This window comes from Mesorhizobium sp. M0408, from assembly GCF_040321495.1.
Lineage (GTDB): Bacteria > Pseudomonadota > Alphaproteobacteria > Rhizobiales > Rhizobiaceae > Mesorhizobium.
In genome coordinates, this window is sequence record NZ_JAMYRO010000001.1 from 392,387 (window position 1) to 432,897 (window position 40,511).

The 40,511-nt window shown below is 61.1% G+C and carries 36 protein-coding genes and 4 pseudogenes (1 of these 40 cut by a window edge); 27 read left to right on the forward strand and 13 right to left on the reverse strand.

Translation table 11 applies throughout. The features are described 5' to 3' along the window. Positions 1 to 298: the beginning of a transketolase gene (locus NKI67_RS01890; protein WP_023675534.1), read on the reverse strand. It extends 551 nt beyond the left edge of the window; 298 of the gene's 849 nt are visible here — the first part of the coding sequence; the start codon lies at positions 296 to 298; its stop codon lies beyond the left edge, outside the window. Between the two features lie 4 nt (positions 299 to 302). After that, complete coding sequence (locus NKI67_RS01895; protein WP_023675535.1) at positions 303 to 1,097, reverse strand: SDR family NAD(P)-dependent oxidoreductase; 795 nt, start codon at positions 1,095 to 1,097, stop codon at positions 303 to 305. 118 nt (positions 1,098 to 1,215) lie between these two features. On the opposite strand from NKI67_RS01895, the gene NKI67_RS01900 reads away from it, so the two are divergent. From NKI67_RS01900 to NKI67_RS01950, 11 genes are all read left to right on the forward strand, one after another. After that, positions 1,216 to 2,436 (forward strand): mandelate racemase/muconate lactonizing enzyme family protein, encoded by a 1,221-nt coding sequence (locus NKI67_RS01900; protein WP_352454166.1) that lies wholly within the window; start codon positions 1,216 to 1,218, stop codon positions 2,434 to 2,436. A 131-nt stretch (positions 2,437 to 2,567) separates the two neighbouring features. Further along, positions 2,568 to 4,967, forward strand: a complete 2,400-nt coding sequence (locus tag NKI67_RS01905) for a thiamine pyrophosphate-dependent enzyme (protein ID WP_031211417.1) — start codon at positions 2,568 to 2,570, stop codon at positions 4,965 to 4,967. Positions 4,968 to 5,000: 33 nt separating this feature from the next. Continuing rightward, positions 5,001 to 6,011 carry a C-terminal binding protein gene (locus tag NKI67_RS01910; protein ID WP_023675538.1) on the forward strand — a complete coding sequence of 337 codons (1,011 nt, stop codon included), beginning with the start codon at positions 5,001 to 5,003 and terminating at the stop codon, positions 6,009 to 6,011. Beyond that, positions 6,008 to 6,724 (forward strand): E3 binding domain-containing protein, encoded by a 717-nt coding sequence (locus tag NKI67_RS01915; RefSeq protein ID WP_023675539.1) that lies wholly within the window; start codon positions 6,008 to 6,010, stop codon positions 6,722 to 6,724. The genes NKI67_RS01910 and NKI67_RS01915 overlap by 4 nt, the downstream gene beginning before the upstream one ends. A 139-nt stretch (positions 6,725 to 6,863) precedes the next feature. Continuing rightward, complete coding sequence (locus tag NKI67_RS01920) at positions 6,864 to 7,634, forward strand: GntR family transcriptional regulator (protein WP_023675540.1); 771 nt, start codon at positions 6,864 to 6,866, stop codon at positions 7,632 to 7,634. A 316-nt stretch (positions 7,635 to 7,950) separates the two neighbouring features. After that, a complete protein-coding gene (locus tag NKI67_RS01925) occupies positions 7,951 to 9,015 on the forward strand; it encodes a sugar ABC transporter substrate-binding protein (protein WP_352644211.1) in 1,065 nt (354 codons plus the stop codon). A 166-nt stretch (positions 9,016 to 9,181) separates the two neighbouring features. Further along, a complete protein-coding gene (locus NKI67_RS01930) occupies positions 9,182 to 10,249 on the forward strand; it encodes a substrate-binding domain-containing protein (RefSeq protein WP_352644213.1) in 1,068 nt (355 codons plus the stop codon). Between the two features lie 67 nt (positions 10,250 to 10,316). Next, a complete protein-coding gene (locus tag NKI67_RS01935) occupies positions 10,317 to 11,819 on the forward strand; it encodes a sugar ABC transporter ATP-binding protein (protein WP_031211418.1) in 1,503 nt (500 codons plus the stop codon). Between the two features lie 57 nt (positions 11,820 to 11,876). Next, on the forward strand, positions 11,877 to 12,854 hold the full coding sequence (locus tag NKI67_RS01940; RefSeq protein WP_245274641.1) for an ABC transporter permease: 978 nt from the start codon (positions 11,877 to 11,879) through the stop codon (positions 12,852 to 12,854). After that, positions 12,851 to 13,819, forward strand: coding sequence for an ABC transporter permease (locus NKI67_RS01945; protein WP_023675545.1), 969 nt, complete (start codon positions 12,851 to 12,853; stop codon positions 13,817 to 13,819). The genes NKI67_RS01940 and NKI67_RS01945 overlap by 4 nt, the downstream gene beginning before the upstream one ends. A 2-nt stretch (positions 13,820 to 13,821) precedes the next feature. Then, the gene (locus NKI67_RS01950; RefSeq protein WP_023675546.1) at positions 13,822 to 14,703 is read left to right on the forward strand and encodes an SMP-30/gluconolactonase/LRE family protein; all 882 of its coding nucleotides are present in this window, start codon (positions 13,822 to 13,824) and stop codon (positions 14,701 to 14,703) included. On the opposite strand, the gene NKI67_RS01955 is transcribed toward NKI67_RS01950, so the two are convergent. After that, entirely contained in the window at positions 14,616 to 15,398 is a 783-nt protein-coding gene (locus NKI67_RS01955; protein WP_198023543.1) for an ABC transporter permease family protein, read from the reverse strand. The genes NKI67_RS01950 and NKI67_RS01955 overlap by 88 nt on opposite strands. Here NKI67_RS01955 and NKI67_RS01960 point away from each other — a divergent pair. After that, positions 15,288 to 15,848: a LysR substrate-binding domain-containing protein gene (locus tag NKI67_RS01960; RefSeq protein WP_198023537.1), complete on the forward strand. Its 561-nt coding sequence runs from the start codon at positions 15,288 to 15,290 to the stop codon at positions 15,846 to 15,848. The genes NKI67_RS01955 and NKI67_RS01960 overlap by 111 nt on opposite strands. 156 nt (positions 15,849 to 16,004) lie before the next feature. Here the strand turns inward: NKI67_RS01960 and NKI67_RS01965 are convergent, their stop codons facing one another. Both NKI67_RS01965 and NKI67_RS01970 read right to left on the reverse strand, forming a co-directional pair. Beyond that, positions 16,005 to 17,099 (reverse strand): ROK family transcriptional regulator, encoded by a 1,095-nt coding sequence (locus NKI67_RS01965; RefSeq protein ID WP_023675550.1) that lies wholly within the window; start codon positions 17,097 to 17,099, stop codon positions 16,005 to 16,007. A 57-nt stretch (positions 17,100 to 17,156) separates the two neighbouring features. Next, complete coding sequence (locus NKI67_RS01970) at positions 17,157 to 17,807, reverse strand: SGNH/GDSL hydrolase family protein (protein WP_023675551.1); 651 nt, start codon at positions 17,805 to 17,807, stop codon at positions 17,157 to 17,159. Positions 17,808 to 18,129: 322 nt separating this feature from the next. Between NKI67_RS01970 and NKI67_RS01975 the strand changes: the two genes are divergently transcribed. The 5 genes from NKI67_RS01975 (at position 18,130) to NKI67_RS01995 (ending at position 23,504) form a co-directional block, all read left to right on the forward strand. After that, positions 18,130 to 19,209 (forward strand): substrate-binding domain-containing protein, encoded by a 1,080-nt coding sequence (locus NKI67_RS01975; protein ID WP_352644215.1) that lies wholly within the window; start codon positions 18,130 to 18,132, stop codon positions 19,207 to 19,209. 81 nt (positions 19,210 to 19,290) lie between these two features. Further along, positions 19,291 to 20,802 (forward strand): sugar ABC transporter ATP-binding protein, encoded by a 1,512-nt coding sequence (locus NKI67_RS01980; protein WP_352644217.1) that lies wholly within the window; start codon positions 19,291 to 19,293, stop codon positions 20,800 to 20,802. Between the two features lie 8 nt (positions 20,803 to 20,810). Continuing rightward, positions 20,811 to 21,773, forward strand: a complete 963-nt coding sequence (locus tag NKI67_RS01985; protein ID WP_352644219.1) for an ABC transporter permease — start codon at positions 20,811 to 20,813, stop codon at positions 21,771 to 21,773. Between the two features lie 3 nt (positions 21,774 to 21,776). Then, positions 21,777 to 22,730 (forward strand): ABC transporter permease, encoded by a 954-nt coding sequence (locus NKI67_RS01990; protein WP_352454174.1) that lies wholly within the window; start codon positions 21,777 to 21,779, stop codon positions 22,728 to 22,730. Positions 22,731 to 22,820: 90 nt separating this feature from the next. After that, on the forward strand, positions 22,821 to 23,504 hold the full coding sequence (locus NKI67_RS01995) for an SGNH/GDSL hydrolase family protein (protein ID WP_023675556.1): 684 nt from the start codon (positions 22,821 to 22,823) through the stop codon (positions 23,502 to 23,504). Between the two features lie 306 nt (positions 23,505 to 23,810). On the opposite strand, the pseudogene NKI67_RS02000 reads toward NKI67_RS01995, so the two are convergent. The 3 pseudogenes from NKI67_RS02000 to NKI67_RS02010 form a co-directional block, all read right to left on the reverse strand. Further along, a pseudogene (locus NKI67_RS02000) lies at positions 23,811 to 24,076 on the reverse strand (IS66 family transposase); the annotation flags it as partial. Positions 24,077 to 25,514: 1,438 nt separating this feature from the next. After that, positions 25,515 to 25,933 (reverse strand): annotated as a pseudogene (locus tag NKI67_RS02005) (IS3 family transposase); the annotation flags it as partial. A gap of 237 nt (positions 25,934 to 26,170) precedes the next feature. Continuing rightward, positions 26,171 to 26,485, reverse strand: a pseudogene (locus tag NKI67_RS02010) (IS3 family transposase); the annotation flags it as partial. A gap of 274 nt (positions 26,486 to 26,759) precedes the next feature. On the opposite strand from NKI67_RS02010, the gene NKI67_RS02015 reads away from it, so the two are divergent. From NKI67_RS02015 to NKI67_RS02060, 10 genes and pseudogenes are all read left to right on the forward strand, one after another. Next, positions 26,760 to 27,023, forward strand: coding sequence for a hypothetical protein (locus tag NKI67_RS02015; RefSeq protein WP_352644221.1), 264 nt, complete (start codon positions 26,760 to 26,762; stop codon positions 27,021 to 27,023). Between the two features lie 117 nt (positions 27,024 to 27,140). After that, complete coding sequence (locus NKI67_RS02020) at positions 27,141 to 28,214, forward strand: aKG-HExxH-type peptide beta-hydroxylase (protein ID WP_352644223.1); 1,074 nt, start codon at positions 27,141 to 27,143, stop codon at positions 28,212 to 28,214. Continuing rightward, positions 28,207 to 29,382 (forward strand): radical SAM protein, encoded by a 1,176-nt coding sequence (locus tag NKI67_RS02025; protein WP_352644225.1) that lies wholly within the window; start codon positions 28,207 to 28,209, stop codon positions 29,380 to 29,382. The genes NKI67_RS02020 and NKI67_RS02025 overlap by 8 nt, the downstream gene beginning before the upstream one ends. Before the next feature lie 84 nt (positions 29,383 to 29,466). Next, the gene (locus NKI67_RS02030; RefSeq protein ID WP_352644227.1) at positions 29,467 to 30,522 is read left to right on the forward strand and encodes an aKG-HExxH-type peptide beta-hydroxylase; all 1,056 of its coding nucleotides are present in this window, start codon (positions 29,467 to 29,469) and stop codon (positions 30,520 to 30,522) included. 2 nt (positions 30,523 to 30,524) lie between these two features. Then, entirely contained in the window at positions 30,525 to 31,118 is a 594-nt protein-coding gene (locus NKI67_RS02035) for a hypothetical protein (protein WP_352644229.1), read from the forward strand. Then, complete coding sequence (locus tag NKI67_RS02040) at positions 31,115 to 31,432, forward strand: hypothetical protein (RefSeq protein ID WP_352644231.1); 318 nt, start codon at positions 31,115 to 31,117, stop codon at positions 31,430 to 31,432. Before NKI67_RS02035 ends, NKI67_RS02040 begins: the two co-directional genes overlap by 4 nt. Positions 31,433 to 31,490: 58 nt before the next feature. Further along, positions 31,491 to 32,453 carry a glycosyltransferase family 9 protein gene (locus tag NKI67_RS02045; RefSeq protein WP_352644233.1) on the forward strand — a complete coding sequence of 321 codons (963 nt, stop codon included), beginning with the start codon at positions 31,491 to 31,493 and terminating at the stop codon, positions 32,451 to 32,453. Positions 32,454 to 32,728: 275 nt separating this feature from the next. Next, positions 32,729 to 32,893, forward strand: coding sequence for a hypothetical protein (locus tag NKI67_RS02050; protein WP_352644235.1), 165 nt, complete (start codon positions 32,729 to 32,731; stop codon positions 32,891 to 32,893). Further along, positions 32,824 to 33,270: pseudogene (locus NKI67_RS02055) on the forward strand (IS66 family transposase); the annotation flags it as partial. The gene NKI67_RS02050 and the pseudogene NKI67_RS02055, both read left to right, overlap by 70 nt. Positions 33,271 to 33,272: 2 nt before the next feature. Next, positions 33,273 to 33,506, forward strand: coding sequence for a hypothetical protein (locus NKI67_RS02060; protein WP_352644237.1), 234 nt, complete (start codon positions 33,273 to 33,275; stop codon positions 33,504 to 33,506). 295 nt (positions 33,507 to 33,801) lie between these two features. Here NKI67_RS02060 and NKI67_RS02065 read toward each other — a convergent pair whose 3' ends face one another. From NKI67_RS02065 to NKI67_RS02085, 5 genes are read right to left on the reverse strand one after another with little or no spacing between them, the layout of a single operon-like run. Then, on the reverse strand, positions 33,802 to 34,869 hold the full coding sequence (locus tag NKI67_RS02065; RefSeq protein WP_352644239.1) for a glycosyltransferase family 9 protein: 1,068 nt from the start codon (positions 34,867 to 34,869) through the stop codon (positions 33,802 to 33,804). Next, positions 34,862 to 35,794 carry a hypothetical protein gene (locus NKI67_RS02070; RefSeq protein ID WP_352644241.1) on the reverse strand — a complete coding sequence of 311 codons (933 nt, stop codon included), beginning with the start codon at positions 35,792 to 35,794 and terminating at the stop codon, positions 34,862 to 34,864. Before NKI67_RS02070 ends, NKI67_RS02065 begins: the two co-directional genes overlap by 8 nt. A gap of 34 nt (positions 35,795 to 35,828) precedes the next feature. Further along, the gene (locus NKI67_RS02075) at positions 35,829 to 37,280 is read right to left on the reverse strand and encodes a radical SAM protein (RefSeq protein ID WP_352644243.1); all 1,452 of its coding nucleotides are present in this window, start codon (positions 37,278 to 37,280) and stop codon (positions 35,829 to 35,831) included. Beyond that, positions 37,280 to 38,680, reverse strand: a complete 1,401-nt coding sequence (locus NKI67_RS02080) for an aKG-HExxH-type peptide beta-hydroxylase (protein ID WP_352644245.1) — start codon at positions 38,678 to 38,680, stop codon at positions 37,280 to 37,282. The genes NKI67_RS02075 and NKI67_RS02080 overlap by 1 nt, the downstream gene beginning before the upstream one ends. Positions 38,681 to 38,689: 9 nt before the next feature. Further along, positions 38,690 to 39,619, reverse strand: coding sequence for a glycosyltransferase family 9 protein (locus NKI67_RS02085; RefSeq protein ID WP_352644247.1), 930 nt, complete (start codon positions 39,617 to 39,619; stop codon positions 38,690 to 38,692). Positions 39,620 to 40,511: the final 892 nt, after the last annotated feature.

Below are 40,511 nucleotides of genomic sequence, written 5' to 3' on the forward strand. Positions count from 1 at the left end.
AGGTGACCAGCTCCTCGATCGGAATGATGCCGGCCTCGGCCAGCGCCGCCCACAGCGCGATGGAATAGTGACCGGTCGACAACAGGAAACGGTCGCGCTCGGGCCACGCCAGATTGTGCGGGTCGTAGCGCAACTCATGGAAATACAGCGCTGCGAGCGCATCGGCGATGCCGAGGCCCTGGCCGATATAGCCTTGGCCCTGGCCGTGCGCCATGGTCAGCATGTGGCGGCGCAGCCGCGTTGCCTTGCGTTCGAGCGCGCCGACATCGGCGGTACCGGGAGGGGAGTTGCGCAGCATCTGGTCAGTCCTTGTCGAGCCCGCCCGACATGTTGAGCCGCTCGGCCGTCATGTACTTGGGCGAATCGAGGCAGAGCCAGACGACAGCCTCCGCGACCTCGGAAATCTCGGCGCGGCGGCCGAGCGGGATGCGGCGCGTGCGCTCGTCGAGAAAGGCCTGCAGGTCGTCGCGGCCGTTGGCGCGGGCAAGATCGGTCTCCGTCGAGCGCTGCATCTCGGTGTCCATCATGCCCGGCGCCAGGCTGTTGACCAGCACGCCATAGGGCGCCAGCGCCACCGCAGCGGCGCGGGTGATAGAATCGACGCCGGCCTTGCTGGCGGTGTAGGCGGTGTAGTCCGGCAGCGCCATGCGCGAGCCCGGCGAGGTGATGTTGACGATGCGCCCCGAACGCTGCTCGCGCATCACCCGGCCCGCCGCCTTGCAGGCCATGGCAAGTGCGGTGACATTGAGCGCCAGCGTGCGGTTCCAGGCCTTGAAGGTGGCATCGAGGAACGGCTCGATGACGCCATAGCCGGCATTGTTGACGAGGATGTCGATGCCGCCCCAGCGTGCGACCACTTTTTCCACCGCCGCTTCCGGCGCACCTTCCCTGGTGAAATCGCCTGTTATGGCCTCGGTTTCCGCACCGATATCCCTGATTTGTCGGGCGGTTTCGGCCAATCCTTCGCCATTGATGTCGGCAATTGCGACAGCACAGCCGCGCCGGGCCAACTGGATCGCCACTTCGCGGCCGAGGCCGCCGGCGGCCCCGGTGACCAGCGCCCTCGGTCGCGTGGTATCGTGAATTTCGGCAGGCAAGCGAGCACCCTCCCGGTGGCCATCTTGACGGGATTGATACCGGTACCATAAATGGCTGTCAACGGGGATGTGCTATTGTGCGCCGGCCGTGCGGTTGGTCGGCAATGGGGAGGAAAAGATGAAAGTCGTTGCGCTCGAAACGCTGCAGCTGGCGGAGTTCCCGTTCCTGTTCTGGCTGCGCGTCCACACCGATGCCGGCCTCATCGGCACCGGCGAGACTTTCTGGGCGCCGGGTCCGGTCGCCTCCTATATCCACGACAATGTCGCCGCCTATCTCCTCGGCAAGGATCCGCGCGACATCGAGCTGCATGACCGCACGCTGGGCAGCGTCTATGTCGGCGCGCGCGATTCCGGCGCCGAAGTGCGCGGCAATTCCGCCGTCAACATCGCGCTGTGGGATATCTATGGCCAGGCGCTCGGCGAGCCGGTCTGGCGGCTGCTTGGCGGCCGTACCCACAAGACCGTGCCGATCTACAACACCTGCGCCGGCTACAAGCATGTCCGCGCCACAAGGAAGAACGCGCTGTTCGAACGTGGCGAAGACTGGTCGCTTAAGGCTGGCGACTCGAACGAAGGCCCATATGAGGATTTGCTCGCCTGGCGCTACAATGCCGGCGACCTCGCCAAGAGCCTGAAATCGGAAGGCATCGGCGCGATGAAGATATGGCCGTTCGACATCGCCGCCGAGGCCTCGAACGGCACCCGCATTTCGCTTGCCGACCTCGACAAGGCGCTGGAGCCCTTCCAGAAAATCCGCGACGCCGTCGGCCGCGACATGGAGATCATGGTCGAGCTGCACGGGTTGTGGACCTTGCCGCCAGTGCTGCGCATCGCCGAGGCGTTGAAGCCCTATGACGTCGCCTGGCTGGAGGAGCCCATCCGTTACAACGAGCTTGACGCCATGGCCGAGCTTGTCCGCCACACCTCCATTCCGATCGCCGCCAGCGAGCGGCTGGCCTCGCGGCAGATGTTCAAGCAATTGATCGACAAGCGCGCCGCTTCGGTCATCATGATCGATCTTGCCTGGTGCGGCGGGCTCTCGGAAGCGCGCAAGATCGCCAACTTGGCCGAGGCCAGCGAACTGCCGGTGACACTGCACGACTGCACCGGGCCGATCGTCTATGCCGCCAGTTGCGCGCTCTCGGCGACTTTGCCGAACGTCAACTACCAGGAAGCGGTGCGCGCCTATTTCACCGGCTGGTACACCGAGATTGTCGCCGACATTCCGCAGGTCAGCAATGGCCATGTCGCGCCGCTCGAAGGGCCGGGGCTTGGCCCCAGCCTGCGGCCGGAGCTGTTCCAGCGGCCTGACGCGACGGTGCGCGTCACCAAAAGCTAGCCGTCATCAGGCTCTTTTCGGAGCCAGTAGACATTATGCTATTATAATCTATGATGGACCGAAGCGAGTGACCGACAAGCTCGCCGCCGGCGCTTTGCCGCCCGGCACCGGACGGATTCAGGGAGGCTTTGGTGGCAATTTCTGCGGCGCGCGCACGCGAGGATCCCAGGGGTGCGCCAAACCTCCCCGACCGGAAAATCCTGCTCGACCTGTTCGAACGCATGGTGCTGTTGCGCCGCTTCGAAAGCATTGCCCAGATCGCTTGCCGCAAGGGCGAGACCCCCGGCTTCCTGCATCTCTATATCGGCGAGGAGGCGACCGGTGTCGGCGTCTGCGCGCATCTGCGCCCGACCGACTGGGTCACCTCAACCCATCGTGGCCACGGCCATGCGCTGGCCAAGGGCGCCAACCCCGGCCGGGTGATGGCCGAGCTGTTCGGCAAGGCCGATGGCATTTGCGGCGGCCGCGGCGGCACCATGCATCTCTACGACCGCTCTGTAGGCCTGTTCGGCACCAATGGCATCGTCGCCGCCGGCATCGGTCATGCCGTCGGCATCGGCATGAGCGCGCGCCAGCAAGGGCGCGACGACATTGGCGTCGCCTTCTTCGGTGACGGCGCCGCCAATCATGGCGGCTTCCACGAGGCACTCAACTTCGCCGCCGTGCAGCGGGCGCCCGCGGTCTTCGTCTGCGAGAACAACCTCTACGCCACGGCGACGCCGCTCAACTCCGTCACGCTCAATCCCGAAATCGCCACCAAGGCCGCCTCCTACGGCATGCCCGGCGTCGCGGTGGACGGCAACGACGTCTTCGCCGTCTGGCTGGCGATGAAGGAAGCCACCGAGCGCGCCCGCGCCGGCAAGGGTCCGACGCTGATCGAGGCCAAGACCTATCGCACCGTCGGTCATCATGAGGGTGATCCGGTTATCGGCACCTACCGGACGCAGGAAGAACTCGACGCCTGGATCAAGCGCGATCCGATCGACATGTTTCGCAAGCGGCTGATCGAGGACTATGGCATCGCCGATGCTGAGGCATTGGCGACGATCGAAAGCCGGATCGAGAAGGTGGTCGAGGAGGCGCTGGCCTTGGCCCGCAACTCGCCCGAGCCCGATCCGGCGACCGTGCGCCTGCATGTCTTTGCCGACCCAATCAACCCGCCGGCCGCCTTGCAGCCGCGCGCCGTCGGCGAGACGCGCACGCAAGGCTGGCTCGAGGCGGTGCGCGACGGCATTGCCGAGGAAATGCGTGCCAATCCGGCGATCCTCTATTTCGGCGAAGGCACCGGCGAACGCGGCGGCAGCTTCGCGCACACCAGGAACCTCTGGCAGGAGTTCGGCGCCGAGCGGATGGTCGACACGCCGATTTCCGAACAGGGCTTTACCGCCGCCGCCGTCGGCGCCTCGGCCACCGGTGCGCGAACCGTCTCGGACCTGATGTTTGCCGACTTCGCCTTCGAGACCGCCGGGCAGATTTTCCTGCAGGCAGCGAAGCTGCGCTACATGACGAGCGGCCTGATGAGCGCGCCGATGGTGGTGCGCGTCGGCGCCGGCGCTTTGCGCAGTTCCGGTCCGCATCACAGCGGCATCTATCACCCCATCTTCGCCCACATGCCGGGCCTCATCGTTTGCGTGCCCTCGACCCCGGCCGATGCCAAGGGGCTGATGAAGACCGCGCTGCGGGCCGGCGATCCGGTCATCATGCTCGAGCCCAAGGCGCTGTTCGCCTCCAAGGGCGAGGTGCCGGTCGGCGAGCATTATGTGCCCTTCGGCGTCGCGCGCATCGCGCGGGCCGGCACCGACATCACCATTGTAGCCGCCGGCCAGATGGTGCAACGCGCGCTGGAGGCGGCGCAGGCGCTGGCCACTGAGGGCATCGAAGCCGAAGTGATCGATCCGCGCACCATCATGCCGCTCGACATCGAGACAATCGTCGCCAGCGTGCGTAAGACTCATCGGCTGCTCATCGTCGATGAAGCCTGGGCGATGTGCGGCCTTGGCGGCGAGATCGCGCAAGCGATCAACGAACTCGCCTTCGACGAACTCGACGCCCCGCCCGGGAGGTTGCACACCGCGCCGACCTCGCATCCCTTCGCACCCGTGCTGGAGCGCGCCATGTTGGTCGACACGGCGCGCATCGTCCAGGGCGTGCGCGACGTCATCGCGGGCAAGCCGCCGGTACCGGATCACTGGTACACGGTCGGCCTGAAAAGTGCTGCGTCGGCTAATCCCGTGCCTGTTCCGGCCAAGCCGCAACCCGCCACGCCGGCGCCAACGACTGCACCTGCCGTCAGCGACGACGAGCCGATAACCATGCCGTTCGGCGATCTCACCGTCAGCGAAGGCACGGTCGTCAAATGGCTGAAGGCGGTCGGCGATGCGATCAAGGAGGGCGAACTGATCGCCGAGATCGAGACCGACAAGGCGGTGGTCGAGATCGAGGCGCCGATCAGCGGCACGCTTGCCGCGATCGACCAGCCGGTCGGCGCGGTCGTGCCGATGGGCGGCCGCATCGGTGGCATCAAGAAATAATCATTTGTTCCCAATGAAATCCGAAGGGCAAGCATGAAGATCCTGTGCGCCAACTGGCAAGCCGCCGACGAAGCCGAACTCGAGCGTGAGCACTATCCTGACATCGAGCACATCCTCGCCAGATCGACCAACGACAAGGCCGCCAGTCTCGATCCGGCTGTCTGCGAGACGGTCGATGCCGTCATCAACTATTCGCCGACCCACAATGTCGCCGCCGCCCCGTCAGCGTTTCCCAAAGCACGAATCGCCGTGCGCTCCGGCGTCGGCTTCGACAACATCGATACGTCAGGCTGGGGCGCACGCAGGATTCCGGCCTGCAATGTGCCGGACTACGGAACCACCGAAGTCGCCGACCACGCCATCGGCCTGATGCTGGCGCTGACGCGCGGTACATCAGCCTATGGCGCAGAGCTTTCCGGCAATGGCGCCGAGGGCTGGCATTTCTCCAAGGCGCCGCTTGTGCGTCGGCACAAGGGCGCCACCTTCGGCGTTGTCGGTCTTGGTCGCATTGGGCTGGCCACCGCCCGCCGCGCCGCAGCCTTCGACATGAAGGTGGTGTTCTACGATCCGCATCTTCTGTCCGGCGTCGATCTGTCGACCGGTTACGAGCGGGTTCATTCGCCGGCCGAACTGATGGGGCGAGCGGATGTGGTCAGCGTCCACACCCCGTTGAGCGAGGAAACCCGCAAGCTGCTTGGCGCGGCCGCCTTCGCCGCCGCCAAGCCTGGGCTTGTCCTCATCAACACGGCGCGCGGCCCGATCGTCGATCTCGACGCGCTGGAAGCGGCAATGCGCGAGGGCACCGTCGCCGGCGCCGGACTGGACGTGCTGCCGAACGAGCCCGGTGACCTCGACCATCCGCTGCTGGCGGCGTGGCGCCGCCGCGAGCCGTGGATCGCCAACCGGCTGGCCGTCACCCCGCACGCGGCCTTCTACAGCCCGGCGTCGATGCGCGACCTCAGGCTGAAATCGATCGAGGTCGTGCACGCCTATATCGCCGAGGGCCGGCTCACCAACTGCGTCAATGCGGAGTATCTCAAATGAACATGGCGGTGGCGCAGTCCCCGCGGCTGGCTGTTTCACCCTATGCACGCCGCCTGGCGCGCGAGCGCGCTCTTCCGCTCGAAGCCCTTCGCGGCAGCGGTCCCGGCGGGCGCATCCTGGCAGCCGACGTGCTGGGCTTCGTTCCGGTCGCCGCGCCCGTAAATCTGCCTGACATCGTCGCCCCTTCTGTTGCCGTTCCCCGCATTGCCGCTTTTGCGGCGTCGGTCGCGCTGACCGCGCTCCGAGACCTGCTGGCCGCGCTGGAGAGCACGGGGAGAGCGTTCGACCTCGACGACGTGCTGTTGCGCGCGGCGGGTCGTGTATGCGGTGAGGTCCCGGATGTCGCCAAGGCCGCCGACGCGCCGGTGGCGCTTGAACTGGCAGACCGTCAGGCGGTGTTTGCAACCGTCCCTGAGATGCCCCTGACGTCGCTGTATGCAACGCGGCTTGCAGCCCTGGCCGACAACCGCGACGACGCGGAAATGCCGGCGCTGCTTTCGATCCGCCTGCTGCTCGCGAGCGACATCCGGCCGCTGATGCTGCCGCTGTTGCCGGGCCGCGCCATGCGTCTGGCTGTCTCGGTCAGCGCCGCAGGTGACCATGCCGAATGCCTGCTTGTCACAGACGCGGCAAGCGTTGACGAGATCACCGCCGCCGCGTGGCTCGCCGCCTTCAAATCGGCGATCGAACACCCGCTCAGGCTCTTCGTCTGAGGCGGTTGATGGTCATCGGCGTTGGTGTTTGGCTTTATGTATATCGTTATCCCAAAACCGGAGCCACTTTTGGGCGACATGCATAGCCTCGGGCGAAAGAAGCTATTATAAAAGCTTCGGCACAGGCGCGACGAGGCTCATGGACAACTCCGTTCCCACCATCGACAGTCTTCCCCGGCGCACGCTCGGCCGCTCGAACGGGCCGCTCTATCGCCAGCTAGCCGACATATTGCGCGAGCCGATCGGCAACGGCACCTTCCCCGTCGGCGGCGAACTGCCGAAGGAGGCGACCATTGCCGAGCATTTCGGCGTCAGCCTGATCACCGTGCGTCAAGCCTTGCGCGATCTCGAGGCCGACGGGCTGATCCGGAAGCGGTCGGCGAAACCGGCGGTGGTCATGGCGCGCAACCCGTCCGTCAATCTGAGCTGGAAATTCAAAAATTTTGCCGACATGGCGGCCTTCACCAAGGACGCGCAGTTGACGGTGAAATCCTATCGCAAGGAGGTTTCGCCCGTGCTCCAGCGCCATTTCGGCATGGGCAAGGACGAGGCGGGCTACTGCCTGCGCGGCATCCTGTCGGTGGGTGAGCAGAAGAAGGCTCAGATCACCAGCTATTTCCCGCCAACTGTCGGAGCGAAGCTGAAGCGGGACGATTTTTCCGACGTGCTGATCTTTCGTTCGGTGCAACGGCATCTCGGCCTTCGGCTGGACGTCGCGCATGTCACGGTCCGCGCCGAGATCGCCGATGAGGTCATCGCGGACGACCTAGGCATCGCGCTGGGCAGTGCGGTGCTGAGTGTGGAGATGCTCTACCAGTCGGCTGACCAGCAGAGCATCGAGTTCACCATCGCGCGGCATCCGGCCGATCTCTTCAGCATCAGCTACGACGCGCCGAACGATCTGGCCTGAACCCCGAACGATCTGGCCTGAACCCCGATCGGCGCCACCGTCGTGCGGATTTCCCTATCGCGCCCATGGACAGTTTTATAAAATTATAATAGCATCATAGCTAGGATGAAGGCCGCGCCGAAAACCACGATCGAACGTGGGTGCGCGACCCCGTCCGATGTCGAGCACTCGCCTGGTGCATGTCCGAACGTGCGCAGCGGTTCCGGGATAACGGCATGCACAAAACAAAGTCTGTCCATAAGGGAGTGTGCCTGGAAGGCACATGAAAGGCGGCGGCGTTCGCGCGGCTGACACCAAACACGGGAGGAGGAAAATCATGAAAGCAGGCGCATTCTTCGCCGGCCTTGCGGTGATCGCGACGACTTTGCTGTCGATCGATACCGTGCCGGCCAACGCACAGGACAAGAGGCCCTACACCATATATCTGTCCAACAATTTCGTCGGCAACGACTGGCGCCAGCAGATGCTGCGCAGCGCCGACATCGCGGTCAAGAAGCCGCCGCTCGCCGGTCGCGTCGACCTCAAGGTCGAGGTGGTCGAGACCACGGTCCAGGCGCAGATCAATTCCCTCAACAACATCATTCGCAACAAGCCCGACGCCATCGTGATCGACGCGGGCTCCGGCGAAGCGCTCAACCCGACGATCGAGAAGGCCTGCAAGGCCGGCATCGTGGTCATCGCCTTCGACCAGATCGTCAGCGCGCCCTGCGCTTACACGATGGAGTCCGACTGGGGCCGCGCACCGCGCGTGGAGGCCGAATGGCTGGTCAAGAAACTCGGCGGCAAGGGCAAGATCCTCGTTGATCGCGGGCTTGCCAGTGCTCCGATCTCGGCCCAGCTGCAGGGTGGTTTCGAGGAAGTCATCAAGAAATATCCCGGCATTGAAGTGGTCGGCTATTTCAACGGCGACTATGCACTGGGACCGGAGCAGGCCGGCGTCGCCAGCCTGCTGGCGGCGCACCCGCAAGTCGACGCCATCTTCGTCCAGGGCTACGGCGCCGGAGCGATCAAGGCGCTGCAGGATGCCGGTCGTCCGATCGTTCCCATCACCGGCAGTCCGTTCAACCTGACGACGACGACCTGTGCGCAGACCCAGGGCGCCCAGTGCATCCTTGCACCCAACCCTGCCTATCTGTCGGCCGAGGCCTTGAAGCTCGCGGTGGAGATACTGGACGGCAATAAGCCGGCGGAGAAAAAGATCCTGCTGCGCAACGCCTTCCTCACCACCGATCCGGTCCCGTCGGGATTGTATCCCGACGCGACCATGCAGAAGATAGAGGTCGGCAAGAATGCCTTTCCGGACATGGCGCCGGGCCTGTTTCTTCCCGTCAGCCCGGACTGGGTTGAAATCACCCCGGCCGAGGCCGCCGGCTCGAAATGACGATGCCTGCCGATCGGTGACGAAATGGTCGCCTCCAGGCCTCTCCAATGCGCCTTCGCTTAAATTGACAAGGCGCATTGGTACCGGTATCAATTTACACGCAGCACCCACCAAGATGGCGAAGTCCGTCACCGGCTGATGCAGGAAACACGAAGGAGGAGAGATCATGAAACTGAAGACATTTTGCGGGGGATTGGCAGCTCTTGCCATGGCCGCAATCTCGGTGAACACAGCGCCGAGCCACGCCGAGAACAAGAAGCCCTACACCATCTATCTCTCGAATAATTTCGTCGGCAATGACTGGCGCCAGCAGATGGAGCGTGTCGCCACCGTTTCGGTGAACAAGGGGCCGCTGAAGGGCCGCGTCGACCTCAGGATCGAGAATGTCGAGAACACCGTCCAGGCGCAGATCAATTCGCTGAACAACATCATCCGCCAGAAGCCGGACGCCATCCTTGTCGATGCCGGTTCGGACTCGGCCTTGAATCCGACCATCAAGAAGGCCTGCGACGCCGGTATCGTCGTCATCAGCTTCGACCAGGTGGTGACCGAACCGTGCGCATTTGCCGTCGCGTCCGACTGGGATCGCATTCCCTCGGTGTTGGCCGAGTGGATGGCTACGCAGCTTGGCGGCAAGGGCAACATCATCCTCGACCGTGGCCTCGCCGGCGCGCCGATCTCGGCACAGTTGCAGCAAGGCTATGAGAAGGTGTTGGCCAAATATCCCGACATCAAGGTCGTCGGTTACTACAACGGCAACTATGCACTCGGTCCGGAACAGTCGGGTGTCGCGGCCCTGCTTGCCGCCAATCCGAAGATCGACGGCATCATGACGCAAGGCTATGGCTCCGGCGCTATCCAGGCGCTGAAGGATGCCGGCCGCCCGATCGTCCCGGTCGTCGGCTTCTCCTACAATGTCGCGGCCGTCACTTGCGCGCAGACGCAAGGCGCCAAGTGCATCCTTGGTTCCAACCCGGCCTATCTTTCCTCGGAAGCGATCAAGCTCGCGGTCGACATTCTCGACACCGGCAAGAAGCCGGCCGAGCGCTCGGTTTCGGTCAAGGGTGATTTCGTCACCACCGATCCCTTCGAGTCCAAGCTGTATCCTGGCACCAAGATGATCAAGATCGCGATTGGCGAAAATGCCTTCCCGGACCAGGCGCCCGGCCTGACGCTGCCGATCACGCCGGACTGGGTCGAGATCACCGCTGCGGAAGCGGCCGGTACCAAGTAACATCTTCTGACCACGACCCGTCTCCCGGCATCGCAAGATGTCGGGAGAGCTTCTCGAAGGCGCAAGCATGGACCTTGTCACCGTCAACGGCCTGTCCAAACGCTATGGCGGCATCGTCGCGCTGAGTGAGGCGACATTCAGCGCCCGTGCCGGCGAAGTGCACGCGCTGCTCGGTGAGAACGGCGCGGGCAAAAGCACCTTCATTCAGATCCTGTCGGGCGCCGTGCAGCACGACGGCGGCTCGATCCTGGTCGATGGCCAGGACTATCGCCCGGCCAATCCGGATGCCGCGCAGGTGCGCGGCATTGCCGCTGTGTTCCAGGAACTGTCGCTGATCCCCGATCTCAGCGTCGAGCAGAACATCTGGTTCCGCCACGAACCGCGTACGCTGCTGCGCACCGTCAATCGCGCAGAGATGCGCCGCAAGACGCTGGCGCTGCTCGAAAAATACAATTTTCCAGTATTGCGCCCGGACCAGGAATTGCGGCGGCTGACACTGGCCGAACGGCAGATCGTCGAGATCGCCAAGGGACTGGCCAAGGACCCGCGCATCCTGATCCTCGACGAGGCGACCTCGGCGCTGCCCGCGCGGGAGGCGGAGTGGTTGCTCAAGCTTACTCGGCAGCTCGCCGCCGAGGGCAGGCTGGTCATCTTCATCTCGCACCGCATGGCCGAGGTGCGCGCCATCGCCGACCGGCTGACCATCTTCCGCAATGGCAGCACCATTGCCGTGCATGAAGCCAACGCCGTCTCCGACAACGAGATCGTCACCCAGATGATCGGCCGGCACCTCGACCGGCTCTACCCCGAGCGTATTGCCACCGCGACCGATCGCATCGCGCTGAGCGTCAAGAATTTTTCGAGCGGCAGCCGGCTCTCCGGCGTCGACTTTGCGCTGCGCGAGGGCGAGGTGCTCGGCGTCGGCGGCCTGCAGGGCCATGGCCAGCGCGAGCTGTTCCAGGCGCTGTTCGGCGCCAGCAAGGCGAGCGGTACCATCGAGCTCTGGGGCAAGCCGGTTTCGATCGCCAATCCGCGCCAGGCCCTGATCGGCAAGGATGGTATCGCATTGGTGCCGGAGGATCGGCGCGGGCAGGGGCTGCTTCTGACCAAGAGTGTGCGCGAGAACCTGACCCTGTCCGTTATCAGGCGTTTCACCGAAAATGGCTTGCTCAGCCGGCAAAAGGAAGCGGCTCTGGTCAAGGAAATGGTCGACTTCCTGCGCATCAAGGCCGGCACGCCGGAACAGCTTGCCGGCACTTTGTCCGGCGGCAACCAGCAGAAGGTGATCTTCGGCAAGATGCTGCTCACGCAAGCGCGCGTGCTGCTGCTCTACGATCCGACGCGCGGCGTCGATGTCGGCACCAAGGGCGAGATCTTCCAGCTGATGCGCGACCTCGCGGCCAAGGGCTATGCAATCCTGTTCCATTCGAGCGACATGCCGGAGCTCGTTCATGTCGCCGACCGCGTGCTGGTGATGCGCAACGGCGGTGTTGCCGCGACGTTGGAGGGCGACCGCATTTCGGAGGCGGGCATTTTGCGCGCCGCGATGCTTGAAAGCGAGGCGGCCTGAGGCATGGTGATGGCGATCGCGGAGCAACCTGTGGAAATGGCGCAAAGGCCCGCAGAAATGAAATCCGCCAAGCCGGGTATCGACTGGCGCGGCCGCCTGCTCGATCGCGCGCCGTTCCTCGTCGCATGCCTGATGCTGGCCTTGATCGTCGCCATCTATGGCAGCCTGCAATCCGGCGTCTTTTCGCTGGATGAGCTGAACCTGGACACGGCGGCGGCATTGACGCTGATGCTGGCGGCGACCGGCCAGACCATCGTGCTGGTGCGCGGCGGCATTGATCTGTCGATCGGCGGCATGATCAGCCTCGGTACGGTGATCGCGGCAACGCGCTTCACCGACGACCCCTCGACCACCGCCCTTTGGGCGTTGGCCATCCTCGCGCTCGGCTTCCTGATCGGCGCGCTCAATGGTTTGCTGATCTCGCTGCTCAAGCTACAGCCCTTCCTGGTGACGCTCGCCACATGGTCGATCCTCAACGGCGTCGCCATGATTATCCTGCCGACCGATGGCGGCAGTGTGCCAGGCTGGTGGGTCAGCTTCGGCTACGCGCAACTGTTTGGCCTGACCAGCCCGGTCTGGATGCTGCTGGCACTGCTGCTGTTCTGGTGGTGGTTCCGCGCTACCCTCGTCGGCATCACCATCCAGGCGACAGGCTCCAACGAAAAGTCGGCCTTCCTGTCGGGCGTATCGATCACCCGCGTCAACGTCATCACCTATGGCCTCTCCGGCCTGTTCGCGGCGGGGGCGGCACTGTTTCTGACGACGCAGACCGGTGCCGGGTCGCCAACCATCGGTAAGGACTACATCCTGCCTTCGGTGGCGGCGGCGGTCATCGGCGGCGTCAGCCTGTTCGGCGGCCGCGGCCATCTCGCCGGCACGCTGATCGGCGCCTTCGTGCTCACCCTGATCGGCAATCTGGTCTTCGTCCTGCATGTGTCGAGCTACTGGCAGCCGGTGGCTTCCGGCGTCATCCTGCTGCTCTCGGTGCTGGCCAGTTCCGTCGCCGAGAAAGCCGCAAGGGGCCGTGTCCAATGAGCGCCTTCCTCGCCCGCAACCGGCTCATCGTGCTTGCCTATGCCGGCATGGTCGTGCTGCTCCTGGTCACGGCGCTGTTCTCGCCGGGCTTCCTGTCGGTCTCCAACATGCGCTCCACCGTCGTGCTGGCCGCCTTCGTCGGCATCGTCGCGCTCGGCCAGACCTTCGTCATCATCGGCGGCGGCATCGACCTGTCGGTGCCATGGGTGCTCAATTCGGCGGCAATTGTCATGGCGTTGCTGTGCGGCGGCCAGGACCTGCCGCTGGTCTGGGTCATGCCGCTGCTGCTCGCCGGCGGCGCCTTCATCGGGCTGATCAACGGCGTCGGCGTCGCCCAGTTCGGCGTGCCGCCAATCATCATGACACTGGCCACCAACGTCATCCTGCAAGGCTTGATCCTGGTGCTGACCGGCGGTTCGCCGACGCCTTCGGCGCCGGCCTTGATCCAATACCTTTCGGTAGGTCGCATCGGCGCCTTCCCGGTCATCGCGCTGATCTGGCTTGCGCTGACGCTGGTGGCGACGCTGCTGCTCTCCAAGGCAGCGTTCGGCCGCCATCTCTATGCGCTCGGCACCAGCGCCACCGTCGCAGAATTCTCCGGTGTGCCAACGGCGCGCACCACCATCCTGACCTATGTGATTTCCGGCCTCACCGCCGCCTTCGCCGGTATGTTGCTCACCGGCTATTCCGGCCAGGCCTATCTCGGCATGGGCGACGCCTATCTGTTCACCTCGATCGCGGCGGTCGCCATCGGCGGCGCCTCGATCCTCGGCGGCAGCGGCCACTATCTCGGCACCGTCGCCGGCGCCATGGTGCTCACCATCCTCACCGGCCTGTTGCCGGCGCTGAACCTGTCGAGCGGTGCGCTGCTCATCGTCTATGGCGCGGTGATCCTGCTCACCGTATCGATCGGCAGCGAGACCTTCGCCGGTCTCGGCGGCAAGATGCGCAGAAAGGAGAGCTGACCATGGTCGAAATCATCTGTGTCGTCGATGCTAGGGCCGAGCTCGGCGAAGGCACGCTCTGGGACCCGAAGGCCGGCGTGCTGTGGTGGATCGACATCTGGAAGAAGCTGATCCATCGCTACGATCCATCGAACGGCAAGGACGAGGTCTTCGAGACGCCGGAATATCTCGGCTGCCTTGGCCTGCGCGAGAAGGGCGGCCTGGTGCTGACCATGACAAACGGCTTCCATTTCTTCGACCCGGCAACCGGCAAGTTCGAGGCGATCGTCGACCCGGAAGCACATATGCCGAAGACCCGCTTCAACGACGGCAAGCCGGACCGCCAGGGCCGTTTCTGGTCGGGTTCGATGTTCGAGGTACCGGGCCAGCCGATCGAATTCATCGGCGCGCTCTACCGGCTCGATCCAGACCTTTCGGTCCACAAGATGATCGACGGCATCGGCTGCTCCAACGGGCTGGCCTGGAGCCCGGATTCAAAGACCATGTATTTCTCCGACAGCCATGCCGGCGCGGTGTGGGCCTATGATTTCGATGCCGCCACCGGCGAGATCGAGAACCGGCGTACCTTCATCGACATGACGGTGACCGGCGGCGTCGCCGATGGCGCCACCGTCGATGCGGAAGGCTGCTACTGGGTGACGATCCCGGTGACCGGCAAGGTCTGTCGCTACGATCCGGACGGCGAGCTGATGCAGACCGTGCTGCTGCCGACCGACCTGCCGACCTGCTGCGAGTTCGGTGGCAAGGACCTCGACATCCTCTACGTCACCTCGGCCGTGCTCCGGCGTCCGGCCAGTCACTTCGTCCGCCAGAAGAATCCGGGCGGACTGTTCGCGCTCGACGTCGGCGTCAAGGGCCTGACCTTGCCAGCGTTCAACGGCTGACCCGCTTTGGCTAAACAGCCGGCATGACCAGCGGTGTCTCGACTTTGCGTATCCAGATAGCCTGCATAGAGCGATAGCGGCCAGCACAGCGCGAAGTAGATGATCGACACCGTGCCGAACGCCACGACCGGCTGAAAGTCACGGTGTTGACCTGTGTGGCGGCGCCGGCAAGCTCGGTCAGCCCGATCAGCTCTCGTCTTGACGATCTGCACCATGAAGCCGACGGTCGGTGGCAGCATCAGCCGCACCGCTTGCGGGACGATCACCAGCCGCAACGTGCGCGTGAAGCGAAAACCGAGCGCCGTGGCTGCTTCCCACTGGGCTTTGGGCGGAAGATTTCGCCGAAGAACTACAAGCAGCTTGAGGCGTTCCGGGCTGTGATGGAGGCGGGAACCGTGACCGGCGCAAGTGAGCATTTGCATATCGCCTAGCCATCGGTCAGCGCGCACATCTCCAACCTTGAACACGCGTTGAAGATTCAGCTGTTCATACGGCGTGCGGGTCGCCTGGTCCCAACCGCAGAAGCGATGCTGCTCAACGAGGAGGTTGGCCAGATCGTCAAGGGTATGCCTCGGATTCGCCGCTTGGCGGACGACATTACGCAGCTCGAGGCCGGCGGCCTCGCCATCGGCGTCTATCCAGCTCTTGCAAGTATCGTCCTGCCGCGTTTTCTCAGGGATTTTGCCGGCCGCCATCCGAAGGCTCGGATGGGCATTTTGCCCAACGCCTCACCGAGGATTGCCGAATTGACCGCTGGACGGCAGATTGACGTTGGCCTCATCCAGGCGCCGGTGGTCGACACCGCGATCAGCTGCGATCTGATCTTCGAAGCCGAATGCGTCTGTGTGGCGCCGCTCGACCATGCCTTTGCCAACGAAGCTGTCATCGACCCACCCCACCTCGCAGAGCAGGCATTCATCGCCTTGGGACGAGACGATCGTACCAGGCAGGATATTGACCGCGCGCTCGTCGATGCGGGCATTTCCATCGACTGCCGTTTTGAAACCCCTTTCGCCGACACAGCTTGCGCGCTCGTCGCACAAGGCCTGGGAGTTTCGATCGTCGATCCGTTTTCTGCAGCCCGGTGGGAAGGCCAACTTGCCATCCACCTTTCGCTGCTCGACTTCCCTGTCACATCTACATGACACGCAACCGCACGCAGGTGTCGACGATGCTGCAGCAGGTATTCGAGCGGGAATTCCGAACCGCCCTTGAGGACAACCTAAGTGGTAATGTGAGGCTGCTTTAGCAGAAGCGAGGCGACGCCTGGGTCGGCTAGCGACAGAGCGGGTTCGGCACAATCACTGGATCATGAAGCGCGAGCTGAACGGCAGGCTCGCCGCTCCCACGGCCTTCGGGCTGATGGTGACCCGCGCCGGCAACGCTTCGATGGTGACGAATTCGCGGTTGATGTCGGCGCACAACGCCTTGGCGATTTTCCGCGGCGCATAGCTGGACAGGACGACCGTCCTGAACTCAACAAACTGGGTCAGCGCCGAAATCGACGCTTTCAGGCGATTGGAGCATTCCCCCAGCCATTCGCTGTAGGCCTCTCCGAGATCAGGCCACTCCGGGTTGCTGCTCCAGATGATTTGGGACGGGCGCCCGCGCCTGGTCAGTTCGCTCTCCAGGCGCACAAGGCCATGATCGAAGCTTGCGCTGGAGTTTCCCTTGTAGATCTGGTGATTGAGGATAAGCCTGCTTTGTAGTCTCGCGCCGAGATAGAAGAACAAATAGTCGTTCAGCGGCTTTGCGACGCCGAACATGCTCTCGCCGCCGGCTGCCGCGGTGATGTCGTTCTGCACGAAAACCGGCAGCTTGCTCTGCTCTTCGATCTCGCCTTGCAGAGCCTTCAAGGAGGTGCTCGATCCGTTGCGGATTGCAGCCATGGCGTCGACTTCGTCGGGAACAGCCAGCCCGATGCCGGCGACCCGGCCGCGCGCCTCGATCGGCAGGCTCGTCATGGCCTGCCCGATCGCTCCCAGCAAATCGCTGCTTTGCGGAAAGGGATTGGCTTCATCCGCCGGCAGCTGCTTGTGGAAGCGCACGGTGCCGATGAAGTCGATGAGCGCGATGTCGATCCTGCGCCGGCTGAAGCCGACGCCGACCGCATAGGCGCCCTCCGGATTGAGCGAAAGCGGGATGGTGGGCGGCCCGACGCGGCCGCGCTGCGCCTCGCCCTGCGAGACCAGGCCTTCCTGCTCGAGCGAGCGGACGATGACCGAGGCCGTCTGCGCCGACAGGCCGGTCTTCTCGCCGATTTCCATCCGCGAAATGCCTTCGTTCTGAAGCAGCAACGATAGCACCAGCCGCTCATTGTAGCTGCGGACGCTCAACGCATTCAGCCCGCTCGCACGATCCGCGATGCGCAAGGGATTGGGTGGTGCGAATCTCATGTCAGGCAAGGGTCGCCCCGTCGGTAAGAGCGCGTTGCCTGGCAGCGGTTTGGTTGCTCATGTCGAGCGGCTCCAGCCGATGGCGTCGACCGCGCGGGCCAGCTCCGTGCCCAGCAATCTGTGGGCTTCGGCATCGATGTGAAACCCGTCCGCTTCGCTGCAGGATACCACCGAGCCGGCATCGAAAAAGTGCAGTTCGAGCGAGTCCGCCAGAACCTCGAACTCGAGCGCCAGCAGGCGCGATTTCTCCGGCGCGCCGGCGAAGATGGACTTCCATTCCTTGACGTCGTCCTGCATCGGCGGCGGCGCCACGATCATGATTTCGGGCGTGGTGCCGCCCGGACCTGGCGCCAGCTCCTTGATGTCGTAAACGAGGCAGCCGATCCCCATCGCCACTTCCGACGGCGGCTTGTTGAAGCGGATCTTCAGGTCGTTAGTGCCGAGCATGATGATGACGAGGTCGAGCGTCGCATGGCTCTGCAGGCAAGGGCGAAGATAGGTTCGGCCGTTCTTGTGTGCTCCCTCGATCGGATCGTCATGGACGGTGGTGCGACCGCTCAATCCTTCCTCGATGACATACCAATCGGCCCCCAGCTGTGCACGCAGTATCCCCGGCCAACGCTCATCGGGACCATAGCGCTCGAGCGGCCCCCTGCCGGGGATCTGGCCGTGCGTGTTGGAGTCGCCGTAGCACAATACTGATCGCATGTTTTTCCCGCCGGGACTGACAGCGCGCCGAAGCCGGCGAGCGCCATTCATGATGGATAGAGGAGCGGTGAAAGGCAAGCAATGGAATAGTCATTCAACATGACTAACTATTGACAGGCCGAATCCGCTGTGCTTCTAAAGTGCCCGGAGGAGTTCTCAACCGTCATCATCGTCCAGCCCAGGTTGGACCTCGACACGCATGTGTTCGGGGGCGGGAGAATTGCGTGCATCGGTCGGTTTGCGACGACGAGCGTGCATTGGGAGAGCGTCTCGCGGCCGTACGCATTCGTACGGCCGGGGCAACCACAAGGAGGAGAATTCAATGTTAGGATTGCTGAAAACCGTCAGTCTGGGAGTGCTCGTTGTATCAGCGCTTGCCGTAACATCCCTGGCGCATGCGGAAGATGTCAAGCTGATGGACGGCGTCGCGCCGCGCCCCGACGACACGCGCATGACCGCGGCCGGTGCGTTCAAGAAGGACCCGCCCTGGGTCATCGGAATGAGCGACTTCGGCGTCAACGCAAACACCTGGACCGTGCAGGTGGCGCACGAGGCGCAAAATGCCGCAGCAAAGGACAAGCGCATCTCGAAGTTCATCCTGCTCGATGCCGGCTTCGACCAGAAGAAGCAGGTGGCCGATATCGAGGATCTGATCGCGCAACATGTCGACGCGATCATCGTTCAGCCGGTGACCAGCACATCGGCCAACGCCAGCATCGCCAAGGCGGTCGCCGCCGGCATCCCCGTCATTCTTCATACCGGCCGCATCGATTCCGATGCCTACACCACGGAAATCCAGGGCGGCGCCGAACATTTCGGCAAGGTGATGGGCGACTGGCTGGTGAAGACCGTCGGCGACAACGGCAAGATCTGGGTCCTGCGTGGCCTGGCCGGCCATCCGGAAGACACTAACCGCTACAACGGCCTCTTGGAATCGCTCAAGGGCACGCATGTGCAGATCACCGCCGAGGAGCATGGCGACTGGCAGTACGACAAGGCCAAGAAGCTGTGCGAGACACTCTATCTGAACAATCCGCAGGTCGACGGCATCTGGTCGTCCGGCGCCGACATGACACGCGCCTGCGTCGACGTCTTCAAGCAGTTCGGCACGCCCATTCCACCGATTTCGGGCGAGGGCAACAATGGCTATTTCGGCCAGTGGATCACGGACGGATTCAAGTCGATCTCTCCCGAATACAGCCCCGCCCAGGGCGCCGCCGGCGTGCGCGCCGCTGTTGCGCTGCTTGAGGGTCAGCAGCTCTACAAGCGCTATGTCTACAACCCCGACGGCTGGGACAAGGACAAGGCTGCCAAATACTATCGCGACGATTTGACGGCCAATGTCTGGTGGCCGAGCGAACTGCCGGAGGACAAGCTCAAGGAATATTACGGCAAGAAGTGACGGCGCCGTGGCTGGCGGGGAGTGGACAAGCATTCCCCGCAGGCCGTTCCATCTGTCGAATCCGGTTCGTTCGAGGGTTTCGTGACCAATCTTATCGAGATGTCCCACATTTCGAAGGCGTTCGGAGGGAGCAAGGCGCTCCACTCCGTTTCCCTCGATCTGAAGGCGGGCAGCGTCCACGCCCTGATGGGGGAGAACGGCGCCGGGAAATCGACGCTCATGAAGATCCTGGCGGGCGTGCATCAGCCCGATTCCGGCGAAATCTTCATGAACGGGGAAAAGCTCGATCTGAAGTCGCCGCGCGACGCGCTGGATGCCGGCATTTCGACCGTTTTCCAGGAGCACTCGCTGCTGCCCAATCTGTCGATCGCAGAGAACATGTTTCTCGGCCGGGAGCCGACGACCCGGTTCGGCTCGATCGACTATCCCGAGATGAGCAGCCAGACCGCCAAGGCGCTTGGCGAACTCGGCCTCACCCTCGACCCATCACAACTCGTCTCCAACCTGACGATCGCCGAGCGGCAATTCGTCGAGATCGCGCATTGCATCCAGGCGGACGCCAGCGTGCTCATCCTGGACGAGCCGACGGCGGCGCTGAACGCGGCCGACGTCGATGTGCTCAACCGCAACATCCGCCGGCTGCGCGATAAGGGAAAGGCTGTTGTCTACATCTCGCATCGCATGGAGGAGATCTTCGAGCTGTGCGACACGGTCACGGTGCTGAAGGACGGCGCGCTGGTCGGCACCAGGGTGGTATCCGAGATCACCACCGACGAACTCATCGCCATGATGGTCGGACGCGAACTCCAGGACCTTTTTCCCGATCGCACGGGCGACAAGGGCGACGAGATCCTGCGCGCCGAAAACCTCAGGATCACCGAGACATCGCAGCCGCTGTCGCTGACTTTGCACAAGGGTGAGATCGTCGCTTTGGCAGGGCTGGAGGGGCAGGGCCAGCAGCGCTTCCTGAGATCGCTGATCGGCCGCTACCATCCCTTTGCGGGGACGATTTCCATCAACGGCAAAGCGCTCAAGATGCCGCTCTCGACATCATCAGGCGTTCGCCATTTGCAGCAGCTGAAGGTCGGTTTCGTTCCCGAAGACCGCAAGGAAGAGGGGCTCTTTCTCGCCCTGCCGATCGCCCACAACATTGCCATCGGATTGCATTCGAGGCGATCCGAACTTGCGTCGGCGCGATCCTATCGAAGCGTTATCGCCCGCTTGATGGAGGTCATGAACATCAAGGCGGTAGGTCCATCCGCTCCGGTCGCCTCCCTATCGGGCGGCAACCAGCAAAAGGTTCTGCTCGGCCGCTACCTCGCCGCGGATCTCGATCTTCTGCTGGTGGAGGAGCCGACCCGCGGCGTCGACATCGGCGCCAAGTCGGAGATCTACCACCTGCTGCGCGACTTCACCCGCAAGGGCGGCGCGGTGCTGGTGTTGTCGCGCGAGACGATCGAGTTGATTGGGCTCTGCGACCGCATCTACGTCGTCCACCACGACACCATCGTTGCCGAAATGCCGGCGGCGCAGGCGACGGAACACAAGATCCTCGACGCGGCCCTGATGGGCGGCTCCACGCGCCAGCATTAGGGGCTTCCATGTATCATTCGCTGTTCAACATCCTGAGTGGCCGGAACACACGACAGGGCCTGTGGGGCCTGCCGCTGCTGGTCGCCTTGCTCATTTCGCTGTGGCTGACCGTCGAGACGACACAGTTCGCCACGGCCGAAAACCTTTTCAACCTGGTTGCCCAGGCGATGCCGCTGATCATCGCGGCGCTCGGACAGCTCATCGTCGTGCTGATCGGCGGGCTCGACCTGTCGGTCGGCTCGGTCATCAGCTTCACGACGGCGGTGCTGGCGCTGGACCAGCCGGCGATCGTGCTGATCCCGGCGGTCTTTCTGCTGGCCGCGTTCATCGGGTTGATCAACGGCCTGGCGATCACCCGCTTCAACGTCCATCCGATCATCGCGACGCTGTCGACGCAGTATATCGTGCTTGGCATCACGCGCATCTTACGTCCCGTCTCCGGCGGCACCGTGCCGGAAATCGTCATCGCTGCCGTTTCCGGCAGTTTCCTCGGCATTCCCTATCCGGTTTTCTGGGGGATCGTCGTGATCCTGGTGGGCTGGAAACTGCTCTACGGATCGCGGTACGGGCTGCATCTGTTCGCGATCGGTGGCGGCATCGCTTCCGGTGCCGAGAGTGCGGCCCGCAACTTCGGCGTCTCCGACCGTCGCAACATCATCCTCGCCTATGTGGTCTGCTCCTGTTTCGCGGCCGTTGCCGGTGTCTTCCTGGCCGGGCGCATCGTGTCGGGCGATCCGAATGTCGGGCTTCTTTTCGAGCTCGACACCGTCACCGCCGTAGCCCTCGGAGGCACCCAGCTTTCCGGCGGCATCGGCAGCCTGCACGGCACGGTGATCGGCGCGCTGGTGATGGCGCTGCTGGCCAACGGCATGAACCTTGCCAACGTCTCGCCCTTTGTCCAGACCGCGATCAAGGGCGGCATCCTGCTGGCGGTGGTCGGGCTGCAATCCCGCAAGAAAATGGGGCTCTGAGCGATGGCTGCCGTTCTTGCAAGTCCGATCGCCCGGGGCCTGCTGCGCATCCCGCCGTCCTATTTTGTTTTCATCGTGCTTTTGGCCACACTGTGGATCGCGCGGCCGAACATGCTCAACCTCAACATCATGGGCATCTTCATCCGGCAGATCGTTCCGCTTGGCATCCTGGTGCTGGGGCAACTCGTCGTCATGCGGGTGAAGTCGATCGACCTCTCCGGCGGCGGCATCATCCTCTTGATCAACTATTTCATCTCGTCGGGCAGCTTCCCCGGCGCGTCGCTGCCATTCTTCGTCGTGTTGGCGCTCGCCACCGGCCTCGTCATCGGCCTGTTCAACGGCTTCATGATCGGCAACCGGCGGGTGTCAGCGGTGATCGTCACGCTGGCGGTCAGCATCATCCTGGTCGGGCTGGTGCAGTTCCTGTCGAGCGGCAATCCACCCGGCGACGTGCCGAAGCTGTTCAACGACCTCTACAACACGAAATTCCTGTCGGTTCCGACGCCGGTTCTGTTCTGGATCCTGCTGACCGCCGCAGTGTCGCTGCTGCTGTCGCAGACGGTGTTTGGCCGCTATGTGGCCTCGGTCGGGGAGAATGCCGAAGCCGCCCATTTTTCCGGCGTGCCGGTTCAGCGCACCGTCATCTTGGCGCATGCGCTCGCCGGCCTGATCGCGGCGATCGCGGCCCTGGTGCAGACCGGTTCGATTGCCGTTGGGAGCGTCCGCGTGGGCCTCGATCTGCCGATCCTGGCCGTCGCGGCAACGATCCTTGGCGGCGTCGTCTTCGGCCGCGGCGACGGCGGCGTCTGGGGGCCATTCTTCGGTGCGCTGTGTTTTGCGCTGCTGTTCGTGGTGATGACGGTGCTCGGCATCGACGAGCCCGGCAAGCTCATCGCCCAGGGCGTCATCATCCTCGGCGCGGCGATCTTCTACGGAGTGCGCGTGCGAACCCCATGACTTGAGACAGCGAAAGGCAAGACCGCCCGGCGCTGGCCGAGACCGACAAACCGCGCGTTCAGACAATTGTAAACAGATGGAGAGACATGGATGTCACCGCCAAAAAACATCATGTGCTATGGCGACTCGCTGACCTGGGGCTGGGTTCCGGTCAAGGAGGGGTCACCGACCTACCGCTACCCCTATGACCAGCGCTGGACGGGCGTAATGGCGGCGGCGCTCGGCGAAGGCTATCACATTGTCGAAGAAGGCTTGAGCGCGCGCACGACCTGCCTCGACGACCCCAATGACCCGCGCCTGAACGGGGCCAGCTACCTGCCCTCGGCCATCGCCAGCCATCTGCCGCTGGACCTGGTCATCGTGATGCTCGGCACCAACGACACCAAGTCTTATTTCCGCCGGACGCCTTACGAGATCGCCAATGGAATGGCGAAACTGGTCGGGCAGATCCTGACAAGTGCCGGCGGTGTCGGCACGCCCTATCCGGCTCCGAAGGCGCTGGTCATTGCGCCGCCGCCGCTCACCCCGATGCCCGACCCATGGTTCGAGGGCATGTTCGGCGGCGGTCACGAAAAGTCGAGGGATCTGGCCAGGCAGTACAAGGCGATGGCCGATTTCATGAAGATCGACTTCCTCAACGCCGGCGATTTCGTCACCACGGACGGTGTCGACGGCATTCACTTCACCGCCGAAAACAACGCCGATCTCGGGCGCGCGGTCGCCGACAAGGTCAGATCGATTCTTGGGCCAAGCCGCGTCAGCACCGCCGCCTGAAGCTGCAACCCCGCCGGCTTGCGGCACACAGGCCGACGGAGTGTGTCGCACCTTCCTCCCGCGATGCACAAAATACGGGGCCGGACGATGAGTTCGACCCCGTATTTTTTGTTGCTTGGATGGTTGTCTTAGCCTGGCCCTGATCAGCTGGCCGCCGCAATCGAACGGCTAAGTACGATCGGGGAACGGGGGCGGGAGAGCGCTACCGCCTTTCCCCACACTCATCGAACTACCAGTTCCGGCTTCGCTGCTATGGCTGAGCGAAGTGAGCCCACCCTGACCGCGAAATCTGGTGTCGGGAGTGACCAGCACATGGGCTTCGAGCCGCTTGAACAGCGGCATCAGCACCGCGGCGCCGGCGCCGACCTGGTCGGCCAGGGTCGACAGGCTGAGTGGCACGCCTTCGCGGCATAGCCTTCAGCCTGCCGGTTGAGCGGCTGATGCTGGCCGAACTTCTCGAACAGGATCATCGCCAGCAGGCCGGGACCAGCCCAGCCGCGCGGGGTGGCGTGGAACGGTGCCGGAGCCTGGCTGATCGCCTCGCAGTCGCGACAAATGAACTTCTCCCGCACGTGCTTTCAGGCGTTGATTGAGTGCGGTTGCCACAGACGGCGGAGGAGCGGCTTCCTGGACGACGCGATTCCCTTCTCAGAGCAATGCTGGTTTTGCCGCCGACCCCGGTGTCCTCGGCCGAATGCGGCTTCCGGGTCGCCCGCCGTATGTCCTTTATTCACCCGGCGGGAGCACGCGGCGTCACTGGTTCCTGGTTCATCGCCACACCTTCGGCGGCTACGATGAGCCACAACCCTCGCTGCCCGATCACCTCAAGTTGTCCCACACGGCTGACAACCGGCAGGCGAGGATAGCGCCTATTCATCGGCCGTGTGTACTTCGCGCATAAGCGCTATCTCTTGAGCGGTATAGGCGGCAATGCGACGTGGAACTCCAGGCGAACACGAGCCCGTCACTAGGCATGCACAATTCGCCGGTACCCAAACTCGAGCAACCGGTCGAAGCGGTTGCAAAGAAAAATGCTCACCCATACTATCGGGCGTAGGGTAAAAATACTGACGATCTAATACATACAAAATGCCAGACGACCAGAGAGACTTATCATGAGCCAACAGACGGCGCAGCAATCCGCCACTTGACTTTAGCCACCGCCGCGATCCTACGCGGCTGTATCCCAACACCAACGCATCACTCTTTCCTTCCAAGCTCTTGATGTCGAGAAGAGCGTGTAATATCGCCTCAGCCCAATCTGTACTGGCGTATATCGCAGTCCTGTTTCCAGACGTCCGCACTAAATCTATAGATCGATGCGGCAATAGTTCACCGATGGCTTTTTTCCGATTGCTCCCATGAAGCACGAACTCTCCTGTTTCAACCAACAGAGAAAGAAATCGTCGTAGTTGTTTGGGGCTTTCCAGCGAAATGTCGGTTGTGTGCTTGGAACCAAAAACGCCCCGCAACGCGCAAACTCGACTCACAGCTCCGCGATGACGTCCGAAGTCGACTACCCTGGTGGGATCCAGAAGGTTAGCTTGCTGATTCTCAGGTTTCACTACCTCATCTCGCCGATTTGCCGCAAAATATACCCCTGGTGCCCGGGCTTGTCAGCAAACTTTGCAGCGGCGTGTTGTCTGAATAAGCGCTTGGCTTTGCATGTGCTCCTGATTGTGCAGTCAGGCAGATCAGCACGTCCGGCATCTTTTAAAGGCTCGAGCTGGGCAAAAACTAATGCCGGCACGTTACATTTCCCATCGATCCAGTGGCCACTTGATCCTCTTTACATTGCCCCACGAACCGGAAGCAGCCATCTACATCACCAACTTTGGAGGCGCGTTACATAAATTCGTCGTCCACCGGCAGTGTTTGCCTGAGTCGAAAGACGACGCCTTCATCGCCGACTAAAGCAAATATCTCTGCATCGGGGTACGGGGCAGCACGCACAATCTCTAATCCGCCTTGACCCACACACCGTACGGCGGCCATTTCCAGCCGGCAGCTTCAGCGGGCCCTGGCGGCATCTCTCGTCCTGTAGACCTTGCGGGCTGTGCGTTCGGTTTTCAACGACGAGAAGAAGCTCTCCGTCGCAGCATTGTCCCAGACGTTGCCCGACCGGCTCATCGAAGACGTGATGCCGTGGTCGGTCATCAGGCGCTGGAACTGCTCGCTCGTGTATTGGCTTCCCTGGTCGGAATGGTGCAGCAGGCTGTCGGGTTTGCCCCGGCGCCAGATCGCCATGATGAGGGCATCGGTGACGAGCTGGGCTGTCATCTCGGCTTTCATCGCCCAGCCGACCCGCCGGGAGAACAGGTCGGCCACAGCGGCAACGCAAAGCCAACCTTCCGCGTCCAGATGTAGGTGAAGTCGGCGATCCATCGCTGGTTCGGTGCCGATGCCTCGAAGGCGCGATCGAGGCGGTTGTCCGACAGCCGCAGCAGGAGCGGTGGACGCGAGGTGCGATATGACATGTCCGACAAAAGACCGTTTTCCTGACGCCGAATCCGGCGGGAGAGCTATGTCCTATTTGCGCCTGAGGCTAGCAGTGCCATTACTGTTTCATGACGACCGCACTTTGGCCGACAGCCCACCGGCAGCTTGCGGAAGCAGCAGTTCAAAGAGCAGACATACCGTACCTGCGAAACCATCGTCGCCGCCTCGTGCACGCGTCGGTAGCGGTAGCGCGGCCGCGTCTGGCAGATCTCCTTGATCCGCTGCTTCAATCCGTCCTGATCGCCGCGCCTGGAGTTGTAGGTGTAGAGGGAGCGGTAGGTCCGCAAGACGTCACAGGCCTTGCGAACCGACGCCTTCCAAGTCTCCTAACCTGATCCACGAGCTGGCGCCGACGGGCAGGCCTCAGAGTTTTTTGACCAAACGTCCTGAAGCATCGCCTTGTCCAAGGACAGATCCGCCACAATCCGTTTGAGCTTGGCGTTCTCGTCCTCAAGCTGGCGCAGCCGCTTCATCTCGAAAGGACAGCTGCGCGCCGAGGCTGAAGGCCTTGCCACGAAGTTTACGTCCCGCCCCGACTCATCTTTGATGAGAAGTCGTGGCCGAACGAAAGAGATTCTCTTTGAGGATGTCGCCCATACACTATACCTTTCACCGCAATGTTGGCAGCTCAACATGCTGCCCAAACTCGTTGACAGTAGTACGACCCAACGTTAACATTTCGTGCCCCTATAGGCGGCCGCGCGTCGTATCAGCCGAAGGCGAGGGAGTTCACCCACCCCGAAGAGGAGACCCACAATGTCAAAGAACCTGAAAAAAGTGCCAACCCATGGTAACGGCGGCGCGAGCGCACGCGTCGCGGACGTCCTGAAGTCGAGCCTCGAACGCGGCCTGATCGAAGAAGATGATGCGGTGCTGATTGCCGGGCACGGCTCACACATCGTGACGCAAATCGTCGATCCGGACGCTGACGAAAGCCAGATGTCCGTCAGCTGGGACGATAACAAGTACCGGGCCTTTACGGAACGACTGACCCAGCTCCGGGACGGCGCTGCACTGTAATCTCGCCGCCTCCCTACTTCCTCTCGCGAAGCGAGGCTGGGCAAGCCCGGTTCTCGGAGTGTTTGTAGTGACCGTGTGTCAGGACTGGACTGAGGTGTTGACGTGGAGGTCAGTCGCTTGTCATTGACAGGGGCTAAAGCCGCCGGCTTGCCCAACGGCTTCGCTCCATGGCTCTGGCAGCCTTCGAGCTCAGCGTGGTTCGACCTTGTTCAGAACCTCGCCGCCCGATGGGAGCCACTGCCAGCACTCGGCCTCGACGGCGAGCTGATTCGACGAGTCATCGGAACGCACGCGGCGACGCTTGCCCGCTGGCTCGTGCACCCCTGCGTGAATGCCATCACATTGCCGAAGCCGGAAGCGAAGTTGCAACGGGACTTCCAGCTGGCCGTCTGGTGCGCCATTAACACGTCCGAAGCGCTCGGCGTTGCCACCCTCGACAGGCCTGTCTGGGCGTGGTCGCCGGGCGGCGGCATGAGGTTGGAGGCGGGGGCTCATGACCTGACCGCCCTCGCGGCCACCCTCCGCACACAACAAGACCAGAGTCCACTCACGGTCGACCCATGGGCACGGTCCATGAAGGTGCCCTTTCATCAGTTGTGGCGGGACGTGACACCCTTTGGCGCGAAGGAAGAGGACAAGCTCAAAGCCGAACTCCAACTGCTGCTTCGCGCGCTGACAGCAGCGGACCAATACCTTCCGGAATGCCTTGCGTGGGTGCGTTCGCGCACTCAGGTCATCGTTCCTTTACGCAAGGTCAGTGGTGAACACGCCAGCAGCTCGAGCGCCTCGACGCTGCCCGGAGTGGTATTCCTGACGCTCCACAATGAGCTTCAGGCGATCGAGGCCCTGGTTCACGAAACCGCGCATCAACATCTGTTCATGGCCGAGACTGCCGGGCCCCTGGTCGATCCCCGCCACACCTCGAATTACAAGTCGCCGCTTCGTGACGATCCTCGGCCGCTACGAGGCATCCTGCTCGCCTGTCACGCGCTTGCGTACATTGCGGCGTACTACACCGACGCCCTGCACGCGTCGATCTCGGCAGCCAGCCGCCTCGAGGCGCAGATCAGTGCTAATCGACACAAACTCACCGACGCGCTGGACATCCTAGTGGCCAATCGCCAGCACCTGACGGTCGACGGACGCGACTTCCTCGATCGCACTGTAGAAGTCGAGAGATACAGTGCCTAAACCGGTCGGCGCGCTCAACTTCTCGCTGAAAGTCGCCGCCCCGTGCAATCTCAATTGCACCTACTGCTACGTGTACAACAAGGCTGATAGCACCTGGCGCGATCGGCCCGCCATCATGCCCGACTCGGTGTTTACCGCCACGATCGAGCGTATCCGCGAGCACTGCCTGCTATCAGGGCAGGAGACTGTCGAGATCACCTACCACGGTGGCGAGCCGTGCCTCGTGGGCCCCGAGCGTTTTTCACGATGGTGCGAGGAAGCACGAACCAGGCTGAGTGACATTGTCAAAGTGCGCTTCGTCATCCAGACTAACGCCACGCTCGTCACGCCGGAATGGCTCGATGCGTTTCGGGCGCACTCCGTATCGGTCGGAGTGAGCCTCGATGGTCCCGCGCATATCAATGACGTCTACCGAATCGACAAGAAGGGTCGAGGCTCCTATGCCCGCGTTGCGCAGGGTGCCAGGGCGTTACTGAACGCGGACATCGACGTCGGTGTCCTTGCGGTCATCCAGCTGGGAGTCGATGGGCTGAGCGTCCACGAGCACCTCACCGAGATGGGCTTCAAGACTATCAGCTATTTGCTCCCGCACTTCTCGCACGACACCATTGCGGAGGTGAAGGTCCAATTCGGCCCGACGCCATGTGCGGACTACCTGTTGCCGATTCTCAATTCCTGGTGGACACACGGAACCATCGACCAGGAGATAGTGGTGTTCTGGCAAATGAGCCGCGTGGTTCTCGGAGGGAGCAGCCTGATCGATCTCTTCGGCAATCGACTCCTATCATTCGTGTTCGTCGAAACCGATGGTTCGATCGCGGGGCTGGACACCTTGAAAGTCGCGGCCCATGGCCTGGCCGACACCGGGCTCAATGTGCAGAGTCGTCGCTTTCTCGACATCCGACTCGTGAGCGACCTTCATCGCCAGGCCATTTTCGACGGAGTCCCCACGCCATCAGGGTGCAGAGACTGCCCCGAGCTCATAACGTGCGGCGGCGGTCACCTGGCCGATCGTTATTCAACGGCCCGCGGCCTGGACAACCCTTCAGTCTGGTGTGACGATCTCCTGGCCCTGTTCGGTCGAGTCAGAGAGCTCTTGGGTGTCAGCCCGCATGAAACCCTGCTTCGTCGCGGGGCTCTTCGAGGGATGACGCCAGCGACGGAATGAGGAGGTAAGCGGTTGAGTGACCCTACTAGTGCCTTATCCCTTTCGCCAGCCTGCGATGTCGTCGCGCTCCTGCCGCGGACACTGATGTGGGCGACCGACGGTCTGGAATTCGACGCCGTTCAGCTGCGATTCGCGCAGCGCGTCAGCGAAGCCCTCAGGACTGTGTTGGCGCGGCTTCGGACCGAATCGCCGGACTTGGCGGACAGCATCACGACACGCTTGTCGCAGGCTTGCGAGGCCGTCATCAGTCGTGTGTTGTTGTCACCGAGCGTCAGCCAGCAGTTGTTGTGGGGAGGCGATTCGGCGGCAGGAACCGGCCGATTCCTCGAGAACTGCCTTCGGATGGAAGCCGTCGGCGCGAGAGAGAACGCGATCCAGAACGGTCTGCCAATTTGGGGGGCGTTGGGAAACTGCGTCGTGCGCGAGACCGGAGAGTTGGCCCGGTGGGACCCTGTCGACGGTCGGCTCCCTGTCGACCTCGAAAGTCCCGACGCCATTGCACTCGGGTCGACGCTTCCGACGGAGGCTGTAGGCTGGACCCCGCTCAAGCGCGAAGAGCAGCGACTCGCGCTCGAAACGCTGACGGCGGCCTGCCTCCGCGTCCGACGCGGAGGCGCGAGCCTCCAGGCTCTCATGGAGACGTGCGCAAGAGTCATCGTGATGCGCAGGAAGCCGACGAAGTTGTTCTATTCGTTTTCGTCGTGCTATTCCGTGGGACGTATCGCGCTTGTCAACCCACAGCTCGTCAGCGAGGCGCTGATTGCCGAAGCGTTGGTCCACGAGGCGATTCATGCGTACCTTTACATGCACGAGCCGACGCCACTCTGGGGCGTGAAGCCGGGCGTCCGTGATGAGCCCGGCACGGCGCAGTCTCCTTGGACAGGACGCGCGTTGCCGGTGTGCACGTTCTTGCATGCGTGTTTTGTGTGGTACGGGCTCTTCTTCTTCTGGGGGCAGGTGATGTGCTCTTCGCACGCGCCTGCGGAAGAAGCGCGCCGAGGGATTGCACGAGCGAGCGCCGGGTTCATGAAGGGCCCCATTCTCGACCAGCTCGGACCGGAGAGGATCGGGTCTATTCGGCAAGAAGTACAAGCGGCCTTGGCCGAGATGCAGCAGAACGTTCTTGCGGTGGTAGGGTAGGGATGCTTTCTCACGCGCACGCCGTCGAAAGTGTCAACCGCGTGAACGGCCTGATTGATTTCTTGCGTCGCTGGGACGACAAAGGTGAGCTGAAATACAAGGAGTTGCGCTTTTCCGTCGCCGACGGGGGGAACATCAACCTGCAAGGTAACTCCGGGTGTAACGAATCTTTTCTGCTCACACGCTGGCACCCCAGCTTTGCAAACAGCCTCGAGGCCGGCGTGCGCGAATTGGTGGTGCGACTGGTAACGGCCTGGGATTGCGTGACCTATTCAAGCTGTGAAGGACATCGGAGTAGCGCGCAGGTACCCGCTCGAGTTCGCCACGTGCGACTGGTTTCGCGGAGCAAGGCGGAACATGTGCGACTGGGCTCGATGTTGAAACGGCTCGTCGATGCGACCAATGCGGATATTGGCGATCCGGGCGTGCGTTTGGCCTGGAAAGCGAGCGTCATTGTGGCGGAGGAAGGGCTCGAGGCACCAGGTTTGGACCTCATCTTCGAGCCGCAGTCGGACGACGAGCGTGTGTATTGGAAATACCTTGACACTTCTTACCAAAGATGTCTTCTCCAACTGAGCAAGGAGAGTAGCCAATGAAAGACGAAGCCACGGAAAAGAAAGACGAAGCCACGGAAAAGACCATCTATGCTTCTGGGGGGCGTGCTCTGCTGCTACAAGGTGTCGATATTTTCACTGGTGCGGGCATTCACGTGGCTCGTATGCAAGGAAATGTCGCGTGCGATCCGTCGGGGCGATATGTAGGTACTCTCGTAGATGACCGTCTCGTGTTTCAAGATGAGGACTGTCTGACGGTCGGCCCGCTGTTCGTGCGCGAGACCAATCCTGGTTTCGCTGACCTTGGGAACACTTCGCAGCGAACGCTCGATCGGGAGGTGTTGTTGGGCGAGTGAACAACGAGCTGCCGCGCGGAGTGACTGCGTCAAGGAGAGCAGGGACGAGTAGTTTGCGATGAAACTTTCAGCAGTGTTTTTCGCAAATGGACTGGGTGATTACCTTCTGACGCTCCCGACGCTGCGCGCGCTGGCTCGCGCGTTGCCCACGCGGCTCGCGCTCATCACGTCAGACGGCCCCTCGGAGTTGCTCTTTGGAGACGTCGGCATCGACCGGGTCGTCAGCGTGCCGATGTGGCGTCCGGGGGCCAGCGCCGCGCGGTGTTTTTCTGCTAGCCAAGCGTTCCATGAACTCGGACCGGTCGAGTGTCTCATCTCGCTCGTGCCGTGGCATTCCGCGTCGCTCGCTGAACTGGCCCGGCTCGTACGCCCGGCGTGGTCGATAGGCCTCCATCGCGACTTCGACTTTTGTGTGCTCGGCGATGCCCGCGATCACGCCGCCGATCTTCCCTTCAACGTCGTCAGGAAGTTCGCCCCGCATCTGCAGATCTCCGATTTCGCGCATCCGTTCGCGCTGCCACCAGAGAGTGTCGCAGCCGCTGAAGATGTACGGCGCGCCATCGGAGCCAACCGGCGGTTATTGGTTGTGCACGAGGAAACCGCAACCGAAGCCAAACAGTGGCTCCCGTCTCGAATGCACGAGACTCTCCGCGTGCTCACGGCCAGGCATCCAGATCTCTTCATTGTCGTCGCGTCACGACATCCTCCGAGCTTCCCAATCGAAACTCTCGGCGAAGCCGCCATCTCCATTACACGTATCTCGCTTTCATTCTTCCTGGCCCTCATCGCACGAGCGGATAGCTTCGTCGGTGTCGACTCTATCGGTCTTCATGTCGCTGACTTGTGGAGCATTCCGGCCATCGGATTGTTTGGTCCCACGAGGCCAGAGGAGTGGGGCTTCCGATTTTCCGACAAGGGCGTGCACCTCGACGGAAGAGGCAGCATGCACAACATCTCAGTGGAGCAAGTTGTCTCCGCCTTCAGTTCGCTTCAGATGAATGGCGCGCGTCAGAGCCTATAGCTTGTCAGAGCCGTTCGACTCCTCGTCGCATCAGTTAGGATCTCACACCATTGCAGAGGTTGTGCGCACGAGGCGGACACCAAGATCGCCCAATCCGCTCATTACTGGGGAACAGGGTGGGGGGATGCAATGTTCGCAGGCAACATAAGCTATGGACTTAATGCCAATTATTCTCTGCCCTTCCCGAGAGATGGGTGACAGTTTATTCCGGATAGATGGGTTACACTTTCGGCCCTTTGCGAGGAGAGAGAGGTGCCTTGAAGGAGTGTAACGTCATGGAAGAGCGGCTGAAGTTCGTCGCGCGGCTGCTGGACGGTGAGAAGACTAACCTGGTCTATCCGCTCGCGGTTGAAGCGGTGAAGCCCTGTCGCCGGCCCAACGCCACGCCGTGCGCCAGGAACGGAGCGTGCCGCTGGTCACCGAACTCGAGCGCTGGATGATCGAGACGCGCGACAAGCTCTCGCGCGGACACGATCTGACCAAGGCCTTCAACTACATGCTGCGCCGCTGGTCATCCTTCGCCCGGTTCCTCGACGACGGGCGGATCTGCCTATCGAACAATGCAGCCGAGCGAGCCCTGCGCGGCATCGCTCTCGGCAGAAAGTCCTGGCTGTTCTGCGGTTCCGATCGCGGCGGACAGCGCGCTGCCGTTCTCTACAGCCTGATCGTCAGCGCCAAGATGAATGATATCGACTCGCAGTCCTGGCTCGCCGACGTCCTCGCCCGACTGCCCGCCTATCCGGCCCATCGGATCGATGATTTGCTGCCGTGGAATTGGATATCCGCAAAACTGCGGACCCAACCAGCGGCGGCCTGATCATGCAGCGCAATAAGGTGCATCACGTCTACACCGTCGAACGTGTCGCCAGGGACCTCGGCGTCAGCGAAGCGCTCATCCAGGACCTGACCCTCGGTCTCGAGCCCGAGGACGGCGTCATCTGGGTGTACGGCGCCATCGATGACGACGGAATCTTGGCCTTCACCGATGAAGGCATCGAGGAGGTCGAACTCCTCCTCGAAGAATATCATCGCGTCTCCCCATCGAAAGCTTGACCCCGGCACCGCGGTGCTCAGGTGCTCATGGCCGCCGGTTACGCACGTCTGCGGTCTTCACCGGATGGGTACCCATCGAAAGCTTGACCCCCGGACCGCAATGCTCATGGCCGCCGTATACGCACGTCTGCGGTCTTCACCGGACGGGTACGGATCGGGCGCGGCAGCTACCGCAGCATCGGTGCCTTGCGCGCCGGCATCATGTCGTTCATCGAGCGCCATAACTCCCAGCCAAAACAGTTTCGCTGACCAGATCAGCCAATGACATTCTCGCTTCGATCGAGCGCTTCTGTCGCTAGATGCAGCGACTGCGGGTCCAGGACACTGGATCCGAATGCGATAAACTGAGCAATGCCTCGGCCACACGCTCTGGCGCAATTCCGCTAAGTCCCCGCTCATCGAAGATGTGCTCATGATCAGAAAAACGAAACCCAAACGTGTCAAACGTGTCGGTTCCGAAGATCCCAACTCCGGGAATGCGAGCTAGATCCGCAACATGCAGCATCGACGAATCTATGCCACAAAACAGGTCAGCCGAATTGACCAACGCAATCGCGAGTGAAATCGGCAAGCCGCAACAGCAGAATATCCGTGAGTCAGAACGACCCTCACTCAAGCCAATGTCACGAGATCCGACCGCAATGACAACGAAGTCAGGCCGTACAGCCAGAAAGCTCTCAAGAACCCGCCTCCACGCCTCTGTTGCCCACATTTTCCTAAGCTTAGTATCCGCATGAACCACGAGAAAGCGATACCTTGGCAGCGCATCCCTCAAGGATCGAACCAAGGCGAACGCAGCTGGCGGAACAGATACAGGTCTCACAAAATCATCGAGAATTAGCGTGGGATCGAGAGCCGAAGCCAACTCAAAAGCTCGATCGAAGGCATGCACCCGCCCCCGCATCGGCAATTGCCGCGTAAATACCGGCAATCTACCGATGGATCTTCGAGGAGACAGCCAGCGGGTGAAGTCGTCAATCAGCGGCGAGTGCTGTTCGTTTAGACAAACGAGCAAATCGGCAAAGAGCGCGCTTTTGTCACCCCCCCCCGTCGAGGCTTTCCCGGCGAGAACCGTCCCTTCAGAAAGATACTCATCCAGCCTGCTAAGTTCGACTTCGGGTATCACTAATTCGTCCTCATCGGGTCTCGACTTTACGATTTCGCAGACGGCCCCAACGCTGACGTCCGCAAATATCGTCTCGATCGCCCCTTTAAGGGAAACTAGTGCCCACTCACTGCCGAACAGCCGCCCGAAGGCCCGCATCGCCGGTAGCGCTAGGACATGATCACCAATAGCATTGAAAAAAATTACAACAGGCCGCCGGCGGTGGCCGCGGACATCTGCGCACGCTCGGTCAATCATTCACATAGCAACGCATTCGCGACCCAGCAGATTGCCTATCCAGCCTGTCGAGCCAAGTCTCAAATACCTGATCAAAGAGAGACGGAGGAACAAAGACAAATTTCGAGTCTGATGCTCTTACGCAACGGCCTAACTCCAACGGGCTATTCTTCGCGTCTACGTCAAAGGCGTCATAGTTCGTGATCACCAAACAAATCCTCGCCTTGGAAATAAGCCCCGCCAGCTGCATGGTGCCCGTCATCGTCCCAACTACAACATCGCATAGAGAGTCCGCTATAAGGGACGCGTATGTTGTCAGATCGACGGGAATGACGTTTCTATTAATGCATAAATCATCGACGCCGTGTCCGACAACAAACACTCTGCCCCAGTGTTCGGTCAATTTTTGTACGATTAACCGGCCCCTCACGGGGGTCATATTCCGATAAGCGCAATGGTCTCGTCTTCGAGCTGCAAAACAACAGTAAGGTTTCCCAAAATGCAACGACTCGACGTTTACAAGGCTCATGCTACACATGAGGTCCTCGTTCTCGCGCAAGGCCTTGGATACTCGATCCATTCCGGTGAGATCGTTCGAAAAATAAGCCGATGGGAGAACTCCACCCCAGTATCTCGCGGTTAGGTCGATTACGGCGCAATCATCGGTGCTTTTGCCGTCAAGGAACTCTCGATAGGACATCACACGGCTAAACTGAGACTGATACATGAACTCCCTGCCGCTACAAGTAACGATGACGTCGCTTTCGCTATCGAGCCAACCCTCCACTTTGCCGCGTTTCACGTCAAAGTGGGTCGTTACCACCTCCCAGCCAAGTTCGAAATATGGATGATTAGAAGCATGATCGTCACCAACACGCCCTTGCGCGATGTCAATTCCCGCTATTACAAACTTAGGGCTTGGTCCTTGCTCTGCCAAAGTGCGCATCCGCACGCTCCAAAATAGTGACCAGCTAGCAATCCTAGGACGTCGGCCGAAGGTCCTTCAGATAGCTGTCAAAACCGCCCATCTTAAAGAGAGGAATTGGGTAACGAAGGTAATTCGTGACGACCCAATCCATCAAAGCAAGCGTAAACTTACAGTCTTCGGATTCGTAAGGCCTAGCTCGCGCCGATCCGGTGCGGGCATACTCTACAACAGGATTGACCCCGCAATACGGGTTGTAGGTACACTCACGACATTCGGGTTCACGATCCCGAATTGAAAGATTGACGGTAGCGAACACCGAATCGTCGTCTATCAGCTCATCATAAGTCCGGCCGCGAACATTGCCGAGCGAGAACATCTTACGATTCGAACGCGCCTCGTCAGCGGGCAACACTTCGCCGTCGATGTCGTACGTAATTGCCTGGAGCACATCTCCGCACGGATTTCTCCAATCAACGAACCCCACGTTTTGGTTGGAAAGGATCTTTAGGAGCGCTACTCTCACCATCCTTTCGACGAAGACCGCACTCCTCTCGCGATTCAACTGGAGGATGTGGTCAAGCGCGTCTATGTAAGCCGGTATCACGTTGGAGCCGCCGGCCCCAATTTTGTTTCTGGCCGCGCTTCCAAGTGGCTTCGCCCTGATTAAGGCAACGCCCGAAAACCCACTCTCATAAAAGTACTCGATGACCGTGCGCAAGTGTTGACACGAGCTGTCGTCAACGACACAGAGGGGCATGCCCACAATCACATCACCAAATTCTTTCCTCACGCTCTCCAGCCGGGCAATCAGTGAACGATAACTACCACCGCCGCTCCAGTTACTGCGAAACGTATTGTGAATCTCCTCAGGGCCATTGAGGCTAAAGGATACTGAAATGTTGTTTGCGCGACAGTACGCCAGGTGCTCTGTTGTCAAAACCATCAAGTTTGATACGGCGGCAAATTTGATCGACTTCCCAGTTTCTGAAGCCCGTTCACGTGCAGTCGTGACGAAGTACTTCATCGTCGAAAAATTCAAAAATGGCTCACCACCCTGAAATTCAAAGGTCAGTGAATCGTTCGGCGAACTAAGCGCAAAGTCAATTACGCTGTTCACAGTGTCTGTTGTCATGTCAAATGTAGAGCGGTCCTCATGTGGCCGGACGGGATTCATATGGCAGTACGCACAGTTTAGATTGCACCTTCTCGTCAACGAGACGATGTGCAGGCTCGGACCCTTGTAGTCGCCCGCGGTCCATGAACGAAGACGGGAAAAAACCTCCTGGTGATTATCAGGCGTAATAATATGCGTCGAACGCTCAAGACGATCAAATAGAGCGGCCGTCATAACAATTTCATTTAATTCCCGGCATTCTCGGTCTGTAAGTACGAGCGCGGTTCCGCTACGTGAGACCAACAAATTCACATCGTGCGAAATGCTTCTCGGAGGATAGTAATTGGGAATCCAGCCGTCACGTCGCCTTGTCTTCGACCCGGATTCCATTAGGCACCTAAGTCTGTTGATGTTACTTCGAATGCGCGTAAGAGGCCTAGCTGGCCGCTGGAGTTTTGCAGATATGGAGTTGCTCTAGCCCAGCTCTCCTGCTGCTTTTCAAGGACACCTTTTATTTTTGCCAAGTTACTTCTTCGGCACCATTCATCAATCTGCAGCTGTTGACGCCATAGTGCCTCTACGACGTCAGTATAATAAGCACTTGCGTACTTTCCAAGATCTTCATGCGCAATAGCAGATCTGTAGCTGAAGACGTTGTGAAGATGTGTTTGCAGTATCTCTGCGAACCATGAGGCATTATCGTCCATGTGACCGGTCCGGCGAAGCCGAAGCTCGTTTACCGCAATGAAGGCGTGCAAGCCGAGATGGAGACCGGAAAGCGGGCGCGGATCTGCTCGGTAGGGCGAGAGAAATTTAGGCGCCTTGTCGTTCCAGCGTCCAAACCAGTGGTCGCCGTGAACGAGGTAATTGAATCTCTGGTGCTGAAGTTCGTGGACAAGATCTTCTGCGTGGAACCAAGGGTCTTCCACCTGACTGAGGTGAATTGGTAGGCCGGCCCCAAAGCTGCCGGATAGTCGAGTCCGGCTCGCGCCGGATCGATTAAGCCGAATTATTGCTGGTGTTAGAACGCGGAGCCAGTCGAGTGCACTCGGAAAAGTGTCGGAAATAAAGTCGACGGCGAGAGAGATGCTTTCTGCCAGTGACAGAGGGATGCCCCCATTGGGTGCCTGATGCGCCTGTGGTGGCGCGGTCACGAATGCCGCCGCTATGTAAGGGTCCTCGACAATCGCCACAACCTCGCAGTTTTCTGGTTTTGGCAGGAAGTCGAATTCAAGCCACACGGGTCGTGGATAGTCCATGCATGGAAAGACAGTCGACAGGTTGCTTGTTTCGTTCTGGACATGAACATTGGCGTTGTCAATTTGAACGCTCAACGTGCCTTCACCTATGCCTTTGAATCGGAACCTTCCGTTCTCTGTAAGGGCAGCGATCCAACCGCCCGGCCCTGCAGCAAGTTTGAACTGGGTGGCAGGGGCATGAACCGTCACTTCTCCCTGGAGCCTAGCGAGAAGTTCGGTGTAGACGATGGAGCCAAGTGCGACGTCGACACATTTCGCCGACTGGTCCAAGCCCTTTAGAGCGCGCCCCAGTAAGACCGGCAAACTCCAATGCTTGACCATCCCTGACGCAGCCTGGGAGTCTCGAGCAGCTAGTCGCTCAAGTGCGGAGATGAGTGCTGCTTCCCTCAGGTTGGTTTCTCCGGCGCCCCCGCGCGCAAACACGGCGTTCATATAGTGGACGACTTTAGCCGCTCTAGTGACCTCGATGCGACTTCGGATCCGATCGGCCTCCTCCGCAGCTAGTGGCTCCGGCCAGAGCAAACCTCCCATTTGCATCACCTACCCATTTCTTTCAAGGATGAGATCGAGATAAGTATCTGACCAATAAGGATACAACTCTCCGTCCACAGCCTGCCGCAGCGAACGAGAGCTGAGACGGCGCACAATAGGGCCATCAGCATCCTGGTGCAGTATTACGCTCTGGGGATAAAGCCATTCCGCATCCACGACGGGCACGTCTTTAATGACCGGAAGAACAATCTTTCTAGCGTCGGGAAAGTTAACTATAGCGATCACCTTAAGTCCTAGCGCCGCCGCCACATGCAACGGTCCCGAGTTGATACCTATAAAGTACTCGGCGCTCGCCATTTTTCTGATGACATCCTTAAGCGGTGTTCCGGTCCAGTCCTCGACACCCTCAAGGTGAGGTGGCGAAATTCCAACTTGGGCAAAAGACATACTGCGTCGCTCAAGAACAAAATCCTGAATGATCTGAAGACTCTCAGCGTAGACTTCTCGAGCCCTAGGATGAATATGCGTGCGTTGCCATGCCGCGTGGGCCCCAGCCTCGAAATGCAAGACCGCACTGCCGGGTATGGTATTTATACCAGGGACTTCCAGAGTTCCGCGCGGAGCCAACTCAAGAGGAAAGTCATAAGCTCTTCGAATTCTTTGGATGAAATGACCGTTTCCCACGTTAAACCGGCGGCAAACAAGATCAGCCGCTACTTGGAACGGCGACCTGGCTTCCACCTGATAGTAAGGATTAAATGAAAAGAGAATAGGGAAATGTTTACTCTGCGAGAATACACCTACGGACGTGCCTTTGTTGGCGGCTGCCCTAGTAATGTCGGTCAAAATAACACAATCCCCTAAACCGAGCGCCGAATTTGTTAGCGTAAACGCCCGGAGATTAAAAGGAAGATCGGGCTTCGTAACGGAGGCCTCTTCCCGGTAGTGTCTGACGATCAGAGACCGATCTACCTTCACCGTGCCACTCCAATGGCCGCTCTCGGGGCATTCCTATCCTTCCTTTGCTTGACCCCAGGATCGCAACTCTTTTCTCTCACGCGTAGCACCAACAGCCACGCCGCGAATGCCTGCCCGAACAGCTAGAAGCACAGGATCAACGAAGGCTCAAATGCCTTCTTGCGCAAGTCCTTCAAGAGATGCGCCCAATATCCGCTACAAGGCAGCGCACAAATCCAATAAGAGTCAAAAGAACATGCACCGCCCACCTCATTGGGTTCTAGAGTCGCTCAACAAACTCCGCCGGCAGCCGAAGCGTGGCTAGTGTGATCGGCCATTGCGGCAAACTCATCCAGAGGAAGTGCACCAGACTCTTTCGCCTGAGTTATGAAGTTCTTTAGGATCGTCTCCAGATGCTCAACTTGGGCTGGCGTGAGAGGATCGATACCTACCTCACCGTGAGACTTTTGCTCCGCATTCATACCCATTGGTCAGTCCCTCATCTCAATCAAGCACCTCTTTATACTCTTTCCGACTCTATCAGGCAAGCGGAGCCTCAGCCCATCGGGCAGATCCCGGCTGCTCCGGGCAGTACGATCCAAGCGCGTTAGGGACTTCGTTGATCTGCTGCGTTCGGAGGTCAGAGAAACGACGATCGCCTCGATATTGAGTGGCGCTCACGACGCCGCGCGTCTGGTTGCCCCAGCAAGCGATTGGGGATGGTTGGCCTCCGTCAAGAAGAAGGTGCATGGCCGGTCGATGCCTCTCGATAGGATCCTGCGGAAAGGTAGAGAAGAAAGAACAAATCGTCGATTGCGTCCCATGATGGTAAGCGCTATTTTCGCTGCACGTTGACGCGAGCGCTTTCGACGGATGGCCTTCGAGTCGGGAACGGTATCTGGTCTGATCAGGC

What these genes read in the sequence shown, in the direction of transcription:
- NKI67_RS01900 (WP_352454166.1), top strand. Translation starts at nt 1,216, where the DNA reads ATGAAAGTCGTTGCGCTCGAAACGCTGCAGCTGGCGGAGTTCCCGTTC.
- NKI67_RS01910 (WP_023675538.1), top strand. Translation starts at nt 5,001, where the DNA reads ATGAAGATCCTGTGCGCCAACTGGCAAGCCGCCGACGAAGCCGAACTC.
- NKI67_RS01915 (WP_023675539.1), top strand. Translation starts at nt 6,008, where the DNA reads ATGAACATGGCGGTGGCGCAGTCCCCGCGGCTGGCTGTTTCACCCTAT.
- NKI67_RS01920 (WP_023675540.1), top strand. Translation starts at nt 6,864, where the DNA reads ATGGACAACTCCGTTCCCACCATCGACAGTCTTCCCCGGCGCACGCTC.
- NKI67_RS01925 (WP_352644211.1), top strand. Translation starts at nt 7,951, where the DNA reads ATGAAAGCAGGCGCATTCTTCGCCGGCCTTGCGGTGATCGCGACGACT.
- NKI67_RS01930 (WP_352644213.1), top strand. Translation starts at nt 9,182, where the DNA reads ATGAAACTGAAGACATTTTGCGGGGGATTGGCAGCTCTTGCCATGGCC.
- NKI67_RS01935 (WP_031211418.1), top strand. Translation starts at nt 10,317, where the DNA reads ATGGACCTTGTCACCGTCAACGGCCTGTCCAAACGCTATGGCGGCATC.
- NKI67_RS01940 (WP_245274641.1), top strand. Translation starts at nt 11,877, where the DNA reads ATGAAATCCGCCAAGCCGGGTATCGACTGGCGCGGCCGCCTGCTCGAT.
- NKI67_RS01945 (WP_023675545.1), top strand. Translation starts at nt 12,851, where the DNA reads ATGAGCGCCTTCCTCGCCCGCAACCGGCTCATCGTGCTTGCCTATGCC.
- NKI67_RS01950 (WP_023675546.1), top strand. Translation starts at nt 13,822, where the DNA reads ATGGTCGAAATCATCTGTGTCGTCGATGCTAGGGCCGAGCTCGGCGAA.
- NKI67_RS01955 (WP_198023543.1), bottom strand. Translation starts at nt 15,398, where the DNA reads ATGGCGGCCGGCAAAATCCCTGAGAAAACGCGGCAGGACGATACTTGC.
- NKI67_RS01965 (WP_023675550.1), bottom strand. Translation starts at nt 17,099, where the DNA reads ATGAGATTCGCACCACCCAATCCCTTGCGCATCGCGGATCGTGCGAGC.
- NKI67_RS01970 (WP_023675551.1), bottom strand. Translation starts at nt 17,807, where the DNA reads ATGCGATCAGTATTGTGCTACGGCGACTCCAACACGCACGGCCAGATC.
- NKI67_RS01975 (WP_352644215.1), top strand. Translation starts at nt 18,130, where the DNA reads ATGTTAGGATTGCTGAAAACCGTCAGTCTGGGAGTGCTCGTTGTATCA.
- NKI67_RS01985 (WP_352644219.1), top strand. Translation starts at nt 20,811, where the DNA reads ATGTATCATTCGCTGTTCAACATCCTGAGTGGCCGGAACACACGACAG.
- NKI67_RS01990 (WP_352454174.1), top strand. Translation starts at nt 21,777, where the DNA reads ATGGCTGCCGTTCTTGCAAGTCCGATCGCCCGGGGCCTGCTGCGCATC.
- NKI67_RS01995 (WP_023675556.1), top strand. Translation starts at nt 22,821, where the DNA reads ATGTCACCGCCAAAAAACATCATGTGCTATGGCGACTCGCTGACCTGG.
- NKI67_RS02015 (WP_352644221.1), top strand. Translation starts at nt 26,760, where the DNA reads ATGTCAAAGAACCTGAAAAAAGTGCCAACCCATGGTAACGGCGGCGCG.
- NKI67_RS02030 (WP_352644227.1), top strand. Translation starts at nt 29,467, where the DNA reads ATGTGGGCGACCGACGGTCTGGAATTCGACGCCGTTCAGCTGCGATTC.
- NKI67_RS02035 (WP_352644229.1), top strand. Translation starts at nt 30,525, where the DNA reads ATGCTTTCTCACGCGCACGCCGTCGAAAGTGTCAACCGCGTGAACGGC.
- NKI67_RS02040 (WP_352644231.1), top strand. Translation starts at nt 31,115, where the DNA reads ATGAAAGACGAAGCCACGGAAAAGAAAGACGAAGCCACGGAAAAGACC.
- NKI67_RS02045 (WP_352644233.1), top strand. Translation starts at nt 31,491, where the DNA reads ATGAAACTTTCAGCAGTGTTTTTCGCAAATGGACTGGGTGATTACCTT.
- NKI67_RS02050 (WP_352644235.1), top strand. Translation starts at nt 32,729, where the DNA reads ATGGAAGAGCGGCTGAAGTTCGTCGCGCGGCTGCTGGACGGTGAGAAG.
- NKI67_RS02060 (WP_352644237.1), top strand. Translation starts at nt 33,273, where the DNA reads ATGCAGCGCAATAAGGTGCATCACGTCTACACCGTCGAACGTGTCGCC.
- NKI67_RS02065 (WP_352644239.1), bottom strand. Translation starts at nt 34,869, where the DNA reads ATGATTGACCGAGCGTGCGCAGATGTCCGCGGCCACCGCCGGCGGCCT.
- NKI67_RS02070 (WP_352644241.1), bottom strand. Translation starts at nt 35,794, where the DNA reads ATGCGCACTTTGGCAGAGCAAGGACCAAGCCCTAAGTTTGTAATAGCG.
- NKI67_RS02075 (WP_352644243.1), bottom strand. Translation starts at nt 37,280, where the DNA reads ATGGAATCCGGGTCGAAGACAAGGCGACGTGACGGCTGGATTCCCAAT.
- NKI67_RS02080 (WP_352644245.1), bottom strand. Translation starts at nt 38,680, where the DNA reads ATGGGAGGTTTGCTCTGGCCGGAGCCACTAGCTGCGGAGGAGGCCGAT.